The 56503-nt window shown below is 64.5% G+C and carries 56 protein-coding genes and 2 tRNA genes (2 of these 58 running past the window's edge); 19 read left to right on the top strand and 39 right to left on the bottom strand.

Annotation, left to right across the window (positions count from 1 at the left end; translation table 11 throughout):
* The 9 genes from ACODSP_RS10815 to ACODSP_RS10855 form a co-directional block, all read right to left on the bottom strand.
* Nucleotides 1–1518, bottom strand: the 5' portion of a protein-coding gene (locus tag ACODSP_RS10815) for a primosomal protein N' (protein ID WP_488965604.1). 705 nt of this gene lie to the left of the window's left edge; only the first 1518 of its 2223 coding nucleotides appear in the window; it begins with the start codon at nucleotides 1516–1518; its stop codon lies beyond the left edge, outside the window.
* Nucleotides 1515–1871: a type II toxin-antitoxin system RelE/ParE family toxin gene (locus ACODSP_RS10820; protein ID WP_488965605.1), complete on the bottom strand. Its 357-nt coding sequence runs from the start codon at nucleotides 1869–1871 to the stop codon at nucleotides 1515–1517. Before ACODSP_RS10820 ends, ACODSP_RS10815 begins: the two co-directional genes overlap by 4 nt.
* A 6-nt stretch (nucleotides 1872–1877) precedes the next feature.
* Complete coding sequence (locus ACODSP_RS10825) at nucleotides 1878–2171, bottom strand: type II toxin-antitoxin system ParD family antitoxin (RefSeq protein ID WP_488965606.1); 294 nt, start codon at nucleotides 2169–2171, stop codon at nucleotides 1878–1880.
* Between the two features lie 63 nt (nucleotides 2172–2234).
* Nucleotides 2235–3479: a Bcr/CflA family multidrug efflux MFS transporter gene (locus tag ACODSP_RS10830; protein ID WP_488965607.1), complete on the bottom strand. Its 1245-nt coding sequence runs from the start codon at nucleotides 3477–3479 to the stop codon at nucleotides 2235–2237.
* Between the two features lie 127 nt (nucleotides 3480–3606).
* Nucleotides 3607–4149: an SRPBCC family protein gene (locus tag ACODSP_RS10835; RefSeq protein WP_488965608.1), complete on the bottom strand. Its 543-nt coding sequence runs from the start codon at nucleotides 4147–4149 to the stop codon at nucleotides 3607–3609.
* Nucleotides 4142–4465, bottom strand: coding sequence for an ArsR/SmtB family transcription factor (locus ACODSP_RS10840; RefSeq protein WP_488965609.1), 324 nt, complete (start codon nucleotides 4463–4465; stop codon nucleotides 4142–4144). The genes ACODSP_RS10835 and ACODSP_RS10840 overlap by 8 nt, the downstream gene beginning before the upstream one ends.
* A 93-nt stretch (nucleotides 4466–4558) precedes the next feature.
* Entirely contained in the window at nucleotides 4559–5035 is a 477-nt protein-coding gene (locus ACODSP_RS10845; RefSeq protein WP_488965610.1) for a group I truncated hemoglobin, read from the bottom strand.
* 4 nt (nucleotides 5036–5039) lie between these two features.
* Nucleotides 5040–5975: a DUF3034 family protein gene (locus tag ACODSP_RS10850; protein WP_488965611.1), complete on the bottom strand. Its 936-nt coding sequence runs from the start codon at nucleotides 5973–5975 to the stop codon at nucleotides 5040–5042.
* 82 nt (nucleotides 5976–6057) lie between these two features.
* Nucleotides 6058–6408, bottom strand: a complete 351-nt coding sequence (locus ACODSP_RS10855) for a DUF1428 domain-containing protein (protein ID WP_488965612.1) — start codon at nucleotides 6406–6408, stop codon at nucleotides 6058–6060.
* A 139-nt stretch (nucleotides 6409–6547) separates the two neighbouring features.
* Here ACODSP_RS10855 and ACODSP_RS10860 point away from each other — a divergent pair, with 139 nt between their 5' ends.
* From ACODSP_RS10860 to thiE, 3 genes are all read left to right on the top strand, one after another.
* Nucleotides 6548–6994: a hypothetical protein gene (locus tag ACODSP_RS10860; protein WP_488965613.1), complete on the top strand. Its 447-nt coding sequence runs from the start codon at nucleotides 6548–6550 to the stop codon at nucleotides 6992–6994.
* Nucleotides 6995–7116: 122 nt separating this feature from the next.
* Entirely contained in the window at nucleotides 7117–8046 is a 930-nt protein-coding gene (locus ACODSP_RS10865) for a class I fructose-bisphosphate aldolase (protein WP_488965614.1), read from the top strand.
* 192 nt (nucleotides 8047–8238) lie between these two features.
* Nucleotides 8239–8865, top strand: coding sequence for a thiamine phosphate synthase (thiE, locus tag ACODSP_RS10870; RefSeq protein ID WP_488965615.1), 627 nt, complete (start codon nucleotides 8239–8241; stop codon nucleotides 8863–8865).
* Between the two features lie 169 nt (nucleotides 8866–9034).
* On the opposite strand, the gene ACODSP_RS10875 is transcribed toward thiE, so the two are convergent.
* Nucleotides 9035–10867: an ABC transporter transmembrane domain-containing protein gene (locus ACODSP_RS10875; RefSeq protein ID WP_488965616.1), complete on the bottom strand. Its 1833-nt coding sequence runs from the start codon at nucleotides 10865–10867 to the stop codon at nucleotides 9035–9037.
* A gap of 166 nt (nucleotides 10868–11033) precedes the next feature.
* Here ACODSP_RS10875 and rpmE point away from each other — a divergent pair, with 166 nt between their 5' ends.
* Entirely contained in the window at nucleotides 11034–11255 is a 222-nt protein-coding gene (gene rpmE, locus ACODSP_RS10880) for a 50S ribosomal protein L31 (protein WP_054166111.1), read from the top strand.
* 235 nt (nucleotides 11256–11490) lie between these two features.
* On the opposite strand, the gene gor is transcribed toward rpmE, so the two are convergent.
* The 4 genes from gor to ACODSP_RS10900 form a co-directional block, all read right to left on the bottom strand.
* Complete coding sequence (gene gor / locus ACODSP_RS10885; RefSeq protein WP_488965617.1) at nucleotides 11491–12858, bottom strand: glutathione-disulfide reductase; 1368 nt, start codon at nucleotides 12856–12858, stop codon at nucleotides 11491–11493.
* 83 nt (nucleotides 12859–12941) lie between these two features.
* On the bottom strand, nucleotides 12942–13724 hold the full coding sequence (gene cysQ / locus ACODSP_RS10890; RefSeq protein WP_488965618.1) for a 3'(2'),5'-bisphosphate nucleotidase CysQ: 783 nt from the start codon (nucleotides 13722–13724) through the stop codon (nucleotides 12942–12944).
* Between the two features lie 13 nt (nucleotides 13725–13737).
* Nucleotides 13738–16068 (bottom strand): xanthine dehydrogenase family protein molybdopterin-binding subunit, encoded by a 2331-nt coding sequence (locus ACODSP_RS10895; protein ID WP_488965619.1) that lies wholly within the window; start codon nucleotides 16066–16068, stop codon nucleotides 13738–13740.
* Between the two features lie 68 nt (nucleotides 16069–16136).
* Nucleotides 16137–16397 (bottom strand): BrnA antitoxin family protein, encoded by a 261-nt coding sequence (locus ACODSP_RS10900; RefSeq protein WP_488965620.1) that lies wholly within the window; start codon nucleotides 16395–16397, stop codon nucleotides 16137–16139.
* Between the two features lie 383 nt (nucleotides 16398–16780).
* Here ACODSP_RS10900 and ACODSP_RS10905 point away from each other — a divergent pair, with 383 nt between their 5' ends.
* Both ACODSP_RS10905 and ACODSP_RS10910 read left to right on the top strand, forming a co-directional pair.
* A complete protein-coding gene (locus ACODSP_RS10905; RefSeq protein WP_488965621.1) occupies nucleotides 16781–17500 on the top strand; it encodes an SOS response-associated peptidase in 720 nt (239 codons plus the stop codon).
* Nucleotides 17497–18033, top strand: coding sequence for a thermonuclease family protein (locus ACODSP_RS10910; RefSeq protein ID WP_488965622.1), 537 nt, complete (start codon nucleotides 17497–17499; stop codon nucleotides 18031–18033). The genes ACODSP_RS10905 and ACODSP_RS10910 overlap by 4 nt, the downstream gene beginning before the upstream one ends.
* Before the next feature lie 120 nt (nucleotides 18034–18153).
* Here ACODSP_RS10910 and ACODSP_RS10915 read toward each other — a convergent pair.
* Nucleotides 18154–18228 (bottom strand) — tRNA-Val (locus tag ACODSP_RS10915).
* 172 nt (nucleotides 18229–18400) lie between these two features.
* On the opposite strand from ACODSP_RS10915, the gene ACODSP_RS10920 reads away from it, so the two are divergent.
* Nucleotides 18401–19201 (top strand): DUF3108 domain-containing protein, encoded by an 801-nt coding sequence (locus ACODSP_RS10920; protein ID WP_488965623.1) that lies wholly within the window; start codon nucleotides 18401–18403, stop codon nucleotides 19199–19201.
* Nucleotides 19202–19204: 3 nt separating this feature from the next.
* On the opposite strand, the gene gph is transcribed toward ACODSP_RS10920, so the two are convergent.
* A complete protein-coding gene (gph, locus tag ACODSP_RS10925; RefSeq protein WP_488965624.1) occupies nucleotides 19205–19882 on the bottom strand; it encodes a phosphoglycolate phosphatase in 678 nt (225 codons plus the stop codon).
* Nucleotides 19883–19968: 86 nt separating this feature from the next.
* Between gph and glmU the strand changes: the two genes are divergently transcribed.
* Nucleotides 19969–21318, top strand: a complete 1350-nt coding sequence (gene glmU / locus ACODSP_RS10930) for a bifunctional UDP-N-acetylglucosamine diphosphorylase/glucosamine-1-phosphate N-acetyltransferase GlmU (RefSeq protein WP_488965625.1) — start codon at nucleotides 19969–19971, stop codon at nucleotides 21316–21318.
* A gap of 87 nt (nucleotides 21319–21405) precedes the next feature.
* On the opposite strand, the gene ACODSP_RS10935 is transcribed toward glmU, so the two are convergent.
* A complete protein-coding gene (locus ACODSP_RS10935) occupies nucleotides 21406–22290 on the bottom strand; it encodes a tetratricopeptide repeat protein (RefSeq protein ID WP_488965626.1) in 885 nt (294 codons plus the stop codon).
* Between the two features lie 423 nt (nucleotides 22291–22713).
* Here ACODSP_RS10935 and ACODSP_RS10940 point away from each other — a divergent pair, with 423 nt between their 5' ends.
* Nucleotides 22714–23001 (top strand): CopG family ribbon-helix-helix protein, encoded by a 288-nt coding sequence (locus tag ACODSP_RS10940; RefSeq protein WP_488965627.1) that lies wholly within the window; start codon nucleotides 22714–22716, stop codon nucleotides 22999–23001.
* Nucleotides 23002–23160: 159 nt separating this feature from the next.
* Here the strand turns inward: ACODSP_RS10940 and ACODSP_RS10945 are convergent, their stop codons facing one another.
* The 12 genes from ACODSP_RS10945 to ACODSP_RS11000 form a co-directional block, all read right to left on the bottom strand.
* A complete protein-coding gene (locus tag ACODSP_RS10945) occupies nucleotides 23161–23577 on the bottom strand; it encodes a hypothetical protein (protein ID WP_488965628.1) in 417 nt (138 codons plus the stop codon).
* Nucleotides 23578–23691: 114 nt separating this feature from the next.
* On the bottom strand, nucleotides 23692–26820 hold the full coding sequence (locus tag ACODSP_RS10950; RefSeq protein ID WP_488965629.1) for an efflux RND transporter permease subunit: 3129 nt from the start codon (nucleotides 26818–26820) through the stop codon (nucleotides 23692–23694).
* A 9-nt stretch (nucleotides 26821–26829) separates the two neighbouring features.
* Nucleotides 26830–28473 (bottom strand): efflux RND transporter periplasmic adaptor subunit, encoded by a 1644-nt coding sequence (locus ACODSP_RS10955; RefSeq protein WP_488965630.1) that lies wholly within the window; start codon nucleotides 28471–28473, stop codon nucleotides 26830–26832.
* 71 nt (nucleotides 28474–28544) lie between these two features.
* Nucleotides 28545–28967, bottom strand: coding sequence for a hypothetical protein (locus tag ACODSP_RS10960; protein ID WP_488965631.1), 423 nt, complete (start codon nucleotides 28965–28967; stop codon nucleotides 28545–28547).
* Nucleotides 28968–29120: 153 nt separating this feature from the next.
* On the bottom strand, nucleotides 29121–29348 hold the full coding sequence (locus tag ACODSP_RS10965) for a hypothetical protein (RefSeq protein WP_156344406.1): 228 nt from the start codon (nucleotides 29346–29348) through the stop codon (nucleotides 29121–29123).
* A 150-nt stretch (nucleotides 29349–29498) separates the two neighbouring features.
* Nucleotides 29499–29574: transfer RNA gene (locus ACODSP_RS10970), tRNA-Glu, on the bottom strand.
* A 95-nt stretch (nucleotides 29575–29669) separates the two neighbouring features.
* A complete protein-coding gene (locus ACODSP_RS10975) occupies nucleotides 29670–31196 on the bottom strand; it encodes a hypothetical protein (protein ID WP_488965632.1) in 1527 nt (508 codons plus the stop codon).
* A gap of 175 nt (nucleotides 31197–31371) precedes the next feature.
* Entirely contained in the window at nucleotides 31372–33171 is a 1800-nt protein-coding gene (recJ, locus tag ACODSP_RS10980; RefSeq protein ID WP_488965633.1) for a single-stranded-DNA-specific exonuclease RecJ, read from the bottom strand.
* A 204-nt stretch (nucleotides 33172–33375) separates the two neighbouring features.
* Nucleotides 33376–34350: a class II fructose-bisphosphatase gene (glpX, locus tag ACODSP_RS10985; protein WP_488965668.1), complete on the bottom strand. Its 975-nt coding sequence runs from the start codon at nucleotides 34348–34350 to the stop codon at nucleotides 33376–33378.
* 106 nt (nucleotides 34351–34456) lie between these two features.
* Nucleotides 34457–35755, bottom strand: a complete 1299-nt coding sequence (locus tag ACODSP_RS10990) for a homoserine dehydrogenase (RefSeq protein WP_488965634.1) — start codon at nucleotides 35753–35755, stop codon at nucleotides 34457–34459.
* 12 nt (nucleotides 35756–35767) lie between these two features.
* Nucleotides 35768–36997, bottom strand: coding sequence for an LL-diaminopimelate aminotransferase (locus ACODSP_RS10995; RefSeq protein ID WP_488965635.1), 1230 nt, complete (start codon nucleotides 36995–36997; stop codon nucleotides 35768–35770).
* Nucleotides 36998–37293: 296 nt separating this feature from the next.
* Nucleotides 37294–37698, bottom strand: coding sequence for a hypothetical protein (locus tag ACODSP_RS11000; RefSeq protein WP_488965636.1), 405 nt, complete (start codon nucleotides 37696–37698; stop codon nucleotides 37294–37296).
* Between the two features lie 214 nt (nucleotides 37699–37912).
* On the opposite strand from ACODSP_RS11000, the gene ACODSP_RS11005 reads away from it, so the two are divergent.
* Nucleotides 37913–39718: a PHA/PHB synthase family protein gene (locus ACODSP_RS11005; protein ID WP_488965637.1), complete on the top strand. Its 1806-nt coding sequence runs from the start codon at nucleotides 37913–37915 to the stop codon at nucleotides 39716–39718.
* 7 nt (nucleotides 39719–39725) lie between these two features.
* Here ACODSP_RS11005 and ACODSP_RS11010 read toward each other — a convergent pair whose 3' ends face one another.
* Nucleotides 39726–40703 (bottom strand): esterase-like activity of phytase family protein, encoded by a 978-nt coding sequence (locus tag ACODSP_RS11010; protein WP_488965638.1) that lies wholly within the window; start codon nucleotides 40701–40703, stop codon nucleotides 39726–39728.
* Between the two features lie 147 nt (nucleotides 40704–40850).
* Here ACODSP_RS11010 and ACODSP_RS11015 point away from each other — a divergent pair, with 147 nt between their 5' ends.
* Entirely contained in the window at nucleotides 40851–41147 is a 297-nt protein-coding gene (locus ACODSP_RS11015) for a hypothetical protein (RefSeq protein WP_488965639.1), read from the top strand.
* Nucleotides 41148–41161: 14 nt separating this feature from the next.
* Nucleotides 41162–41470, top strand: coding sequence for a hypothetical protein (locus ACODSP_RS11020; protein WP_488965640.1), 309 nt, complete (start codon nucleotides 41162–41164; stop codon nucleotides 41468–41470).
* A gap of 196 nt (nucleotides 41471–41666) precedes the next feature.
* Here the strand turns inward: ACODSP_RS11020 and ACODSP_RS11025 are convergent, their stop codons facing one another.
* From ACODSP_RS11025 to ACODSP_RS11050, 6 genes are all read right to left on the bottom strand, one after another.
* The gene (locus ACODSP_RS11025) at nucleotides 41667–42464 is read right to left on the bottom strand and encodes a head GIN domain-containing protein (RefSeq protein ID WP_488965641.1); all 798 of its coding nucleotides are present in this window, start codon (nucleotides 42462–42464) and stop codon (nucleotides 41667–41669) included.
* Between the two features lie 218 nt (nucleotides 42465–42682).
* The gene (locus ACODSP_RS11030) at nucleotides 42683–43453 is read right to left on the bottom strand and encodes a GIN domain-containing protein (RefSeq protein WP_488965642.1); all 771 of its coding nucleotides are present in this window, start codon (nucleotides 43451–43453) and stop codon (nucleotides 42683–42685) included.
* 345 nt (nucleotides 43454–43798) lie between these two features.
* Nucleotides 43799–45178 carry a histidine--tRNA ligase gene (gene hisS / locus ACODSP_RS11035; RefSeq protein WP_488965643.1) on the bottom strand — a complete coding sequence of 460 codons (1380 nt, stop codon included), beginning with the start codon at nucleotides 45176–45178 and terminating at the stop codon, nucleotides 43799–43801.
* A 75-nt stretch (nucleotides 45179–45253) separates the two neighbouring features.
* Complete coding sequence (locus ACODSP_RS11040; protein WP_488965644.1) at nucleotides 45254–45652, bottom strand: hypothetical protein; 399 nt, start codon at nucleotides 45650–45652, stop codon at nucleotides 45254–45256.
* Nucleotides 45653–45809: 157 nt separating this feature from the next.
* Nucleotides 45810–46214 carry a hypothetical protein gene (locus tag ACODSP_RS11045; RefSeq protein ID WP_488965645.1) on the bottom strand — a complete coding sequence of 135 codons (405 nt, stop codon included), beginning with the start codon at nucleotides 46212–46214 and terminating at the stop codon, nucleotides 45810–45812.
* A gap of 143 nt (nucleotides 46215–46357) precedes the next feature.
* Nucleotides 46358–46888, bottom strand: coding sequence for a pentapeptide repeat-containing protein (locus ACODSP_RS11050; protein ID WP_488965646.1), 531 nt, complete (start codon nucleotides 46886–46888; stop codon nucleotides 46358–46360).
* 171 nt (nucleotides 46889–47059) lie between these two features.
* Between ACODSP_RS11050 and ACODSP_RS11055 the strand changes: the two genes are divergently transcribed.
* Both ACODSP_RS11055 and ACODSP_RS11060 read left to right on the top strand, forming a co-directional pair.
* A complete protein-coding gene (locus ACODSP_RS11055; RefSeq protein WP_488965647.1) occupies nucleotides 47060–49237 on the top strand; it encodes an ATP-binding protein in 2178 nt (725 codons plus the stop codon).
* A gap of 97 nt (nucleotides 49238–49334) precedes the next feature.
* On the top strand, nucleotides 49335–50402 hold the full coding sequence (locus ACODSP_RS11060) for a homocysteine S-methyltransferase family protein (protein ID WP_488965648.1): 1068 nt from the start codon (nucleotides 49335–49337) through the stop codon (nucleotides 50400–50402).
* Between the two features lie 10 nt (nucleotides 50403–50412).
* Here ACODSP_RS11060 and ACODSP_RS11065 read toward each other — a convergent pair whose 3' ends face one another.
* Together ACODSP_RS11065 and ACODSP_RS11070 are read right to left on the bottom strand one after the other, a co-directional pair.
* On the bottom strand, nucleotides 50413–50844 hold the full coding sequence (locus ACODSP_RS11065) for a type II toxin-antitoxin system VapC family toxin (protein WP_488965649.1): 432 nt from the start codon (nucleotides 50842–50844) through the stop codon (nucleotides 50413–50415).
* Complete coding sequence (locus ACODSP_RS11070) at nucleotides 50841–51128, bottom strand: FitA-like ribbon-helix-helix domain-containing protein (protein ID WP_488965650.1); 288 nt, start codon at nucleotides 51126–51128, stop codon at nucleotides 50841–50843. The genes ACODSP_RS11065 and ACODSP_RS11070 overlap by 4 nt, the downstream gene beginning before the upstream one ends.
* A gap of 81 nt (nucleotides 51129–51209) precedes the next feature.
* Here ACODSP_RS11070 and metH point away from each other — a divergent pair, with 81 nt between their 5' ends.
* The 5 genes from metH to ACODSP_RS11095 all read left to right on the top strand — a co-directional run bounded on the left by metH (nucleotide 51210) and on the right by ACODSP_RS11095 (nucleotide 56466).
* Nucleotides 51210–53894: a methionine synthase gene (gene metH / locus ACODSP_RS11075; RefSeq protein WP_488965651.1), complete on the top strand. Its 2685-nt coding sequence runs from the start codon at nucleotides 51210–51212 to the stop codon at nucleotides 53892–53894.
* Nucleotides 53895–54164: 270 nt separating this feature from the next.
* Nucleotides 54165–54602, top strand: coding sequence for an Xre family toxin-antitoxin system antitoxin (locus ACODSP_RS11080; protein ID WP_488965652.1), 438 nt, complete (start codon nucleotides 54165–54167; stop codon nucleotides 54600–54602).
* Nucleotides 54599–55036: an RES family NAD+ phosphorylase gene (locus ACODSP_RS11085; RefSeq protein ID WP_488965653.1), complete on the top strand. Its 438-nt coding sequence runs from the start codon at nucleotides 54599–54601 to the stop codon at nucleotides 55034–55036. The genes ACODSP_RS11080 and ACODSP_RS11085 overlap by 4 nt, the downstream gene beginning before the upstream one ends.
* Before the next feature lie 127 nt (nucleotides 55037–55163).
* Nucleotides 55164–56009, top strand: a complete 846-nt coding sequence (locus ACODSP_RS11090; RefSeq protein ID WP_488965654.1) for a hypothetical protein — start codon at nucleotides 55164–55166, stop codon at nucleotides 56007–56009.
* A gap of 1 nt (nucleotide 56010) precedes the next feature.
* Nucleotides 56011–56466 (top strand): hypothetical protein, encoded by a 456-nt coding sequence (locus tag ACODSP_RS11095; RefSeq protein WP_488965655.1) that lies wholly within the window; start codon nucleotides 56011–56013, stop codon nucleotides 56464–56466.
* 2 nt (nucleotides 56467–56468) lie between these two features.
* On the opposite strand, the gene ACODSP_RS11100 is transcribed toward ACODSP_RS11095, so the two are convergent.
* On the bottom strand, nucleotides 56469–56503 hold the end of the coding sequence (locus tag ACODSP_RS11100; RefSeq protein WP_488965656.1) for a ribbon-helix-helix domain-containing protein. 241 nt of this gene lie beyond the right edge of the window; the window shows 35 of its 276 coding nt (coding positions 242–276); its start codon lies beyond the right edge, outside the window — the gene reads right to left on this strand; its stop codon occupies nucleotides 56469–56471.

Raw genomic sequence — 56503 nt, forward strand, 5'->3', positions numbered from 1 at the left:
CCGCTCCACGCCGGGGCCGCAGGCGACAAAGCTGCCCTCCGCCTCGCATTCCGGGCAGGCATCGGGGCTTTTCGCCTGATACCCGCAATGATGGCATTGCAGGCGCCTGGTCAGCCGGTGTTCGACCAGCCACGCGGTACAGTTCGGGCATTGCAGCCGGTGGCCGCATCCCCGGCACAGGGTCAGCGGCGCATAGCCACGGCGGTTCAGGAACAGCATCCCCTGTTCGCCGGCCAGCATGGTCTGGGCCAGCGCCTCGCGCAGCACGGGCGACAGCCATTGTCTTGCCGGCGGCGCCTGTTCCTTGCGCCGCATATCGATCAGGGTGACGTCCGGCATGCTGGCCCCGCCATGGCGCGACGGCAGGTCGATGCGGCTGTACCGCCCCGTCTCGGCATTCACCAGCGTTTCCAGCGACGGGGTGGCCGATGCCAGGACGATGGGGAACCGGCCCAGATGGGCACGCGCCACCGCCATGTCGCGGGCATGATAGATGACGCCGTCTTCCTGCTTGAAGGCGGCTTCATGTTCCTCATCCACCACGATCAGGCCCAGATCGGGAAAGGGCAGGAACAGGGCCGACCGGGCGCCCACCACCACCCGCGCCTCCCCCTTGGCGACCGCGCGCCAGGTATGGCGACGCAGCGGCGGGGCCATTTCCGAATGCCATTCGGCGGGACGCACCCCGAACCGCTGCGCGAACCGGTCCAGCCATTGGGCCGACAGGGCAATTTCCGGCAGCAGGACCAGCGCCTGCTTGCCGGTGCGCAGGGCAGCGGCCACCGCCTCGAAATACACCTCTGTCTTGCCCGATCCGGTCACCCCGTCCAGCAGCGTGGCCGAATAGCCGCCCGCCGTCACCTTGGCCGACAGATCATCGGCGGCCAGACGCTGCGCCCCTGACAGGGTCTTGGGGCTGGCGTCCGGGTCGGGTCGGGGAAAGCGCGGCAGGGCCAGCATGGGCACACTGGTCAGCACACCCGCCTCCGCCAGCCCCCTGACCACCCCCGTTCCGCATCCCGCCTCCGCCGCCAGATCGGCGGCCAGACGCGGCGGCCCGTCGGACAAGATTTCCAGGATGCGCTTGCGGGCCGGCGTCAGGCGCAGGTCGTCCGGCACCGGCGCATCGCTGCGCATATAGGCGGTCAGGGCGCGCGGGTCCTCAAGTGCGGCGGACACCGACACCGCCATGCGCAGGACGGCCCCCACGGGCGACATCGTATAGGCCGCCACCCATTCCACGAAACGGCGTGCGATGTCCGGCATGGGGGGCAGATCGATAGCGCGCATGACGGGGCGCAACTTGCGCTCCTCCACCCGCTCTCCCGGCCCATCTCCATCGGCCCAGACCACACCGAATAGCCGGCGCGGCCCCAGCGGCACCTCCACATAGGAACCGGGCACCAGCGCCATGTCGCCGGGCACGCGGTAATCATAGGGTTCGGGCAGCGGCAAGGGCAGCTGCACCCGCACGCGCGCCGATGGCGCCGTCACCCCGGAAAGCAGATCACCGGTCAATTGTCGTTATCCACGTGGCGGCGGGGGTCCATGCGATCGTGTAGGACGCGCAGAATGTCGATCAGGCCCGGCTCCGCAACACGGTAATAGACGGCATGACGGGGACGCTGAACCCGTCCGTCAAGAAGCGTCGGCTTGGGACAATGGCGCAGATGGAACTGCATAAGCCCTTCTCCAAGGTCAGCACGCACAACGGCACCCGGCCTCCGGGGCTGCTCCGCCACTAACGTGAACGCCGTTTCCATGAGGCCGCGATAACGGCGGCGGGCCAGAGGGCCAAACATCTGATGGCTGTGGACCAGGATTTCCGCCACGTCGGAACGGGCGGCGGGTGCAAGACGGTATCGCGCCATCAGCTTTCACCGCACCGGCACAGTCACAGGCCGGTCAATCTCTGCTTCGATGCTGTCAAAGAAATCGGACAGGCCCTCCTCGTCAAACTCCAGATACTCGCCATTGGCGATCTGGGCATCCGCCACTTGGATAGCCGCGCGCAGCGCCTCCAGCTTGGCCTTGTCCGCCGCCTCCCGCCGTTCGATCAGGCGGATGCCTTCGCGCAGGACCTCGCTGGCATTCTGGTAGCGGCCGGAACGCACCAGTTCCTCGATCACCTTTTCGTGATGGTCGGTCAGGACGACATTGCGCGTGGGCATGGGGCACCTCCGTATCAGGCCCCATTCTCCCACAATTGGCAGATCATGCCAATGGAACCGGTCTTAGCGTTTCAGCAGTCGGTCGGACGCCAGCCCGGCCAGGGCGCAGCCGCACAGCACGGCGCACATGGGCAGCGGTGATCCACCGGTGGACAGCGCCCCCACGATGCCGCCCGCGACGGCACCGATGGTCAGCTGCAAGGCACCCGACAGCGACGATGCCGTACCCGCCATATGCGGAAAGGCGGCCAGCGACCCCGCCATACCGTTCGCCCCCACCAGGCCCAGCGCGCCCAGATAGAAGAACAGCGGAATGGCCACGCCGAAAATGCCGCCGATGCCGAACCCGCCGGTGATGATCAACACGGCGCCGATGCCGGCGGTGGCCAGGATGCCCCAGCCCATCATGCGATCCACACCGAACCGCAGGACCAGCCGGCTGTTCACGACATTGGCGATCATCAGGGCGATGACATTGACACTGAAAAGAAAGCCGAAATGTTCCGGCGCCACCCCGAAATATTCGATGTAAACGAAGGGCGTGCCGGAGATATAGGCGAACATCCCGGCAAATACGAAGCCCGACGACAGAGCATAGCCCATGAAACGCCGGTCGAGCAGCAATAGGGCATAGTTTGACAGCAGACTACCCGAGCGCGCGCCCACAGGCCGCCCCGTCTCCGTAACCGTCAGCAAGCCCAGCCCTGCCAGCAGCCCGAAAACACACAGGCACCAGAAGATGCCGCGCCAGCCCATATGATCCAGCACCTGCCCGCCCGCCAGCGGTGCCAGCATGGGGGCCACCGCCATGACCAACATCATCAGCGACATGACGGACGCGCCCCGGTCACGGTCGAAACTGTCGCGCACCATGGCCCGCGCGATGACGGGCGCCGCACAGGCCCCGACACCATGCAGGAACCGCCACGCCGTCAGCGACCAGATATCGGGCGCCAGGGCACAGCCGGCACTGGCCAGGATGAACAAAGCCACGCCAATCGCCGCCGGCCCCTTGCGGCCATAACGGTCGCCCAGCGGCCCCCACAGCAACTGTCCGGCGCCATAACCGATCAGGAAAATCGACAGGGTCATCTGCACCGCCGCCTGATCGGCATGCAGATCGGCGCCGATGGATGGCAGGGCCGGCAGATACATGTCGATGGCCATCGGCCCGAACATGGTCAGGAAGCCCATGACCACCACAAACCATGTAAAGCTGGTGCCAGGCGGCAATCCGCCGCCAAGGGCAAGGGCTTGGCCACCCGCCGCCTGTTCGGTGGGAATATTCCCGATGTCACCGCTGCGCATGATGTGCTGTTCCTGAACCGATCACCCGGTTGGTACCGGGCGGTGCATTAATTAAAGCACCGCCCGCCGCACTGCACATCAAGCCTGTCCCGATGGCAGCCGCCCACCCACCGCATGGCGCGACCCCTCAACCCCGCCCACCAAGCATGCGGTCGTATTCAGCCTCCAGCGCCGTATGCCGGGTCCAGAAGCCAGGGGCCAGCCGCCCCTCCAACTGCGCGGACAGGATTTCCAAATGCGTGTGCCAGCCGCCGGCCACGCTGATCATCATGCCATGCCCGTCCAGGCGGCGATGGGTCAGGGTCAGGCGGACCTTGTCCCCCACGGGTGACAATTCGATTGTCACCTCCGACGGCTGGTTCTCCTCCGCCCAGGTGAAGGACAGCAGCCGCCCCGGTTCCCAGGCCAGGATGCGGCCATGGGTGGAGACGCCGTCCTGGCAATTATCCTGATATTTAGCCGGGATGTCGGTATCGCCCGGCCCCAGCTTGGTATTGTGAAATTCCAGGCGGAAGGGGGCGCCCACCCTGCCCTGCATCTCCCCGAAGGCCAGCCAGCGTCCCCGCTTCTCGCTGTCGGTCAGGAAGGACCAGACCTTCTCCACCGGCCCCGGCAGCAGCCGTTCAAACCGCACGGCACCCGCCTCTGTCACCACGCCAAAATCACTCATCTCCCTGATCCTCCAGCAGTGCCTGTTCCAGCGCATCCAGCCGCGACGCCCAGAAGCCGCGCACCCGCGCGATCCAGGCATCCATCGCGTCCAGCCCCGCCGGGTCCAGGCTGTAGATGCGGCGCTGCCCCTCCACCCGCACCCGCACCAGTTCCGCTTCGCGCAGCACCTTCAGATGCTGGGACACGGCAGGGGCGCTGATGCCACCCTGGGCCTGAAGCCGGCTGACGATATCCCCGGCGGCAAGGGCGCGCGGCCCCAGCATTTCCAGGATCGAACGGCGCGTCGGGTCGGCAAGGGCGGTGAAGCTGTCCATGGGATAATATTTCTGTATTTACTTAATTAAGTCAAAGCAAAAGTAATTGGCCCGAAAAATGGCGCCACCCCCACCGGGAACGGCGCCATCATCTCATTCCGGCTTGGGCGGCGGTGCCAGGGGGGCAACCGGCAGGCCCGTACGCTCGGCATTGTGCATGACGTCGCGGGCCATGGGCGCCAGCCTGGCCAGCAGCTTGTTCTGCGCCCAGAACGGCACGTTATTTTTGATCATCGCCTCCTGCAGAAGCTCCACCAGCCGGTTGAAATGCTCCCGCCGGATTTCGAACCGCATATGGGATTGCTGCATGGTCTGGCCGGTATAGGTGCAGGGGCCGGACAGTTCGGCGCAGAACTGCTCCGCCAGCATCTTTTGCAGCCGATCCGGGTTGCTGTCCTTGAAGAAGGTGCCGATCTTGGCATCAGCGACCAAACGCGCCACCAGGTCGGCGGACACACGGTCGATCCCCGCCTTGCCGCCAAAGGCGTCGAAGGCGGCGGTGTCGGCGGCCAGGGCCGGGGTGGAAACCGCCAGAAGCCCGGCCAGCAGCAGGTGTTTCAGGTTTGCCATGGCGTCAGAACCCCACTTGCAGCGAAAGATACAGCGCCTTCTGCTTGTCCCGGATGGCAACGGTGCCCAGGTCGGCATAGGCGACGGTCAGGGAGACGTTCTTTGTCGGCACCCAGGCCACGAACACATCAACCCAGTCGCTTTCCTTGACGATGGCCAGATTGTCCGGCTTTGACCGGTACTCTACCCCGACCAGCAAGTTGCGGTTGATCAGGTACCCCACGCTGCCTTCGACCATGGGTTCATAGCCATTGCTGGTGCCGCCGAAGCCCAGAATGCCGATCTCGTTGGCCTTGGTCATGCGGACGGTACCGTTCAGCAGCAGGCTATATTCCAGCAGCAGCTTGGTGGCCGAGACATAGAAGTCCGTGCCATTGCCGCTGCGGGCACCAATGGCCTTCAACAGGCTGTCGCGTTCATTGTCCTTGTACTGGATACCGGCGGATACCTGCGGGACCCAGCTATCCTGGTCGATGATGGCGTCGCCGAACAGCCGCACCTTGGCGCCCAGCACCGTCTGTCGGAACTCATACCCCTTGCCAAGACCCAGGGCGGCGCCCACCTGGCGCGTGTCGAAGACATGCTTGGCCGCCGACAGTTCGACCCGGTCGAACAGGCCGATGGCGCCGCCATAGGCGGTCAGGCGGTAATCATCGGCATAGACCTTGGTCAGGAAGGCATTAGCCCCCACCTGATCATCGGTTCCGTACCCGGTGATGACGGCCCAGGGCGTCAGGCCGCCACCGCCCGCCCCTTCCACCTGCGTCACGCCACCGGTCGCCAGCAGCTTGCCGCCCATATTCTCCCGCGGCGCCGGTTCCAGGGCGCGCGGACGCACCGTCGCCGTCTTGGTGGGCTTTCCAACCACGATCTGCGCCGCCGCCTGCCCGGCCAACGCCATGGCCATGACACCGGCCAGCAATCCCACACCCCGGACCATGCCGCCCCCCCTTGCTTGCCCTTCTCTCCACATCAGGAGGTAGAACGAACAGGGCGGCAGGTCCAGGGGCCGGGCAATATACTTAAGCGACCACCAGCGTCGTGAAACCGCCGAAGAACATGCGCTTGGTGTCAAACGGCGCAGAGCCGACATCGCATTGCATGCGCGGATCGGCCATGACCTTGGCATTGCAGGCATCCCGCACCTCGCGGGATGGATAGGTGATCCAGGCCAGGATCACGATCTCATCTTCCGTGGCCAGAACCGATCGGGGGAACGACGTCACCTCACCATAGGGAACATCATCGGCGACGCATTCGACATAGGAGAGGGCCCCATGCTCCATCCAGACCTGGGACGCCAGCGTCGCCAGTTCCTTATAGGCATCGATCTTATCCTTCGGCACGGGCAACACGAAGCCATCGACATACATAGGATTCCTCCCTCAGCATTGATTAACCATGCTCCAAGGACGATGGTGCCCTGCCCTTCCCGACAGGGGCAGCGATTTTTTTTGCATCCTCCGCGGCAATGTCCTTTCCTGAACGCATCGCCACCCGCGGAACGACCCTATGACACCGCCCGACATCGATTGGTCACAGACCCCCGCCATCCGTGTGGACGGGCTGGAGGCCGGTCGCATGGTGCTGGAGATCGCGGACGGGCGGCCCGTGCGGCTGGTTTCGCATCCCGGCATCACAGGTCTGGCCGGGGCCGGCTGGTGGGCGGGGCTGCAGAACGCATGGGGTAATATTGCAACCGGCCCCTTCCTGGCCGTGCTGGATTGTGCCGATCTGCCGGGTCTGGTGCTGGGGGCATTGCGCGCCGGCTGCACCGACATCGCCATTTCGCCCGGACCTGGAATCGGTGACAGCGTTGACACGCGCCTGACATCGTTGACAGAGGCGCATAGCGCCCGCCTTCACCGCCTGTCCCAGCCTGTGACAGAGGTGTGCTGGCGGCGCAACCGTGGTGCCACCCTACGGCAACACCTGACCCAAGTCCTTGATTTCAAATAAATGTAACGGAATTTCAGAGATTACCCCGTAACGCCGTCACGTTGCTTTACACCCGCCTGTGGGATATCAAACCCGCACCGACATAGGGGCCGCCGGCCCGCAGAAATGGCAGGAAAACGAAGATGAAGCTGACCCGCCGCGTTAAGGAAATCCTTTCCTGGTATGAGAGCGACAATCCCGGCACCAAGGCCAATCTCGCCCGCATCCTGATGGAAGGCCGCCTGGGCGGCACCGGCAAGCTGGTGATCCTGCCCGTCGACCAGGGTTTCGAACATGGGCCGGCCCGCAGCTTTGCCATGAACCCAGCCGCCTATGACCCGCATTACCATTTCCAGCTGGCCATTGATGCCGGCCTGTCGGCCTATGCCGCCCCGCTGGGCCCGCTGGAAGCCGGTGCTGCCACCTTCGCCGGCTCCATCCCGCTGATCCTCAAGATGAACAGCGCCAACAGCCTGTCGCGTCAGAAGGAAAATGCCGATCAGGCCGTGACCGCCAGCGTCGACGACGCGCTGCGCCTCGGCTGTTCTGCCATCGGCTTCACCATCTATCCCGGCTCTGACGCCATGTTCGGCCAGTATGAGGAAATCCGCGAGCTGTCGCGGGAGGCGAAGTCCAAGGGCATCGCCACCGTCATCTGGTCCTACCCGCGCGGCGGCGACATCTCCAAGAAGGGTGAGCTGGCGCTGGACGTCGACGCGTACGCCGCCCACATGGCCGCCTTGCTGGGCGCCCACATCATCAAGGTCAAGCTGCCGACCGCCGACCTGGAACAGGACGAGGCGCGCAAGATCTATGAAAAGCACGCTATCCCGCGCGAGACCCTGGCCGACCGCGTGAAGCACGTCACCCAGGCCTGCTTCAACGGTCGCCGCATCGTCGTCTTCTCCGGCGGTGCTGCCAAGGGCGAGGATGCGGTGTATGAGGATGCCCGCGCCATCCGCGACGGCGGCGGCAACGGCTCCATCATCGGCCGCAACGCCTTCCAGCGTAGCCGCGAAGACGCTCTGGCCCTGCTGGACAAGCTGGTGCGCATCTACCAGAACAAGGAATAAGGGTTTTAGCCTTGTTCCCTCAGGCGCCGGGCGCCGCCATCCGGCGGCTTGGCTCACGCCGCACGTGCGGCGCCGCGCCGGTCGGCGCGGATAGCAAGGGTCAACAGGCTTGACCCTTGCTATATAGGTCCAGTTCGGGGTCCGGCGTGGTTCTCCATGCCGGACCCTTTCTGTTTCGCCTCAGAGAAAACCATGTCCGACTGCCGCCTCTACCTGATCACCCCGCCCAAGATCGATCTTTCCACCTTCCCGACCCTGCTGGCCTCGGCGCTGGATGCGGGTGACGTGGCCTGCGTGCAGTTGCGGCTGAAGGATGTGGGCGATGATGTTGTGCGCCGCGCCATAGACGCGCTGCGCCCCGTGGTGCAGGGCCGCGAGGTGGCCCTGATCCTGAACGACCGGCCCGACCTGGCGGCATCCGGCGGCTGTGACGGTGTGCATGTCGGGCAGGAGGATACCCCCTATGCCCAGGCGCGCAAGATCATGGGCCGCGACGCTATTGTCGGCGTCACCTGCCATGACAGCCGGCATCTGGCCATGGTGGCCGGTGAGGATGGGGCCGACTACGTCGCCTTCGGGGCCTTCTTCGAGACGGCCACCAAGGACCCCAAGGCGCGGGCCGAGCCGGAGATCCTGTCCTGGTGGCAGGAGATGATGGAAGTGCCCTGCGTCGCCATCGGCGGCATCACGGTGGAAAACTGCGCCGTGCTGGTCGATGCCGGTGCCGACTTCCTGGCCGTCAGCGGCGGGGTCTGGAACCATCCTGATGGTGCAGCTGCCGCCGTGAAGGCGTTCAACAAGGTGATCGCAGGGGCGTGAGGGTCCGGGGCGTCGCTCCCTCACCCTCCCATCGGCTGACGCCGACGGGCCCCTCCCTCTCCCGCAAGCGGGCGAGGGGCGAAAACTTTACCCCTCGCCCACGAACGTGGGAGAGGGAGGGGCCCAAGCCCGCCAGGGCTTGGGAGGGTGAGGGAACCACGCCCCCCCCTCATGCGAACTGCAACGCCGCCAGCCGCGCATACAGCCCCTCCTGGCGCAGCAACTCCTCATGCGTCCCCTCCTCCACCACCTTGCCCCCGTCCAGCACGACGATGCGGTCGGCATTGACGACGGTGGCCAGCCGGTGGGCGATGATCAGGGTGGTGCGGTCCTTCATCAGGGTTTCCAGCGCCTCCTGCACCACCCGCTCGCTTTCGGCATCCAGCGCCGAGGTAGCTTCATCCAGCAGCAGCACGGGTGCATCGCGCAGGATGGCGCGGGCAATCGCGATGCGTTGGCGCTGCCCGCCCGACAGGCGCACACCCTTTTCGCCCAGGAACGTGTCGAACCCTTCCGGCATCGCCTCAATGAACTCCAGCGCATGGGCAGCCGTGGCGGCGGCCCGCACCTCGGCATCGCTGGCCTCTGGGCGGCCATAGCGGATATTCTCCATGGCGCTGGCGGAGAAGATCACCGAATCCTGCTGCACGATGCCGATGCGTGACCGCAGGTCGGCCGGCGCGGCCTGGGCGATATCCACCCCATCCAACCGCACGGAACCAAGCTGCGGATCATAGAATCGCAGCAGCAGCTGGAAGATCGTCGTCTTGCCGGCCCCCGACGGCCCGACCAGGGCCACGCGCTCCCCCGGACGCACGGTCAAGGTCAGCCCGTCCAGGGCGCTATCCTTGGGCCGCGAGGGGTAGTTGAAGCGCACCCCGTCAAACCGCACCTCCCCCTTCGTGGGTGTGGGCAGGGGCAGCGGATGGGCCGGTGCCCGGATATCCGGCACCTTGGACAGAAGGTCGAACAGCCGTTCCGTGGCCCCGGCGGCATTGGCCAGATCGCTGGCCACCTCTGACAGGGCACCCACGGCGCCCGCCACCATGACGGCATAGAAGATGAAGGCCGACAACTGCCCGCCGCTGATCCGTCCGGCAATCACGTCATGCCCACCGATCCACAGGACGGTACCGATGGCCCCGAATACCAGCATGATGACCAGCATGGTCAGCCAGGACCGCGCCTTGATCCGGCGTAGCGAGACCTTGACCGTATCCTCCACCGACACGGCAAACCGGTCGATCTCCAGCGGTTCACGCCCAAAGGCCTGCACCGTGCGGATACCGCCCAGCACCTCATCCACGCGCGTGCCGATAGTGGCGACGGCATCCTGGCTGGCGCGTGACAGGGTGCGGACCTTGCGCCCGAAGATCACGATGGGCGCCACCACCAGCGGCACCACCAGCAGCACCAGACCCGTCAGTTTCGGGCTGGTCAGCATCAGCAGGGCCAGACCGCCCACCAGCATCAGGGAATTGCGCAGCGCGATGGACACGCTGGTGCCGATCACCTGTTGCAGCAGGGTGGTGTCGGTGGTCAGGCGCGACAGGATCTCGCCCGTCTTCGTCGTCTCGAAAAAGGCGGGCGACATGGTGACCAGATGGTCGAACACCTTGCGCCTGATATCGGCCACCACCCGCTCCCCGATCCAGGAGACAAGGTAGAATCGGCTGAAGGTGGAGACGCCCAGAAGCACGATCACGACCAGCAGGACCAGCAGCGCCTGGTTCAGCAGGTCGGCATTGCCCGCCGCGAATCCATGATCGACCAGCGCCTTCAAGCCCTGGCCCAGGCCCAGAACGGTCCCCGCCGCCACCACAAGCGCCGCCGTGGCCCCCGCAATCCGGGCGCGATAGGGCTTCAAAAACGGCCAAAGCATGCGCAAAGGCTTCAAATCGCGGCGCTGGCGGCCTTCGGGGGCGGTACGGTCGGCGCTGCTGTCACGAAAGACCAAGGAAGTTGCTCCGCAAGTGAGAAAGCGGGTGGAAATCGACGCCATCCCGTGGTAACCGCATGGCCGCGTCAGGGCAATAACAACGCCCCGTTGACATAGCTGCCGCGCCGAATGTGATCAGCCCAGCCTTGCATCCTTGCAGGGTTGGATGGGGTTGCCTTAACCCCGGGCTTTGTATATAAGCGCGGCTTCGATTTAGGGACTGCCGACCATGAAGCCTGATATCCACCCCGCCTACCACGAGATCACCGTTGTCATGACCGACGGTACCTCTTTCAAGACCCGCACCACCATGGGCAAGGCCGGCGACACGCTGCGTCTGGACATCGATCCGAAGTCCCACCCGGCCTGGACGGGCGTGCAGAAGCTGCTGGACACCGGCGGCCAGATCGCCAAGTTCAACAAGCGCTTCCAGAGCTTCGGCCTGAAGTAAGCAGCTTGGCCGCAAGGCAAACGAAAAGCGCCGCCGGGGCATCCTGGCGGCGCTTTTTGTGTTTGCGGTTTTGTGGGACGTGGTTCCCTCACCCTCCCACGCCTTCCGGCGCGGGCCCCTCCCTCTCCCGCAAGCGGGCGAGGGGCAAAATCCTCATCCCTCGCCCACGAACGTGGGAGAGGGAGGGGCCCGAACGCGCCAGCGTTTGGGAGGGTGAGGGAACGACAGTGCCGGCTCAAACCGCGTCAGGCACCTTCGTCCGCATCGTCACAAACTCCTCCGCCGCGGTCGGGTGCAGGCCGATGGTGTTGTCGAAGACCTGCTTGGTGGCCCCGGCATTCATGGCCACCGCGATGCCCTGGATCATTTCCGGCGTGTCGGTGCCCACCATATGGCAGCCCACCACCTTCTGCGTGGCGCGGTCCACCACCAGCTTCATGAAGGTGCGCTGATCACGGCCCGAGAGCTGATGGCGCATCGGCTTGAAATTGGTGCGGTAGATATCCACGCCGCCGGGCAGGGTCGCGCGGGCCTGTTCTTCCGTAATGCCCACGGTGGCCACGGGCGGGATGGAGAAGACGGCGGTGGGGATATTGTCGTAATTCACATCGCGCGGGCGGTTGCCATACAGGCGGTCGGCCAGCACATGCCCCTCCGCCAGGGCCACCGGCGTCAGGTTCACGCGGTTGGTGACATCGCCCAGGGCATAGATGGACGGCACCGACGTCTGATACTGGTCATTGACCTTGATGGCGCCGGCCTTGTCGGTTTCCACACCCACATTCTCCAGCCCCAAACCATAGGACATGGGCTTGCGCCCGATGGCATAGACCACCGCGTCGCATTCCAGCACGGTCCCGTCCGACAGATGCGCGATCAGGCCGCCAGCAACCTTTTCAATGCGGGTGATGATGGTGTTCAGCTTCAGGTCGATGCCGGCCTTGCGCACCTCATCCGCCACGAAGTCGCGCACATCCGTGTCGAATCCGCGCAGGATCTGGCCGCCCCGGTAAAGCTGCGTCACCTGCGCGCCCAGGCCCTTGAACAGGCTGGCGAACTCCAGCGCGATATAGCCGCCACCGGCCACCACCACACGGCGCGGGAAGGTCTTCAGATAGAAGACCTCGTTCGACGTGATGCCATATTCCTTGGCACCCGGTTCGGACGGCAGTTCCGGCCAGCCGCCGGTGGCGATCAGGATACGTTCCGCCGTCACGCGGCTGCCATTCACCTCCACCGTATGGGCGTCCACGATGGTGGCGCGGCCCTCATAGATGGTGACGCCGGCCCCGTCCAGAAGGCGGCGATAGATGCCGTTCAGGCGGTTAATCTCCGTATCCTTGGCGGCGATCAGGGCGTTCCAGTCATGGCGGACATTCTCCACGGTCCAGCCGAAGCCGGCGGCATCGGCAAAGGCCTGGCCATATTCGGCACCATAGACCAGCAGCTTTTTCGGCACACAACCGACATTGACGCAGGTGCCGCCGAAATAGCGTTCCTCCGCCACCGCCACCCGCGCCCCATGCCCCGCCGCAATCCGCGACGCCCGCACCCCGCCAGAGCCGGCGCCGATGGTGAACAGGTCGAAATCATACTGGGACATGGGGAAGGTTCCTGTGGATGAAAGGGTCAGGTCATATGTAGGCGCGATGGGACATCAGCGATGTGACGGGGATCGCATCCCCGTCATGCCCCGCCCCAGGCCACGAAATGCGGGTTCAGGAAGGTCGGCGCCTTGCCATAGGGGAACGGCTCGCCATCCAGCAGGGTCAGCGATCCGCCCGCCCCGATCAGGACGGCATGGCCCGCCGCGATATCCCATTCACAGGTGGGGCCCAGGCGGGGATAGACATCGCCCACCCCTTCGGCCACACGGGCGAATTTAAGGGAGCTGCCCGCCGCCACCCGGTTTGCCACGCGCCGGCCCGTCAGGAATTCATCCACCGCCGCATTGTCGGCATGGCTGCGCGACGTGAGGACGGTCAGGCCCACCGCCGGCACTGCGCGCACCTGGATCGGTTCATCCTTCTGCCCCGCCCCCCCGCGCACGGCGGTGCCGGGACCGGCGGCGGCATAGATTGTGCCGCCAACGGGCAACATGACCACGCCCAGCGCCGGTTCGCCCCCCTGGATCAGGGCGATATTCACTGTGAACTCGCCATTGCGCTTGATGAATTCCTTGGTCCCGTCCAGCGGATCGACCAGCCAGAAGGTGCCGGCGCTGATATCGGGGATGCGGCCCGCCGACACCTCCTCCTCCGTTACCACGGGGATATCGGGGGTCAGTTGGCGCAATGCTGCCAGGATGATGGCATCGGCATCATTGTCGGCGGCGGTGACGGGGCTGCCATCGGCCTTCGCGGTTGCCTCCGCCCCCGCCTCATAATGGCGAAGGATGGCGGCGGAGGCCTGTTCGGCGGCGGTACGGACGGTGGGCAGCAGGGCCGCCAGTTCTTCGGAAGACAGCATTCTCAAACTCTCGTCACGCCGCCTGCGCGGCCTTGCTTGAATGGATCAGACGCCACAGCACGGGCGCCGTGGCGGGCATATCGACATGGGTGACGCCCTGGTCGGCCAGGGCATCAACCAGGGCATTGATGATGGCGGGACAGGCACCGATGGCGCCTGCCTCCCCCGCCCCTTTCAGGCCCAGGGGGTTGGTGGTGCAGGGCACAGGCCGCAGGGAGAAATCGATCATGGGCAGATGATCGGCGCGCGGCATGGCGTAATCCATGAAGGACCCGGTCAGCAACTGCCCCGACTCAGTATCAAAGCGGATCAGTTCCAGCAGCGCCTGCCCCATCCCCTGTGCGATACCGCCATGCACCTGCCCTTCCAGCAACAGCGGGTTCAGCACCGTGCCGAAATCATCCACCACGGTGTAACGCTCGATACGCGGCACGCCGGTATCGATCTCGACCGAGATTTCAACGACATGCGTGCCATTGGGGAAGGTGTTGGACGGCGGGCTGTACGTGCCCTTGCCCCGGAAGACATTGCCGTCTGAATCGGGCGTGGCCGCTGCCGCCACCTCCGTGAAGGGAACGAAGCGGTTGGAGCCGGCAACGGCAAAGCCCCCGCCCTCCCCCGTCACCTCAAACCGCAGCGCATCCGCATCGGCCTCCAGCAGCTTTGCCGCCACGGGCCGGGCTTGGCTGATCACGTCAGCCGCCCCGTCGCGCACGGCGGCACCGCCCGTGGGGATGGAGCGCGACCCGCCGGTGCCGCCGCCGGTCTTCACGCGCTGGCTGTCGCCCTGCACCATGGCAATGGCGTCGGGCGCAATGCCCAGAACCTCGGCGATGACCTGTTTGTACGCCGTTTCATGCCCCTGCCCGTTCGATTGCGTGCCGATCAGCAGCAGGACGGACCCGTCCGGCTTCACCAGCAGTTCCGCCGCCTCCGGCGCGCCGCCGGAACAGGCCTCGATATAGGTGGCGATGCCCAGGCCCAGCAGGCATCCCTGCTCCCGCGCCTTAGCCCGGCGCGCGGCGAACCCGGCCCGGTCGGCACGTTCCAGCGCGGCATCCAAGGTGGCCGCGAAATCACCGCTGTCATAGACATGACCCATCGGCGTGCGATAGGGCATGGCGGCGGGCGGGATGATGTTCAGCCGGCGGAAGGCGGCGGGGTCCTGCCCGATCTCCCGCGCCGCCTTGTCGATCAGCCGTTCCACCAGATATGCCGCCTCCGGCCGTCCCGCCCCGCGATAGGCGTCCACGGGTTGCGTATGCGTATAGACACCGCGAACGCGGGCATAGATGGCCGGGATCGTATAGACGCCCGACAGCATCTTGGTCTGGCCATCGGTCTGGATATAGGTGGCGTAGTTCGATAGATATGCCCCCATATTGGCGATGATGTCGGCGCGCAGACCCAGGATGCGGCCATCGGCGTCCAGCGCCAGTTCGGCCACGCTGACATTGTCGCGGCCATGATCATCGGACAGGAATGCCTCCGCCCGGCTGCTGGTCCACGCCACCGGCGCGCCTAGTTTCCGCGCCGCAAAGCAGGCCAGCACATATTCGGGATAGCAGAACAGCTTCATCCCGAATCCGCCCCCCACCTCATGCGTCAGCACATGGAACCGGGCCGGGTCCTCGCCAAACACACCGGCCAGCATGTCGCGCATGTCATGCACGCCCTGACTGCCCACGGTCAGGCGGGTGACATCGGCCCCGGCATCATGGTCGGCCAGACAGGCCCGGCCTTCCAGCGGGTTGGCCGACAGGCGATTATTGATCAGATCCAGACGGACCACGCGCGCCGCCCTGGCAAAGGCATCGTCCGTCGCCGTCCGGTTCCCCTTTTCCCAGTCATAGGCGAGGTTGGCGGGCACATCGCCATGCACCTGGGCCGGGTGGGTCAGGGCGGCGGCGGTATCGGCCACGGCATCCAGCATGTCGTAATCGACCATCACCGCATCGGCGGCGTCCATCGCCTCATACAGGCTGTCGGCCACGATGAAGGCCACAGGCTCGCCCACATGGCGCACAAAGCCATCGGCCAGGACGGGCCGGTGCTTCATATGCAGCGTGGTGCCCGCGCGCACGCGCAACGGCACAACGCAGGGGATATCCTTGATACCCGCCTGTTTCAGGTCGGCGGCGGTGAAGATCGCGTGGATGCCGGGCATGGATGCGGCATCGGCGGTATCGATGGACAGAATGGCGGCATGGGCATGCGGGCTGCGCAGGACATAGCCGACCTTCTGGCCGGGCACCCGCACATCATCCGTATAACGCCCGGTGCCGCGCAGCAGCCTTGTATCTTCACTGCGGGTGACGGGTTGTCCGATACCGAACTTGGTCATGGGCGAACGCTCCTGGCCGAAGGATCGCCCGATCATAGGGGATGGCGCGGCGGGAGCAACCTTCCCGCTCACTCCCCATCATCATGGTCGGCCATATAGGCGCGCAGGGCAGCGTTGATGCGGGCCTGCATGGCCCGGTCGCCCCCGCCATGACGGCGGAACCAGTCGACCAGATCACCATCCAGCCGCAAACTCACCTCCCGCCGGTCCACACCGCGCGGGCGGCGCACCTGCCACAGGCTGGCCGCATTGACCGTTTCGGGCCGGTCCAGACCCAGCAAGGCCGCCCGTTCGGCGGGTGTGATCAGCATTCCGCTTGGCCATGACATGTGCGTCCTCCTGCCGGCACCATTGCCGGCCTGTTCGTGCCCCTGTCGCCCCAACGGAAAAGATAAGGGAAGGTTCCGGGTCTGCCCTGTGACTTCACGGTGACCAATCCTTCACGGTTCATATTGGAAACACCTGTCGGGCGGACAAGGGGGCAAAGGTGTTATCCCAATGGGCATTGTCCATGCCCATTGGAGGCCGGCGACCGCCGGCCCGGGCACTCATGTGCGCGTAAGCCAAGCCGCCGGATGGCGGCGCCCGGCGCGTGAGGGAAAACGCAAATACCAAGAGTCATGATCCATGGCTCTTGGTGTTAACCCCGCTTCCGGGCGGGCGCCGGGGCCTGTAGACTGATGCGCGGGAACAAAAGGGGTGATGGAAGGGCATGTGCGGACGGTTTGTGCAGAAGGACCTGAAGGATCTGGCCGACGCGTTTGACGCGCGGCTGCGCCATGACCTGCCACCCCGGATGCTGGACCCGCGCTTCAACATCGCGCCCACGGCGGAAATCGGCGTCATCGGGCTGGACCGCGCCGGTACCCGCATGGTAACCGCCATGCGCTGGGGTCTGGTCCCATCCTGGGCCAATGATGCCACGGGTGCCGCGCGCATGATCAATGCCCGCAGCGAAAGCGCCGCCGACAAGCCCAGCTTTCGCGATGCGTGGCAGAAGCGGCGGGCCGTGATCCCCGCCGACGGCTTCTATGAATGGCCGCAGACCGGCGACCGCAAGCAGCCCTGGTACGTGTCCCGTGCCGATGGCCGCCCCATGGGGTTCGCCGCCTTGTGGGATATCTGGCGCGGGGGGGAGGATGGGCCGCTCTTCACCTGTTGCATCCTGACCGCGCCCGCCAATGACGAACTGGGCCGTATCCATGAACGCACGCCCGTGATGCTGATGGATGATGCCGCCATGGATGCTTGGCTGTCACCCGACACGCCGGAGATTGCGCGCCATGGAATGATGCGGGCACCGGCGGCGGGTGCGCTGGTCCTGCGGCCCGTCACGCCGCTGGTCAATGCCGTGCGCAACGACAATGCCGATCTTCTGGCCCCGTATCAGCAGGGTGCCACCCCCGCGCCCGCCATGGGAAGCCTGCTGTGAGGGGCGCTGCGGCCCTGCTGCTGGCCCTGGCTCTGGCCCCCGCCGCCCTGGCCCAGGCGGACAAGACGCCTGTGAAGGGGCCGGGGGCCGCCAAGGAGGGCGATCTGGTCACCGTGAAAGGACAGGAATTCCGCCTGTTCGGCATCGACGCGCCCGATAAGGGCCAGACCTGCGAGAATGTGCGCGGGCAGCAATATGATTGCCATGCGCTCGCCACCCGCATCCTCAGCCTGCTGATCAATAACCGCGAGATCGAATGCACCCCGCGCGGCCAGTCCCCCGCCGCAGGGCCGAAACTGGCCATCTGCCGGGCCGAAAATGGCGACGATCTGGCCTATGCCATGGTCGAACGCGGCATGGCGCTGGCCTACCGCCCTTTGAGCTTTGACTATGTCGGCATCGAAGCCCGCGCCATCTCCTTCCGCCGTGGCCTGTGGGGCGGCCGGGTGGAGCCACCCTGGCTGTGGCGGTCGCGGCAAACCGAACAGAAGCTGGACGAGATGCGCAAGCCGAAGAAGGCGGGGGGGCAATGAGTTATTTTTGCTGGGTAGCCAACATGAGGTCGTGAATCTCGGCTGGCCCGCCCAACCCCTTGGCCCCAAACACAAAAAGCCCCCGGCTTGTGGCCAGGGGCTTTTTGAGGAACCGGAGGATGGTGGGCGCGGCAGGGATTGAACCTGCGACCCCCGCCGTGTGAAGGCGATGCTCTCCCGCTGAGCTACGCGCCCATCCGTCGTCGGTGGAGCGGGGTTGTAGGGGGTCGGCGGCGACCTGTCAAAGGGAAAAAGCGATGAGCACCGGAAATTTTTCCGACCATCCCGCGAAAGCCTTGTGGCCTGCGGCTTTCCAACCCACATTGCGGCTATGCATGCCGCCATCATGATTGGGAGGCCGAACCCTATGCGTGCGCTCAGCTACCTGCCGCTGGCCCTTCTGGTCTCCGCCTCACCCGCGCTCGCGCAGAAGGCCGATGATCTGTCCCTGACCTATGCGGTGCATATCGGGGGCATGCATGTGCTGGACGCGAACGCCGACATGGCGCTGGGTCCCGATGGCTACCGCGCCGGGTTGAAGATGGAAACCGACGGTTTTCTGGGCCGGGTGGCGCAGTGGAAGACCGATGTGCGGGCCCAGGGTCACCTGTCCGGCCCCCTGCCCCGCCCGCGTCAGTTCACGGCCCATGGCAGTTGGCGTGATCAGCCGCGCCTGACCACGGTCGATTATACGCAAGACGGCACCCCCACCCTGACGCTGGCCAACCCGGAGCCGGAGAAGGACCGGGAGCCGGTGCCCGCCGACCTGCGCCTGGGCACCATCGATCCCGTCTCCGCCATCGTGGCCGTGCTGGATCAGGTGGCCAAGAAGGGCGATTGCGACATCACCGTTCCCGTCTATGACGGGCGGCAGCGTTACGATCTGATCTTCGCCACGCAAGGGCCGGCCACGCTGGAGGCATCGGACCTGTCGGTCTATGCCGGCCCCGCCACCGCCTGTTCGGTCAAATACAAGCCGCTGGCCGGCCGCTGGAAGGAAAACCGCCAGCGCGACCGCGACCGGGAGGGGGCAAAGCGCAAGGACGTGCCCGTCACGCTCTACATCGCCCCCGCCATCGCCGGCGGCCCGCCCGTGCCCGTGCGCCTGGAAATGGAAAGCCCGCTGGGCGCCGTGAAGGTGCATCTGGCCAGCGTCAAGGCCGGCTGACCATCACCCCAACCGCGCCAGCGCCCCCGGCAAATCCGCGAACCGGTCGATGATGATATCCGCACCCAAGTCCGCCAGCGCCATACGCGGATAGCCGTAGGCAACGGCCACCACGGGCATGCCGGCGCCGCGCGCCGCCGCCACGTCATTGGCATTGTCGCCAACCATCACGGCCCCACCGGCCCCCACGCCCAGCCGTTCCATGACGAACAGCAGCGGGTCTGGATGCGGCTTCTTGCGCGCCACACTGTCCCCGCCCGCCACCGCATCGAACAGCGCGCCCATGCCCAGTTCGCGCAACAGATCGACACTGATCCCTGCCGGCTTGTTGGTGCAAAGGCCCAGGCGGTGCCCGGCCTGCTTCAACGCGCTCAACGTCTCCACCACGCCCGGATAGATGCAGGCCCGGTCTACGGGCAGCGCGCCATAGATCGCCAAATACCGCTCGGTCATCGGCCCCAACTCGTCCAGCGTCAGGGCCGCACCCGTGGCGGCGAAGGCCTGTTCCACCAGCCGCCCCGCCCCATCCCCGATCATCAGATGCACGTCTGCCAGCGGCAATTCCCGCCGGCCTTCCGCCACCAGAAGCCGGTTCAGGCCCAGGGCGATATCGGGCGCGCTGTCGATCAGGGTTCCGTCGAAATCAAAGATCAGGGCGGGGAACCGTTCAAGGATGCTCATTGTCACTGCCGCTTCCGCTTGGCTTTCAGGTTTGTCTGTATGATACAGGGGGCCAGCTTAGACAAACTGCCATGCGGCCCGCCACCATGTCCCATCGCCCCCTCGCCTGCATCATCCTTGCCGCCGGCAAGGGGACCCGCATGAAGTCCGCCTTGCCCAAGGTGCTGCACCCGCTGGGCGGCCTGCCCATGGTCAGCCATGTGGTGGCGGCGGCACAATGCCTGTCGCCGGAAAAGATCGTGGTGGTGGTCGGCCCCGGCATGGACAATGTCGCCGCCACCGTCGCCCCGCACCCGACCGTGGTACAGGAAAACCAGCTGGGCACCGGCGATGCGGTGAAGGCCGCACTGGGTGAACTGGCGGGCTTTACGGGCGATGTGCTGGTGCTGTACGGCGACTCGCCCCTGATCACCGCATCCACCCTGTCGAAGATGGTGGCGGCCCGCAATAGCGCCGGCGACCCGGCGGTGGTCGTGCTGGGCATGCGGCCCACCGATCCCGGCGCCTATGGCCGCCTGATCCTGGGGGCCGATGGCGGCCTGGAAAAGATCGTGGAGTTCCTGGACGCCAGCCCCGCTGAACGCGCCGTCACCCTGTGCAATGCCGGGTTCATGGCGTTCGACGGCGCACGGATGGGGGCCTTGCTCTCCGGCATCGGCAATGCCAACGCCAAGGGCGAATATTACCTGACCGATGCCGTGGCCGTGTCCCGCTCGCGCGGCTGGACCTGCGCCGTGGTTGAAGGTCCCACCGACGACACTGCCGGCGTCAACAGCCGGGCGGAACTGGCCGGCATCGAGAAGATATTCCAGAACCGCCTGCGTCAGGCCGCCATGGCCAATGGCGCCACCCTGCTGGACCCCGACACCGTCTATTTCGCCGCCGACACGGTCCTGGGCCGCGACGTCACCGTGGGCCAGAATGTGGTGTTCGGCCCCGGCGTCACGGTGGAGGATGGGGTGGAAATCAAGCCCTTCAGCCATCTGGAGGGCGTGATCGTTCGCGCCCGCGCCATCATCGGCCCCTATGCCCGCCTGCGCCCCGGCACCGATGTCGGTGAGGGTGCGCATATCGGCAATTTCGTGGAGCTGAAGAACACGGCTTTCGGGGCCGGCGCCAAGGCCAACCACCTGACATATCTGGGCGACGCCGATGTCGGCGGTGGCAGCAACATTGGGGCCGGCACCATCACCTGCAATTATGATGGCGTGCTGAAGCATCGTACCCGCATCGGGTCCAACGTCTTCATCGGCACCCATTCCACGCTGGTCGCGCCCGTTTCCGTGGGCGACGGCGCCTATACGGCGGCGGGCACCGTCGTCACCCGCGACGTGGCCCCCGACGCCCTGTCGATCGCCCGCGCCCCGCAGGAGGAAAAGCCCGGCTGGGCATCCCGCTACCGCGCCGCCAAGCTGGCGCTGAAGGCCAAGAAGTAGCGCGGATTAGCGAAGCGTAATCCGCGGAGCGACGCCGGGAAGCGGGTTTCCGCGGATTACGGCTGACGCCTAATCCGCGCTACACAATCAACCCTCAGCCTTCGCCTCTTCCGCTGGAGCCTCCGCCGCCGCCTTGGCGATCTCTTCCAGGCGACCGAACAGTTGCGGCACGATGGGGCTGTCGGGGTGGGTCTGGCGGTAGGTGTCGGCCAGGCCCTGCGCCTTGGCCAGATCGCTGCCGGCGATATGCACGATCAGCCCGGCCAGCTGTGCATGGCCCTGGCCCACCTGCGGGGCGATGCGGGTGGCGGCCAGATAGGCCTCGGCGGCGGTATCGAAGCTGCCGGCTTCCTCATGCACGCGACCCAGTGCATAGACGGCTTCCGGCATGTTGGGCCGGCGGGCCAGACAGCCCTGGAAGGCACTGGCGGCCTCATTCAGCATGCCAAGGCGGAACAGGCAGTTGCCAAAATTGAACAGCGGCTCCACCGCGTTGGGATCGGCCTGAACGGCGCGCTGCCACGCCTCGGTGGCCAGCGGGATTTCGCCCGTCTGTTCACGCACCAGGGCCAGACCGGCCCAGGCATCGCGGAAATTCGGGTCCAGCTCGCAGGCGCGCTGCAGGCTCTCGATCGCCTCGTCCAGCTTGCCCTGCTGGGCCAGCGCCATGCCCAGATTATGGTGCGGCGGCGGATGATCCGGCTTCAGCGCGCGGGCCTTCTTCAGGGCCGTGACGGCGTCATCCAGCTTGCCCATACCCTGCAGCGTGGCGCCCAGATTGGACCAGGCGACGCGCACATCCGGGTGGTCGGCATAGACCTTGGTGATCTTGCGCAGCGTATCCGCCGCTTCCTTCATACGGCCCTGACGATGCAGCTCCGTCGCCGCCCGCATATCGGACGGGAAGCTGGAATACATCGCATCCGACTTGGACAAATCGGAAAGCTGACGGCGGCGATCTTGGCGATTCATCAAAAGGACCCGGATTTTTGGTGGAACTCTTATGCTTTGGCCTTGATAGCAAGCCCGCCGGCAAAACGGAACCAAGGAACGGGCCGCAGAACACGGTTTTCCACATAAAACAGGGCCGGTCCCCCGGGGAACCAGCCCTGCCTTCCATGATGACGCATGGACGATCCGCTTTGGCGGTGGACCCCGCCAGCGGACATCTCCCGATCAGCCGGCGAAAGACCGGATGCCGGAGAGATCCGCGCGGGTCCGCAAAGTGGAACGAGACATCGGATCACCTCCTTTCAGTATGTTGAAACAACAATATGAAGATGGGTCAGCCCCGACCTTTCGTCAAGAGGAAATCATCCGATGTCGGAAGTGTTTTTGATGAGCGGGCAAATGTGGTATTATCCGACCCTGAAACCGATATCGGGATGTCCGCCCATGCCGGAAGGCACGACATTGACGGTAAACCTGTCGCCAGAGGCGGAAGCCCAGCTTTCGCATCTTGCGGCACGCACCCACCGCAGCCCGGATGCCCTGGTCACCGAAGCCATCGAAAGCTTCCTGTCGCGCGAAAGCCACGATGTCGCCGCCATCGAAGCGGCCCTTGTCGAGCTGCACACGGCACAGCTGATCCCGCACAATCAGGCGATGGATGAGTTGGATGACTGGTTACAACCCCTATCGTCATCCCGGCGAAAGCCGGGACCCAGCGTTAGGCGCGGTTAGCGCCGATATAACTCTTGTCGCGGCAGACGCCGCTCTACGCTGGGTCCCGGCTTTCGCCGGGATGACGAATAAAACGCGCGTCCAGTTAAATGAAGTCCGCTGTAATTTATGGAACAAGTACAGCCATGCCGCCGGCATGACACCGGCGGCCCTCTCCCCTCAGTGCCCCGCATGCTCCCCACCAGCCGCCGCCGGCTTCCACTCGTACCGCGCCTGCACGGCCCCCTTGCCGGCGAGCGTCACCACGGTGGCGATGCGGGTGCCCACCGGTACCTCGCGGTCGATCTTGCCCGACAGGCTGTTGGGACCGGCGGGGGCCAGCGTCACCTGCACCGGGGTGCCGTCGATCAGCAAGGTGACGCTGCCCGTGGCACCGGCGGTATCGATGGGCTTTTCCTCCATGGTGTTGAGATAGACGGTCAGGACCTTATCCTTAATCACCAGTTCCTGGTGCAACGGCCCTGCATGCACCTGCATCCCGCCATGCACGCCCACGGGAGGGGCATGGCCGAAGGCGGCGGTGGGGGCCAGGGTCAGAAACGTGGCAAGCGCCAGGGTGGCAGCGTTGAACTTCATGATCGTCACTCCTCAGAGTGTGATCGGTTTAAATGGAATCATTTAAACCGTGAATCACACGACAAAATAAAAGCTTAGAGTTTGTCAGGTGTTTCCATGAACACCTGACAAACTCTAAAAGGCCTCGGCAACCTGGCCTTGCGTGGATGGGGTGGTGGCCAGCAGCCGTTGCACGGCGGGACCACCAAAGCGGGCAAACAGAAGCGGGGTCAGGACGGTATCCAGCAGCGTGGCGCTGATCAGCCCGCCGAAGATGGTGACGGCAACGGGGTGCAAGATCTCCTTGCCCGGCGCATCCGCCCCGACCAGCAGGGGGATCAGGGCCAGACCCGCCGACAGGGCCGTCATCAGCACGGGCACCAGCCGTTCCCGGCTGCCGCGCCGGATCATGGCTTGGCCGAACGCCTCCCCCTCGATCCGGCAGAGATTGATGTAATGGCTGATCTTCAGGATGCCGTTGCGGGTGGAGATGCCGGCCAGCGTGATGAAGCCCACCATGCTGGCCACCGACAGCGGCAACCCCGCCAGCCACAAGGCCGCGACCGACCCGACCAGGGCCATGGGCACCGTGCCCATGATGATCAGCACCGGCACGGCGGAGCGGTAGCGGCTGTACAGCACCAGGAAGATCAGGGCGAAGGACACCGCCGACAAGGCGGCGATGGTGCGCACCGCCTGTTCTTGGGCCTGGAAGGTGCCTTCCAGGCTGGCATGGGTGCCAGCCGGCATCGGTGTGGCGTCCAGCACGGCGCGGATATCGGCCACAATGGCCGCCATGTCGCGCTTGCCATCGCCATTGCCCAGAATGGCCAGACGCCGCTGCCCATTCTCGCGCATCACCTCGTTGGGGCCGTCGCCCTCACTCACCTCGGCCAGCTGTGACAGGGGCATAGGCCCGACAGGTGTGTCGATCAGCACCCGGCCCAGCGCCGCCGGGTCCCGCGCCTCGTCCTTCATGCGCAGGACAAGGTCGTGGCGGCGGTCACCCTCGATGATCTCCGTCACCACCTCGCCGCTGGACAGGCTTTGCACCGCGGCCAGAACGGCGGACGGGGTGATGCCATGGGCACGCGCCCGGTCGGGATCGACATCGACACGCAGTTGCGGGATCAGCACCTGCTTTTCGATCTGCAGGTCGACAAGGCCGGGGACGGCGGACAGCTTCTGCTGCAACCCGCCCGCCATGGCCCGCAGCGAGACCATGTCGTCGCCATAAAGTTTCACGGCCAACTGTGCCCGCACGCCCGACAGCATGTGATCCAGACGGTGGGAAATCGGCTGCCCGATATTCACTGTGACCGGCAGGCTGGACAGGCGTGCCCGCACATCGGCCAGGATATCGGCCTTGGCGCGGGCCGATGGCTTCAGATGCGCCTCAATCTCCGACACATGCACGCCCAGGGCATGCTCATCCAGCTCCGCCCGGCCCGTACGCCGGGCGACCGACGTCACCTCCGGCACCTGCGCGATCAGGTGTTCGGCCATGCGCCCCACGTCTGACGACTGGTCCAGCGAGATGCCGGGGTTCAGGTTCATGGTGATGGTCAGCGTGCCCTCGTTGAAATCCGGCAGGAAGGCACGCGGCAGGAAGGGAACCGCGATCAGCGCCACCAGCACCGCCCCCGCAACGCTGCCCATCACCAGCGACCGGTGAGCAAAGGCCCAGTCCAGCAGCCGGTCATTCCCCGCCTTCAGTTTACGGACCAGCCAGCCATCATGTTCCGCACTGTCCGCCAGTTTCGGCAGCAGGTAGTAGCAAAGCACCGGCGTGACGGTAATGGCCGTAACCAGGCTGGCCAGGATCGACACGATATAGGCAATGCCCAGCGGCGCGAACAACCGCCCCTCAATGCCCGACAATGCAAACAGCGGCACGAAGACCAGCACGATGATGGCCGTGGCATAGACGATGCCCGACCGCACCTCCGTGCTGGCCGACAGCACGATGGACAGGACCGGCAGCGGTTCGGGCCGCAGGGCGTTTTCGCGCAGGCGGCGGAAGATGTTCTCCACATCCACCACGGCATCATCGACCAGTTCACCGATGGCGATGGCAAGCCCGCCCAGGGTCATGGTGTTGATGGTCAGGCCCAGCGCCTTGAACACCAGCACCGCGACCAGGATGGAGATGGGGATGGCCGTCAGGCTGATGATGGTGGTGCGGAAATTGCCCAGAAACAGGAACAGGATGACGGCGACGACAATGCCGGCCTCCACCAGCACGCGTTCAACATTGTCGACGCTGTTCTGGATGAAATCGGCCTGACGGAACACGACCTCCGGTGCCGCCACCCCCTGCGGCAGCCCGGCTGACAGTTCGGTCAGTGCCCGTTCCACGGCGCGAGTGACCGTCAGCGTATCGGCATCCGGCTGCTTTTGCACCGACACCAAAACGGCGGTGGCGGCGTTCAGGCCGGCATCGCCCCGGCGCGGGCGGGCGGCATGGTCCACGGCGGCCACATCGCCCAGCGCGACCACGGCCCCGTCAATGACAGCGACCGGCAGTTTGCGCAGATCATCCAGCCGGCTGGTCCGGCCAACGCCGCGCACCAGCAGCTCCTCCCCCCGCCGCTCCACGATGCCACCGCCGACATTGGCGCCATAGCTGGCAAGCGCCGTGCGCACCTGTTCCAGGCTGACACCCAGCAGGGCCATGCGGCCCGTGTCGGGGGCCACCCGGAACTGCCGCACCTCACCCCCCATGGGGATGACCTGCGACACGCCGGGGATGGACAGAAGACGCGGACGCAATGTCCAGTCACCGACATCGCGCAGCCGCATCGGGTCGATGCTGGCACCCTGCGCCGGGGTCAGGGCCACCAGCATGATCTCCCCCATGATGGAGGAGATGGGGCCCATCTGCGGCACCACGCCGGGCGGCAACTGCCCCGTCAGCAGCGACAGGCGTTCCGTCACCTGCTGCCGGTTGCGATAGATCTCGGTGCCCCAGCCGAACTCCACCGTCACCACCGACAGGCCGGCGGACGAGGTGGAGCGGACGCGCTCCACGCCCGGCATGCCGTTCATGGCGGTTTCGATGGGGAAGCTGACCAGCCGCTCCACCTCCTCCGGGGCCATGCCGGGGCTTTCGGTCATCAAGGTGATGGTGGGGCGGTTCAGGTCGGGGAACACATCCACCGACAGATGGCCCAGCGTGAAGGCGCCATAAAGCGAGAGAAGCAAGGCCGCGACCAGCACCATCAGCCGGTTGCGCAGCGAGGTGGAGACGATTGCCGTAAACATCGCCGCCCCCTATCGGATCTGGTTCAGAAGATTGGCGCCGCGCACCACGACCCGCGCGCCCGCCTCAACCCCGGCGACCAGGCGGACGGCACCGGCCCCCGCCGGCTCCACCCGCACGGTACGGGGGACAAAACGCTGGGCCGTTTCATGCACCAGCACCGCCGGCAACCCGTCCGACCCGCGCACCAGCGCGTCACGCGGGACCAGCAGCCCGGCCACGGACGCCCCGGCGGGCCGCGACAGGGTCAGCATGGTCCCCACCGCCGGCACCGACGCCCCCCAGCCACCATCCCTGGCGCGCAGCAGCAGGCGCGTCGCCCCCGGCACCGGGGCCACACCCTGCCCCGCCAGCGCCAGGGACACAATCTTGCCCCCCACCTTTGCCGTCACCATTGCCCTGTCCGGCAGCGGCCCGTCAAAGGACAGGGCCTCCACCATCACGGCGCCGGGTTCCGTCACCTCGAACACCAGGGTGATGTCCCGATCCTCGATCATCAGGCCGGGCACGGCATTGCTGCTGCTGATCACCCCATCAATGGGGGATGTCAGGGGCACCCGCTTGGCCACCGCCCGCGCCATCACCTCGCGTTCGCGCATCAACCCATCCAGGGTGGCGCTGGCATCATCGATCTCCGCCTGGGCCACGGCCCCTTTCAGGTTGGAAAGGCGGTTCCATTGCTGCTGCGCCAGCCGGACATCCTTGTCCAGGGCCGCCAGCTGCTGTGAAATGCCGCTGCCATCCTCGGCCCGTAGCACCAGTTCGACATAGCCCAGAACCTGCCCCGCCTTCACCAGCGTGCCCGGCAGGGGGAAGCCGCCATCGGGCGGCATCAGGCGGCCCGACTGCGGCGCCTGCACCCGGCCCGACCGGTTGGGATCATTGATCACCCGGCCCGTCAGGGTGACGGTGGGCGACACTTCCCCGCTGATCAGTTCCTGGGTGCGGATGGACAGAAGGCGCTGCGTCGCCTTGGGCACGAACAGGCCGCCATCGGGCAGGCGGCGGGGATTGTTGCCCGCCACCGGTTCCGGGGCCGGCGCACCATGATCATGGCCTTCATGGGCCAGCACCCGCTCGGTCGGCAGGGCAAACGCCGCCAACAGCAGCAGGGCCGGCACCGCCCTTTGCCTGCGCAGCGACAGCAGCCCCGCCCCCAGCGCCATGCCAAGGATCAGCGCACCCACGGCCCAGAGGATCGCCCCCCAGCCGGTTGACGCCGCCGCGACCGGGGCCGCCGCCGGCACCGTCAGGGTCCCGACCAGAAGATCAGCCACCCCATCCGCAGTGACCGTGAAATTCAGGGCATGGTCGCCCGGTGTCGCCCAAGGGGCCGGCGCGCGGTAGGTGCCGTCAGGGGCCGCCGGCACGGTAACCGGCTTGCCGCCATCGGCGGACATGGTGACGGCGGCCCCCGTCACGGGGCTGTTATCGGCCAGAAGATCGATGAACAGGGTGACGGTCCCGCCCTGCAACAGGGCAACCATCTGCACATCGCCACCATCGGCCTCAATCGTGGGGACGGCGGTGGGGGACGGGGCCGGGGTGGCGGCAGCATCGGGCGTGCCATGGTCATGCCCTTCATGGGCGGATACGGCCAGGGCCGGGACCAGGAACAGGGCCGCCGCCAGCAACAGGCGCGACAGGATTTTCATAGGGCGGATTCCATCTGACAACGCAGAACAGGCACCGGCGGCGAAAAGGCGCGCAGGTGCGGCGGGGCGTGTCAGATGGTAAGCGGTGGGCGCGGGTCGGGCGGTGTGGTCAGGCCCGCCGGATCAAGGACACGGCCCGGCAGCAGCAATCCCGCCGGTACCGGCATGGGCACGGCATTCACAACCGGCACGCCCGTGGCGACATGGGTGGCACAGGTGGCCGCACAGCCACAGGCGCAGGCATCCTTGCAGCAATCATCCGCCATGCCCTGCCCATGCTTGTGCGCATGGTCGTGGCTGGTGGCGGCGGCCTTCTGCACGCCCTGCTGTTCGTGGCAATCGGTCTGCGCCGCTGTCTGGACAGACGCCGACACCGGCTGTTGGGCGTCGTGATTCTCATGCGCCGATGCCGTCGCAAAGCCGAACAGGGCCAGGACCAGTGCCACAGCACCCGCCTTCAGCAACCCTGTCCAGAATGATGCGATACGGCGCATGGCCCTGCCTTTGGAAGCAACCACCCGAAGATGGTACCAGGCGACAGCACGCGCAAGGCCAATCAGCGACCCATAACAGCGTTTCATGCCGCCATGAAAAAAGGGCGGGACCGCCGTCTGGCAGTGCCCGCCCTTTTTCTGGTGTGCTGTTGTTCAGCCCCGGTCGCGATCCCGTTCGCGGCGCGGCGGCTTGGCGGCGCCCTCGGCGATTTCGGCCTTCAGGGCGCGGATACGCTCCGCCATCGTTTCCTTCAGGCCCGGCGTCGGCTTCGGACCGAGCGCGGCATAGGCCGCTTCCAGCTGCAACAGGGCCCGGCGCTTTTCGTCATCGTTGCGCTTCAGGGGCCGGTTGTCGCTGCGCTGTCCTTCCAAAGAACGCATGATCAATCCCTTGTTGAAAAAGCTAATGCTGGTTTGGCAACGAAAAAGCCCCGGCCTTTCGGCGCGGGGCTTTTTCCGTATCCGCCAAATGGTGCTCAAGTCATCCATCCGGCACCGCCACCGGAAACCAAGAACTCGTGTCTTGGAAGGTGGCGTCCCCAACGGGATTCGAACCCGTGTTACCAACGTGAAAGGCTGGTGTCCTAGGCCTCTAGACGATGGGGACGTCGTCGGTGGGCGGTTAATTAGCCGGACCCGCCGGGCTGTTCAAGCACTTTTTTTCACTTTCTTGCATAACGCCCATGCCCGACCCAACTTCGATCAATTCTTATAGCGATCGAGGGTCCGTTCGACACGATATTCCAGGTCGCGGATAATGTTGAACGAGGGCAAGCCCTTGAGCACCTTCTGCACGCCGCGCAGATGGGCCAGCGCCACCATATGCTTGGGCCGGGCGCGCAGATATTCGACGCGGAAATTGATCCCGATCTCCAGCCGCTGCTCCAGATCGGCCTCCTTAGACCGCATCAGCCGGTCCTGGCCTTCCTGTTCCATCAGCTTCTTGACCGCCGTAAACAGGACGGTGGCGGCCTGGGCGATGCCCACCTCCTCATCCGTCGGGATATGGGCCATGTCAGGCTCCAGCCGGACCTCCACGCCCTTCTTTTCCTGCAAAGGCTTCACCGGCAGGACGACGGCGCAATCCTGGATGGCGGCGGCCAGGAACGTGTCCACGGCCTGCATCACCCGGCCCCGCGCCTCGGTCAGCAGCTTCTGCCATTCCGGATTCGGCTCAACCTGAACCTCCTCCGCCAGCCCCTTGATCATCAGCTGCGCATCCGACACCAGCCGCGCGCAGGTCAGAAGCCAGACGCGACGCGCCATCACCGGCCCCGCCGATGATTTGCCGATCTCCGACAATGTCCGCGTCAGGTCGGAGAACAGGCGGGCGGGGATCAGACGGGCGGGATGGTTGCCCGACACATGGCTCAAATCCTGCGACAGCATGCGGACCAGACGCAGCGCCTGGAACGGCTGCATCAGTAGGGTCATCAGCCCGAAGAAGAAATACTCGACCAGATCGGCGCCCCGGTCATGGATGTTCATATAGGCGGTGCGCGCCGCCACCACCGACGCGGGCGTGAAATCGGCGATGCGGCCCGCCCCCTCCACCCCGGCCATGCGGCGCACGCGTTCCAGCGCCGGGGTCAGCTGGCTGTGCAGGCCCAGCAGCACCCCGATCTCCCGCATATCCTCCAGCGCGCGGTCGCCGCCCAGCATGGAGGACAGCTCCCCCCGCCGCCCATAGGATTTCTGCGCCTCGGCCAGCAGGGCCTCCGTCGCGTCAGCCGCCGCCAGAACCCCCTTATCGGCAATGGCAGGCAGGTCGGACCAGCGCTGCTCGCGCACCGCCTTGCCATACTCCCCCTCCAGCCCGGCCAGGGTGGCGCGGTAGGGAGAGGCCAGAAGCACCCGCCACCAGGGGTTCAGCACCTGACGGGCCAGCGCACCCTTGCGCTTTTCCTCATGCAGGTCGCCGTCATAAAGGAAAATTTCCAGCGCCACGCAGATGGAGCGCTGGAACGTCGGCACGCGGGCCGGGCGCAGATTGCGCAGGCGCGGGCGCAGCGTCTCAAGTATCTGTTCATCGGTGGGGTCGCGGCGTTCAGCGGCACGGGCCAATTCCACCGCACGGGCCACGCGCAGCAGCGAATTCTCGTCCAGCTGTTCGAAATGGGCCTGAAGCTTCGACACGGCGGAGGTGGGTTCAGGCGGCGTGACCGCCGTTTCCTTCATCTTGCCCGCTTCCGGCCTTTCGACCGGCGCACCCGCCGCGCGTACATTCATGACACCGATCGCCCCGCACAAAACCAACGCGACCGCCCTGCCCCGGCAGTGATGATGCAAGCGGCAACTGGGCGATGGGTGACTATATGCTATGCGGGGATAGCTGTCTTTAACGAATTGGTAATAATTTATTAAAGACCCGTGGCGAATGAATGAATAGTCGCTCAGGTTTCCTTTAGCCGGCGTTGCCGGAAACCGCCGCATCATCAATCAATAACTGTACGCCATCATTACCGTTCCAGCGGTCGGGCCGCAAAGTCCCGGCCAGATGCATGGGCCGCCCGCCGCTTTGCAACAAGGCGGGGCCAAGATCGCTGTCCATGGCGCGGAAGGCGATTGATTTCAAACGGCTGCCATCATTGCCCGTCAGGATGCAGCGCACATGCTTGCCCTCCCCGCCCACGACATCGGCCTTGACGATGCGGGCATCGGTGACGGCGAAACGCGGTTCGGAATTGCCGGTGCCATAGGGGGCCAGCCGTTCCAGATGCCGCATCAGATCGGTATTGGCCCCGCGCACCGACAGGGCACCGTCCAGCGACAAGGACGGCACCAGCGGCCCCATATCCTCCAGCTGTCTGGCGATCCGCTCACGCAGGAAGGCGCGCAGATCGTCGATCTTCTCGCGCTCAACGGTAAAGCCTGCCGCCATGGCATGGCCGCCACCGGCCACCAGCAGCCCCGCCTGACGCGCCGCGATGATGGCCGATCCCAGATCGACACCGCGCACCGACCGGCCCGACGCCTTGCCCAGCGTGCCATCCAGCGCCACGACACAGGCCGGGCGGTTGAAACGGTCCTTCAGGCGTGAGGCGACAATGCCGATGACGCCGGGATGCCACCCCTCCCCCACGGCCAGCACCAGTTCGGGACTGTCATCCACGCTGGTTTCCATCAAGGCCATGGCATCGTCCAGCACCGCAGCCTCGATGGCGCGACGCTCGGCATTGAACGCGTGCAGTTCCTTGGCCAGATCGGCCGCCTCCGCCGGCGACTCCGTGGCCAGCAACCGCGTGCCCAGATCGGCCCGCCCCACGCGGCCCCCGGCATTCACGCGCGGCCCGATAATATATCCGGCATGGTAGGCATCCATGGCCTCGTTCACGCCGGCCACATCGGCCAGGGCCGAAATGCCGATATTGGCGCGCTTGCCCATGACGCGCAGTCCCTGCGCCACGAAGGCTCGGTTCAGCCCGACCAGCGGCACCACGTCACAGACGGTGCCCAGCGCCACGATATCCAGCCAGGACATCAGGTCCGGTTCCGCCCTACCATTGCTGTAAAAACCAGTACCGCGCAGCAACCGGTTGACCGCCACGATCAGCAGGAAGGTCACGCCGACCGCGGCCAGCGTCGATAGCGGCCCGCCCGCCGGTTCATCCATGCGGTTGGGGTTCACCACCGCCGTCACCTCGGGCAGGCGCGGTTCGGCCTTGTGATGGTCCACCACCACCACCTCAAGCCCCGCCGCCACGGCCCCATGCAGCGGATCGAAACTGGTCACCCCGCAATCGACGGTGACGACCAGATCGATGCCTTCTTCCTTCAACTTCAAAAGGGCTGGCAGATTGGGGCCATACCCTTCCTCGATCCGGTCGGGGATATAGACGCGCAATTGCCGGCCCACGGCCCGGAAGAACCGGTTCAGCAGGGCCGTGGAGGTGGCACCATCCACGTCGTAATCGCCGAAGACCGCCACCCTCTCCCCATCGCGGATGGCGCGGGCCACGCGGTCGGCGGCCTTGTCCATATCGCGCAGCACCGACGGGTCGGGCATGAAGGCGCGCAAGGTGGGCGACAGGAACCGCTCCACCTCCTCCACCGCCACCCCACGCCCGGCCAGCAGCCGCCCCACCAACTCCGGCAACCCATGCGCCTGCGCCAAGGTCAGGGCCAGCCGGTCATCACTGTTGCGGGCCTTCCAGCGGCGGCCGGTCAGGGAGCTTTCAACGCCAAGGAAGGCGGGGATGGTCATGGGGGTACCCGTCGGGTGATGAGCGTGAAACGATCCCTCACCCTCCCACGCCTTGGCAGGCGCGGGCCCCTCCCTCTCCCGCAAGCGGTAGAGGGGCGAAATCTAACTTGCGCCCCTCGCCCACGCCAGTGGGAGAGGGAGGGGCCCACCGGCGTCAGCCGGTGGGAGGGTGAGGGAAACCCCATACCGGGTAAGGGAAACGCCTTACCGCTTCGCGTCCGGGATCATGCTGGTCTTGGTGCGCAGATTGTGGTGCGCCTCGACATAACGCACCGTGCCCGACTTGGACCGCATCACCACCGAATGGGTGATGGCGCCGCCGGGGAAGCGGCGCACGCCGCCCAGCATGGGGCCGGTGGTCACGCCGGTGGCGCAGAACATCACGTCGCCACGGGCCAGATCGTACAGGCTGTACTTCTTGTCCAGGTCGGTGACGCCCCAACGCTTGGCGCGCTCACGCTCAGCATCGTTGCGGAAAATCAGGCGGCCCTGGAACTGCCCGCCGATGCAGCGCAGCGCGGCAGCAGCCAGCACACCTTCGGGCGCACCACCGGAACCCATATACAGGTCGATGCCGGCATTGGGCTGGGCGGTCGCGATCACGCCCGACACGTCGCCATCGCCGATCAGCATGATGCGGGCACCGGCCTCACGCACGCGGGCGATCAGCTCGGCATGGCGCGGACGGTCCAGGATACAGACCACCATTTCCGACACGTCCGCACCCTTGGCCAGGGCCAGGTTGCGCAGGTTGGTCTCGACCTTCTCATCCAGGTCGACCACGCCACCCGGCAGGCCGCCGCCCACCGCGATCTTTTCCATGTACACGTCGGGCGCGTTCAGGAAGCCGCCGGCCTCCGCCATGGCGATAACGGCCAGCGCGTTCGGGCCGCCCTTGGCGCAGATGGTGGTGCCTTCCAGCGGGTCCAGCGCGATGTCGATCTTGGGACCATTGCCGGTGCCGACCTTTTCCCCGATATACAGCATCGGGGCTTCGTCGCGCTCACCCTCACCAATCACGACCGTGCCGTCGATGGACAGGCTGTTCAGGGCCTTGCGCATCGCGTCCACGGCGGCCTGATCGGCGGCCTTCTCGTCGCCACGGCCCATCAGCAGCGAGGCGGACAGGGCCGCCGCCTCGGTGACGCGGACCACTTCCAGCGCCAGATTGCGATCCATCACCAGGGAGAAATCGCCCTTCGGATTGCTCTTCTCACTCATTATCGTTCCCCTATGGCTGAGATCGGCGTCTTGTCGGTTGCGCCGTTCCTGGGTTGAGTGTGTATCAGAAATCCTCGATGCGGATCATGCGCGGCGGTTCCAGAACACTGTCCAACGACGCGATGGAGGCGAGCGCCTGCTGCATGGCGGCCTCGTCCGTGTCGTGGGTGGTCCAGACCACCGGCACCGCCTCACCGGGTGCCCGACCACGCTGCAGGAACGCCTCCATGGAGACATTCTGGTCGCGCAGCGTGGCCGCGATCTCGGCAATCACGCCGGGACGGTCGACCACCATCAGGCGGACATAGTAACGGCCACGGCGGCGGCTCAGCGGGGCGGCCTTGGCCGGCTCCAGTGCTGCTGCCGGCACGCCGAAGGTCGGCGTGGAACGGCCACGGGCGATATCCACCAGATCGGCGACGACGGCGGATGCCGTCGGGCCGGCACCGGCACCGCGCCCCACCAGCACCACCTTGTCCACGAAATCGCCATCGGCGACCACGGCGTTGAACACGCCGTCGGTGGCACCGCAGGGGCTGGTGATCGGCACCATGCAGGGATGCACCCGCTGCTCGATCCCATCCGGGGTCCGCCGGGCAATGCCCAGCAGACGGATGCGGTAGCCCAGTTCCTGGGCATAGTTGATGTCGAGGGCGGAGACGTGGCGGATGCCCTCGATATGCACCGACTTGAAATCGACATGCGCGCCAAAGGCGACGGCGGTCAGGACCGCCAGCTTATGCGCCGCATCGACGCCATCCACGTCAAAGGACGGGTCGGCCTCGGCATAGCCCAGGCGCTGAGCATCGGCCAGAACATCGGCGAAATCGCGGCCCGTGGTCCGCATCTCGGTCAGGATGTAATTGCAGGTGCCGTTCAGGATGCCGTGGACTTCACGGATATTGTTGGCGGCCAGCCCTTCGCGCAGGCCCTTGATGGCGGGGATGCCGCCTGCCACCGCCGCCTCGAACGCCAGGGTCAGGCCGGCAGACTCGGCTTTCTGCGCCAGTGCCGCGCCATGATGGGCCAGCAGCGCCTTGTTGGCCGTCACCACATGCTTGCCGGCGGCCAATGCCGCTTCGACCGCCTGTTTGGCGATGCCGTCGGACCCGCCGATCAGTTCGACGAACACATCGACATCGGGATCAACGGCCAGATCGGCCGCATTCTCATACCAGCGGACATTGGACAGATCGACGCCACGGTCGCGGCTGCGGTCGCGGGCACAAACGGCCACCACCTGAATGGCGCGGCCCGTCCGCCGGGACAGCAGTTCGGCATTGGCCGATACCAGCTTCAGAACCCCGCCGCCGACCGTACCAAGGCCGGCGACGCCAATGCGCAACGGTTTACCATCAACCATCAGAATTGATCCTCACTCGACAGCGGCGGGTTCGGACGTGATGGGCGCGTTGATCTTGCGCGCCTTGTCCAGGAACAGCTTGATATTGTTGGTGGCCTGCCGGATGCGCTGGGTGTTTTCCACCAGCCCGAACCGCACATGCGTGTCGCCATATTCGCCAAACCCGATGCCGGGACTGACGGCGACCTTGGCTTCCTGCATCAGGACCTTGGCGAATTCCAGGCTGCTCAGATGCTTGAAAGGCTCCGGGATTTCGGCCCAGACGAACATGGAGGCGTTGGGCGACGGCACCATCCAGCCGGCCGCATGCAGACCCTTGATCAGCACGTCGCGGCGCTGCTTGTACATCTCACGGATTTCCAGCACGCAATCCTGCGGCCCGTTCAAGGCGGCGGTGGCCGCCACCTGGATGGGCGTGAAGGCGCCGTAATCCACATAGGATTTGAACTTGGCCAGCGCGCCCACCAGCTTCTTCGACCCGACACCAAAGCCCACGCGCCAGCCGGGCATGCTGTAGGTCTTGGACAGGCTGTTGAATTCAACGGTGATGTCGCGCGCTTCCGGGATCTGCAACACCGACGGCGGCGGATTGCCGTCGAAATAGATCTCGGCATAGGCGATGTCGGACAGGATGTAGATGCCGTGCTTCAGGCACAGATCGACGATCGGACGATAGAAATCCAGCGTCACCGTCTGCCCCGTCGGGTTGGCGGGGAAGCTGACGATCAGGGCCGTGGGCTTGGGCACCGAATGCTTGATGGCGCGTTCCAGGGCCGGCACGAAATCATCCAGGCCGTTATTCACCGGAATATGGCGCAGCGCGGCACCGGCCAGCATGAAGCCGAACGGATGGATCGGATAGGATGGATTCGGCACCAGGATCACGTCGCCGGGGCTGGTGATCGCCTGGGCCAGATTGGCCAGGCCTTCCTTGGAACCGATGGTGACGATGGCTTCGGTTTCCGGGTCGATATCGACATCGAAGCGGCGCTTGTAATAGGCGCTGATCGCCTTGCGCAGGCCGGGAATGCCGCGGCTCTGGCTATAGCGATGGGTCTTGGGGTTCTGGACCGCCTCGATCATCTTCGCCACGATATGCGGCGGTGTCGGCTGGTCCGGGTTGCCCATGCCGAGATCGATGATGTCCTCCGCGGCGGCCCTAGCTCGCGCCTTCATCGCATTCACTTCAGCGAAGACATAGGGCGGAAGCCGCTTGATGCGGTGGAATTCAGTGTCGCTCATGGACCTGGGCACCGGGTTGAAAATGAAAGGGGCGAAATATGTAGCGCACCGCAACAGCCCCCCGCGACATGATTTTGCGCGGGATGCGCGCCAATCTGCCATGACGGGGCGGGATGGCGGGGGACAAACTGCTTATGTTGCACCCTCACCCTCCCAAGCCCTGGCGGGCTTGGGCCCCTCCCTCTCCCACTTTCGTGGGCGAGGGGAGAAATTTAGCCCCTCGCCCGCTTGCGGGAGAGGGAGGGGCCCGAACGCATCAGCGTTTGGGAGGGTGAGGGAACAACATCCCCAAACCCTCACCCGCCCTCCGGCACCCGCGGCAGCGCCGGCGGCACCGGCGGCGGTGCGTCCGGCACGTCGGGCACATCGTCTGGCCGACCACGCGGATCGGTGGAGCGGGCGCGCAGCGCGTCGCCGGCGGCCTCCCCCTCGGCCCGGTCGGCCTGCAACCGGTCGATCAGGGCCTGGCGTTCGATGGGGTTGGAAAACTCTTCCGGTCGGGCCGGGACGGAGCCAAGATTGGCCCGGCCCTTGATCGACGGGTCGGCGCGGCGGATGGGCCGGGCGCCCGTCAGGGCCTTCACGGGGTCGGCATCGGTGATTTCCGACGGTTTCGCAGGCGCCGGTCCATCATCGAACACGATGTCGGGCACGGGCACCTGGGCGCAGGCCGACAGGCCCAGCATGGCGGCAAGGGCCATCAGGCGAAGATGTCGGAACGATACGTATGCAGCGGTGAAAATCATGAAGGGATCGTGTATGAAAAAAAGCGGGACGGCAACCCGCCCGCCATACCGCCATCGGACAGGCTGGCATGCGGGACCGATCCTGGACAAAGCCGACGGCCCCACACCGGGGTGATGCAGAATCGGCATTGTCCTTGTACCTGGGAAACGTGACGTCAAGGAAGTCAGCATGGCCGAGCCGCAAAGCCCCGAGATCAAGATCCCCGATCCGGTCGAAATGTCGCGCAACATGGCGCGCATCGCCGAACAGAGCCAGCGGCTGGTGTCGGATTTCCTGCAACGGCAGAATGGCGGCGACGCGTCCGCTTCCGCCTCCCAGGGCATGATGCATATCGGTGCGGCCTTCATGGAGATGACGGCCCGCATGATGGCCGACCCGGCCAAGCTGATGCAGGCGCAGATGTCGTTGTGGCAGGACTATATGTCCCTGTGGCAGCGTACCACCCAACGCCTGCTGGGCCAGGAAGCCGCTCCCGTGGTGGCGCCGGCCAAGGAGGATAAGCGCTTCAAGGACAGCGCCTGGGATGAAAACGCCCTGTTCGACTATATCAAGCAGTCCTACCTGCTGACGGCCCGCTGGCTGCAATCCACCGTGCATGAGGTGGAGGGGATGGACGACAAGACGGCCAAGAAGGTGGACTTCTATACCCGTCAGTTCGTGGACGCGATGGCGCCCAGCAATTTCGTGATGACCAATCCGGAGGTGCTGCGCGCCACCATGGAATCGGGCGGCGAGAATCTGGTCAAGGGTCTGGAAAACCTGCTGGGCGATCTGGAGCGCGGCAAGGGCCAGCTCGCCATCTCCATGACCGACTACAAGAAGTTCGAGGTGGGCCGGAACATCGCCGCCACGCCCGGTCAGGTGATTTACCAGAACGAGTTGATGCAGCTGATCCAGTACAATCCGACCACAGAGCAGCAGCATAAGCGTCCGCTGCTGATCGTGCCGCCCTGGATCAACAAATTCTATATCCTGGACCTGCGCCCCGCCAATTCGCTGGTAAAATGGCTGTGCGATCAGGGGCATACGGTGTTCATCGTCTCCTGGGTCAACCCGGATGAGGCGCTGGCCGCCCGGACCTGGGAAGATTACATGACCGCCGGCCCGCTCGCCGCCATCGACGCCATCGAACAGGCGACGGGGGAGCGGGAGATCAACATGGTCGGCTACTGCATCGGCGGTACGCTGACGGCCTCCACGCTGGCCTATATGGCGGAAAAGGGCGATGACCGGGTCAAGAGCGTGCTCTACCTCGTGACCCTGACCGATTTCACCGAACCGGGTGAACTGTCCGTCTTTATCGACGAGGAGCAGTTAGCGGCGCTGGAAGAGAAGATGAACAGCCAGGGCTACCTGAATGGGCAGTCCATGGCGACCACCTTCAACATGCTGCGCGCCAACGACCTGATCTGGTCGTTCGTGGTGAATAACTACCTGCTGGGCAAGGACCCGTTCCCGTTCGACCTTCTGTACTGGAACTCCGACGCCACCCGCATGCCCGCTGCTATGCACAGCTTCTATCTGCGCAACATGTATCAGCGCAACCTGCTGGTGAAGCCCTGCGCCCTGACGCTGAAGGGCGTGGAGATCGATCTGGGTAAGATCAAGACCCCGACCTTCATGCTGTCCACGCGCGAAGATCACATCACGCCCTGGAAGTCGACCTATGCCGCAACGCAGCTTTATGGCGGCCCGGTGAAGTTCGTGCTGGCGGCATCCGGCCATATTGCCGGCGTGGTCAACCCGCCAGCGGCGAACAAATACAGCCACTTCCTGAACACCAAGCTGCCCAAGGACCCCGAACAGTGGCTGGCCGGTGCCAAACAGGTGGAGGGAAGCTGGTGGGGCGAATATGCCAAGTGGGTGCAGAAATATGCCGGCCCCAAGGTTCTCGCCCGTACCCCCGGCGACGGCAAGCTGACGCCCATCGAGCCGGCCCCCGGCTCCTATGTGAAGGTGCGGGTGGTGGAGTGATCCACCATCATGGCCGCCACTCAAACATGGTCAGCAGCGTGCGCTGAATGATCGGTTTGAAATTATTGTCGGACACCAGATAGACCGCGACCCCGCCACCCGGCAGGGGTCGCGTGTCGATCCCTTCATAATTCTCCGTCGCCATGGGCGGCTGCAACCGGGCGATCTCCCGCCCTTCCACCACCCCGCCGTTGGTCAGCGCCGCCGCCTCCACCTTCACGATGCGGCTGCCCCAACCGCCCAGCAGGCCGACGCGGCGTTCCAGCACCAGGATGCCGCCATCGGGCAGGCGTGCCGCATCCACCGGCAGGAAGGGCGACAGCGCCTGATAGGTGAACTCACCCCACGCTCCCGGCCCACCGATCCAGGCGCGGTGCCGCCCCTGCCCGTCCCCATCCTCCGCAATGGCCAGCAGGCGCCCGTCGGGCAGCGACAGCAGCGTTTCGATCCCCGCATTGAAGGGCAGTGCCGCAAACCCGTCCGGCACCGGCAGTTCCACCGCCGCCGATCCGGCCAATGCCGGCGGATAGCGCAGGATCGAATGCCGCCGCTCCATGGACACGGCCCAGCCATCACCCGGCCACTTCCCGATCAGGGCCAGACCTTCGGTATCGTTGAAGAAGCCGGGCAATCCCTGCCCATCCGCGCCCAGCAGCGGATCGATGCTGTACCCGCCCGCCGCGATCAGGTCGCCCGCCGGGCCATAGGTCAGCCGCCCCGCGATGCGCTTTCCCCGGTCGCTGATCGCCACGAACTGCGACCCGTCCGGGCTGACGCGCAGGGCGGAAAGGCCGCCGAAATCCGGATTCGCATCACGCAGATGCAGGGTCCCGCGCCAGACCAGTTCCCCCGCCCGCACCGGTGCCGCCGTTTCCTCCAGCAACGCCACCGGCGTGCTGGGCGGCCCGTCCTGACCGATGGCACAGCCGGAAAGCGTCAGCGCCAGGAACAGGGCGGCGGGCAGACGCAGAAGGCGACGCGGCATTCAACTACTCCGTTCAGGGGAAGCGGGGGCAACGGGCTTATCTCCATCGGATGGGGGTATGCCATGCCCCCTTCCTATCGCGGATGCGAAACGTTTATCTTGGTTCCTGCCATGGCAACAGTATGACAATCACAGGCGGTTGGCGCGATGAGTGACAGTGAACTGACCCCGCAACCCGATCCCTCGGCGGAAACCTCCCGCCTGGACCGGATAGAGGCCCGACTGGCCGCACTGGAAGACCGGATCGCCGGGGCAGGCGCCGCCTCGGCTCCGCCGCGTGATGCCGACCCGGCCCCCGCCGCCGCCAGTACGGCCACCGCTTCGACCCCGCCCGGCAGCCCGGCCTTCCTGGAGCCGCTGACCGATTTCGTGCGCAACAACCCCGTGCTGTCGCTGATCGGCGCCATCGTCGTGCTTGTCGTGCTGTCCCACCTGTTCGGCTGAAAGGGGCTGACGACATGAGCAGCTATAGCTTTGAAACCACGATGAAGTTCAAGAATCGTGGCGACATGGAAAAGGCCGAGGACTGGATCAACGCCAATATCAAGGGCCTCTGGGCCCTGGAATTCCTGGGCATGCAGGAAGAGATGAGCGTGGATACCGGCCTGCGCAGCAATGTGCTGAAGGTCATGTTCAAGTTCGGCCGCAAGGAGGATTTCGAACGGTTCCGCAACGAATATGTGCTGGGCAAACCCTCTAGCGCGGCCAAACAGGCCGGCAAAGCCCCCGAAAAGCCCAAGGGCTTCTTCGCGCGGCTGTTCAGCTGATCCTCTATTCGTCATCCCGGTGACAAGCCCATGGGCGCTAAGTTAGCGGTTTGATGTGTCGAATTGGTTCGCTTTCTTCGTCATCCCGGCGAAAGCCGGGATGACGAAAATTGCTATTTGAATGATCACCTTAAAAGCCAGCAGCCGGGCGTCCCCCGACACCCGGCTGCTGGCTTCCCGGACAGGCTGACTATCCTTAACCGGAAATCTTCTTGCCATTGACCCGTACGCTGGCCAGCCCGGAAGAGCTGATGCGGCGGTCCTTGGCCTCGCCATCGAAATTGACGGAGCCGAGGCCGGACACCGACACGTCCAGCAGATCGACCTTGCCGTCGTTGAGATCGACATCGCCGACGCCACTGACCCTCACGGAGACGGGGCCATTGACGCCGGCGACATCGACATTGCCGAAACCGGCGATCTTGATATCCGCGCCCTGTCGCACGGTGCCGATATCAATATCGCCCGCTCCGGCGATGTTCAGGTCCAGCTTGCCGGCAATATCGCCGGTATGAATGCCGGCGGCTCCCGCCACATCAATGCGCGCCGCGCTCAACCGCCCGGTTTTCAGGTCGGCGGCGGCACGGATGTCGGCGGTCAGCGGGCCGTCAAGGTCCCCCACTTCCAGCTTGCCGATCATGTCATCGATACGGATGGAGCCACCTTTGGGGATGGTGATGGTGATGACCACATCGCCATCATCCATTTTCCAGTCGCGGCGCCCCTGCTTTTCGATGGGCTTGGCCCGGGCGACAACCACGCCGCCATCGCCGGCCCGCGCCGACAGCAGGGGAAATTCCTCGGGCTTGGCATCGATGGTGACCACCATGCCCTTGGCCGACGGATCGACATTCACCTTCACCTCGCCCACCACATCGCGGATGGTCAGGGCCGATCCGTCGAACTGCATCGGGCCCGAATTCTCGGCCTGGGCAAGCCCGGTCATGGCGACGAACGCGATACCGGCGAAAAGCATGGAAGCGGATTTACGCATGGTCAAAGGCCCCCCACGGCCCAGGTTGCAGGCAAACTTTCCCGTCTCCCGCCACCGTCGGCGGCGGGATGGAACGACTTATCGGATGAAGGTCGATCTATACTGGGCTGTGGTGAGTGGAACTCATCACGGCCCGGTTGGCGCATTGAGCGCCCGCGTGCCCATGCACGCGCAAGCCCGAGCCGCCGGATGGCGGCGCCCGGCGCTTGAGGGCGAACTTAACTGCTCCGGCCCGTCACGCGGACATTGCCGGAGCCGGACTGGTCAATGCTCTGGTTGCGGGCAACGCCGTCCAGCAGCAGCGAGCCGGAACCGTTGATCTCCACCGCCAGCGGGTCAGCCACGCCGGACTGGATGCGGATATCGCCGGACCCGTTGATCTCGGCATTGATGGGGCCATTGGCATGGGCCAGCGTGATCTCGCCCGACCCGTTGATCTCCAGCGCCGTCTTGCCGCTGGTGCGGCCCGTGATGACGGAGCCGCTGCCATTGATCTCCACCTCAATATCGCGGTCGACATCGCCCAGCTTCACATCGCCCGACCCGTCGATGCCGATGCTGGCCGTGGACACCCGGCCCACGCTCAGCGTGCCGGAATTCATGCCGTCAACGGACAGGGCACCGCGCAGGTCGCCGACCGTCCCCTCCCCCGTGAAGCCGTCAATCTCCAGTTTGGTGCCGGCGGGAACGGTCAGGGTGACGGTGATCCAGTCATCCTTGTCGCGCCAGCGGCGGTCACGCGGGCTGTCTTTCTGATGGATGACCAGATCGTCACCCTGCATCTTAACCTCGACCAGCTGCACCCAGCGGTCGGGGCCGGTGACGCTGGCCGTCACCTTGGAGGCGCTGCTATCGACCTTCACCTGCACATGACCGACAACATCCTCCAGCGTGACCTCACGGGCGGCATAATCCTGCGGCCCAAACGCCAGTGCCGGCAGCGCGGTCAGGGTCAGGGCAGAGGCGAACAGGGCGGCTTTCAGCGACATGATGGTCAGGCTCCGATGGTATCGGTTGGTTCTGACCTGAATAGAGCAACGCCCGTGCCAACCCGGAAAAAGGCGGAAATGCGTGGGCGATGGGGTTGGCCGATACAGAATACGGCGACGAAGTGGCGGGATCAGCGACGCGAGGTGGCGACAATGGCAACTGCGCCGATCCCGCTGCACTCCCCCTTTTCGTCATCCCGGCGAAAGCCGGGACCCAGGGGCCACAGGATCAGACCTTTCCACCGCACCAACCAACGTTGCCGAACGGTTGGGCGCTTGGCTCCTGGGTCCCGGCTTGCGCCGGGATGACGAGGAGGGGCGGGCGACGAAAGGAGATCACCCTGCTCACCCAATCGTCCCTTGGAACCAACCCACCAGTTCCTCGACCTTCACGGCCACTTGCGTGCCGGCCACCATGTCCTTCACCAGGACCTCGCCCTTGGCCTTTTCATCGCTGCCCATGATGACCGCGTAACGGATGCCGGCCTTGTCGGCATATTTGAACTGCTTGGCCGGCTTGTCGGGCGACAGGTAGATCTCGGTATTCACCCCGCCCTGGCGCAGGGCGGCACCGATGGCGAGATAGTCGTTCAGCAGGCTAGGGTCGAACTGCGTCACCAGCGCCTGCACGGAACTGTCGCCATCCTTGACGATCCCGGCCTGTTCCAGCGCATAGAACAGGCGCGTCAGGCCGATGGAGATGCCCACACCCGGCAGCTTGGACTTGGTGTAAAGCCCGGCCAGATTCTCATACCGCCCGCCGGAGCAGACGGAACCCAGCGACCGGTGATCGGTCAGGAACGTCTCATAGACGGTGCCGGTGTAGTAATCCAGGCCACGGGCAATGGCCAGATTGATGCGCCAATGCGTCTCCGGCACGCCGAACGCGGTTAGGGCCGCCACCACTTGGCGCAGCTCCTCCACCCCTTCCTTGAACAATTCATTGTCCAGACCCAGACGGTCCAGATGCGCCAGCGTGTCCGCCGACGACCCGCTGAACCCGATCATGTCCAGCACGCTGGCCGCCTGTTCACCTGACAGGGCAATCCCGTCTGCCGTCAGCAGGTTCAGAACATCCTCACGCGACAGCTTGTCCAGTTTGTCCACCTGCCGCAGCACCAGGATGCGGATGCCGGGGTCGGTGACGCCCAGCGCCTCGAACATGCCCAGCAGGATCTTGCGGTTGTTGAAGTTGATCTGGAACGGCCCGACATTCAGTTCCGTGAAAACGGAATAGATCACGGCGGGCATTTCCGCGTCATAGGCGACGGGCAGGCTGTCCTTGCCGATCACGTCGATATCGCACTGATAAAACTCACGATACCGGCCCTTCTGCGCCCGCTCGCCGCGATAGACGCGCTGCATCTGATACCGGCGGAAGGGGAAGGCCAGCTCGCGCTCATACTGCGCGACATAGCGGGCCGTGGGCACCGTCAGGTCGAAGCGCAAGGCCAGATCGGGCTTGTGCCCCTGCTCGATGGCGCCCGTCGACTGCACGAAATAGACCTGCTTCTCCGTCTCCCCGCCCGACTTGGACAGAAGCACGTCCGCCACCTCGAACACCGGCGTCTCCAGCGGGATAAAGCCGAACCGTTCGTAATTGCGACGGATCGTGTCCAGCATGCGCTGGAAGGTGACCTGACGGCGCGGCAGCAATTCCATGGTGCCGGCGGGGGTGCGGGGGGTGATCAGGGCCATGTCGGTCGGTTCCGGACGCGATTTCAACAATCTGTCCAGCCTTTTACCGGTCTACAGCACCGCCCGCCAGCCTCATCGGCGGCAGGGGCGCCATGCCCGCCTTCATACCGGTCTGGCGGACGGTTCGGCCAGCCAGCGCAGGGCCGATACATCATCCCGGAAGGCCCGGTGCTTGGCGCCGGGATAGAAACTGGCCAGGATGACCAGCACGCGCGGGTAATTGTCCGGAAGAAGATAGGCACAGCGCACGGTCTGCTGACCGGAAATCGCCCAGGGCGCATGCCGGCGCAGGTCGCGGATCATGCCCCAGTCGATGGAGCCGGTGAAACGCCTTATATCCACCAGCACCCGGTTGTCCGGCCGCAGCAGCCCTTGTTCAACAGCCAGCTCCATAGCCATCTCGATATCCGCCGACGCCACATCCCCCGACAGCAGAATGCAAAGGAATCCTTCACTCAACGCGATGGAAATATGGTCTGACCGGTGACCTACGGAAAACATGCAGGGGCAATCCGTCTAACCAGAAAAGCGGCGCGCAATATGGCTTCCACCACCCGATACGTCAATGACGGCGTGGATAATTTATACGATTATTCCTGAAATTCGCTTCGGATTTTCAGCGCACTTGATGATAAACATGCCCGGATCATGGCGAAGGTCATGCAGCCAGACAGTGTGGCGCGGGCGTTTCTTCCTGCAACCAGGTACGGGCCGACGCCTCGTCCCGGAATGCACGGTGACGGGCAAGGGGATAGTGGCAGGCCGCCACCGCCATCAGGGCCAAACCCTCTTCCCGCAACAGATAGGCCACTTTCGCTTCCGGCACGTGGACCCAGGGTGCATGCCGTCCCATGCGGCGCACCACGCCCCAATCAACGACGCCGACAAACAGGCTCATGTCGATCAGAACGGAACGGCAATCTTGGTAAAGCCCCGCCTCATGTCCGATATCAATGGCAAGATCCACATCACCCGGCACCGCTTCGCCGGTCACATATAAGGTGACCACATCATTATGTGCGAAAATCGTGATGAAACCGGCGCGAAAGCCAACGGAAAACATGACGCCGATCCTGCAATAACCTGAAGCGGCGGGACGATTATTCCGGTCAGATCACGCCGTCAATGAAAACGTTTTCAAAATACTTCAAGCAAAGGGCAAGCCTGCCCTGCCATATCTGCGGCTGAAGATTAATAAAAAACTCATCAATGGCACTGCCCGACCGACCCTTCGCCGCACAGCCGGCCATCGGCCCAGCGGGCACCCGCCAGATCGGCATTGCGCAGGTCGGCCCCGTCCAGTTTGGCCCCCGTCAGGTCGGCCCCCTTCATGATGGCCCCCACCAGCTTGGCATTGCGCAGATCGGCATTCTTCAGGCTGGCCCCGGACAGTTCGGCACGGGTCAGGTCCGCCTCGATCAGGCGGGCGCCATCCATGACCACCCGGTCCAGGCGGGCCGACAGGAACTTGGCGCGATAGGCATCGGCACCGGTCAGGGTCGCCCCCGAAAGGTCGCTGCGCTGGAACGTCGCCTCGCGCAGCATGGCCTGGACCAGCGACACCGATTTCAGGTCGCGCCCATCCATATAGCAGCGGCGCCAGTTGACGCCATCGGCGGCGGCATCGGTGCAGGCGGCCATGGCCCCTCCGGCGCCAACCACCAGGGCGATCAGCAGGCCGGTCAGATGTTTCAGGGCGGCGGCGGCGGGTACAGGCGGCGGGTTGGTCTTGTTCATGCCATGAAAATAAGCAGCGCCCCCGGCCTGCGCAACCGGCGGCCCGGAAAATGGTGTATTTTCTGTAAATGGATGGCGGTACCGGCATTCGCGCCGATTGCAACGCCGCCGCGACTGTCGCAAAGTCACAGGCAGGAAACGTCTTTTGCGGGATAGTGCGGAAATATGGCCGTGCAGCGTTATTTGGGCCATTCCGGTATGATGCGCTGGTTCTGGGCGCCTCTTGTCGCGACATTGATCCTTTCATCCCTGTGGGTCGGCCTGTCCGCCGCCTTCACGCAACGGCCCTTGGCCGTGGATGGCGTGCTCGATCTGCGCGGCTGGGATTTCCGCCATGACGGGCAGATTTTCCTGGAAGGCGACTGGCAGTTCTGGCGCGACCGTCTGGTCAATCCGGCACAGATCACCGACGGCTCCGCCCCGCCGCCCGCCCTGCTGGACGTGCCCGGCCGCTGGACCAGCCAGAAGGTGAATGGCGTGCCGCTGAATGCCGAAGGTATCGGCACCTATCACCTGCGCGTGCTGCTGCCCAAGGATGCGCCGCCGCTGGCCATGCGCCATAATCAGCGGTTTGTGGCCTGGAACGTCCTGGTCAATGGCGAACGCTCCGTCTATGCCGGCAATGTCGGCACCGATGCCGACAGCACCGACAGCGCCGGGCAGAAGGCCATCTCCGCCGTCGGCCCCATCGATGGGGTCCTGGACATCACGGTGCAGGTGGCGGCCTTTGGCGGCTATGGCGGCATTCCGCGCGCCCTGCTGCTGGGTGATGCCGACAGCATGTATGGCGACTGGCAGCAGGAACTGGCCTTCCGCACGGCCTTCCTGTCGGTCTGCCTGTCCATCGGCGTTTTGTACCTGATCCTCTATGTCCTGCGCCCGCGCGACCGGGAATGTTTGGTCTTTGCCGTCATGTCGGTGGCCATCGCCCTGGTGCAACTGACCTCCAACACACCGCTGGGCAGCGAGGTTCTGTACTCCCTGCCGGGGCAGTTGCTGGGTTTCCTCAACAATGTGATGTTCCCCTTCGTCTGGCTGTCCTGTCTGGCCAGTGCCGCCCTGCTGTTCCCCGGCTCCCTGCGCAAGGGTCTGGCCTGGCCCTCCTTCCTGTTCATCCTGGCTGTGCCGGTGGCCAGCCTCTGGACCCTGCAATTCCCCTGGCTGCTGACCTGGACCGCCACCATCGGCCTGATCCTGGCCCTGATGACCCTGATCGCGGCCACAGGCACGGCGGCCAAGCAGCGTCAGCCGCTGGCCCTGCCCATGGCCATCGCCTGGACTGTGCTGGGCGTTTCCAATCTGGCCCTGGTCCACCGCGTCGGCTTCACCGGCATCATGGAGGCCGGGTACTGCTTCATGCTGTTCCTGCAGGCAGCATTGCTGATTGACCGGCTGCGCCACATGCTGGATCAGGCCAAGCAGTCCAACGCCCGTCTGGCCGCGCTGAATGGCGCGCTGGAGGATCAGGTCGCCGACCGGACCAAACATCTGTCGGAAACTGTCGACCGGCTGCAACTGGCGCAGGACCGGCTGGTGCAGTCGGAAAAGCTGGCCAGCCTGGGCCGGCTTGTCGCCGGTGTCGCACATGAGGTGAACACCCCCGTCGGCACCGCACTGACCACCGCCACCCATCTGGCGCAGCAGGTTGAAGCGGCGGAGGAGGCGATGGCTGCCGGCACCATGACGCGCCGACAGCTTGCCGATTTCCTGACAGAGGTGAAGGAGGCGGCCAACCTGCTGACCACCACCGTCGAACGCACCGCCGCCGTGGTGCAGAGCTTCAAGCAGATTGCCACCGAACGCTCCGACGAAACCCGCCGCCTGGATCTGCATGACCTGTTGGGTGAGTTGCGCCCCGCGATGGAGGTGCGAACCGATGCGCCGCATGTGCGGTTCGTGATGGAAAGCAAGCCGGGTCTGGTGCTGGAAACCAATGGCGGCGCCCTGACCCAGGTGCTGGGCCAGCTTCTGTCCAACTGCATGGACCATGCCTTTCCCGACGCCCGCTCCGGCATGATCCGCGTGGCCGCCGGCCTGACGCCGGATGGCGCCGTCGATCTGCTGGTGGAGGATGATGGCGTCGGCATTGATCCCGATATCCGCCCCCGCCTGTTCGAGCCCTTCACCACCACGGGCCGCGCCGATGGGCGCACGGGCCTGGGCCTGCACATGGTCTATACGCTGGTGGCAGGCCCCCTGGGCGGCACCATATCGGTGACCGACCGCCCGGATGGCGGCACCCTGGTGCAGGTGCGCCTGCCCGCCAGCCCCCGGACGGAGGCGGAGACCGCTTCCCCTCCCCCCATCCCCAGCGTGGGCGCTGCCGGCATGTCAGCCATCATCACATAAAGATATCTTTATGTTTGCATGGGTGATGCCCCGGCGGTAGAACCAATGCCAGGGGTGGTGCGCCTGCGCCCGCCGGTTGGATGATGGAGGGCTTAAGATGACCAGGGCTGAACGGCTGTCCCGGCTGCGCGACATTGCGCGCCAGCGTATCCTGGTGATCGACGGCGCCATGGGCACCATGATTCAGCGGCACGATCTGCAAGAAGAAGACTACCGGGGCACGCGCTTTGCCGACTGGGGCCATGATGTGAAGGGTAATAACGACCTGCTGTCGGTGACCCAGCCCAAGATCATCTATGATATCCATGCCCAGTATCTGGATGCCGGCGCCGACATCATCGAAACCAACACCTTCAATTCCACCAGCATTTCGCTCGCCGATTACGGCATGGAAAAGCTGGCCTACGAGCTGAATTTCGAAGGGGCGAAGCTGGCGCGCCAGGCCGCCGACGCGGCAGAGGCCGCCGATCCGACCCAGCCGCGCTATGTCGCAGGCGCCCTTGGCCCCACCAACCGCACCGCCAGCATCAGCCCCGTGGTCACCGACCCCGGCTTCCGCAACGTCGATTTTGATGAACTGCGTCTGGCCTATAAGGAACAGACGGCGGGCCTGATCGATGGCGGGTCCGACCTGCTGATGGTGGAGACCATCTTCGACACGCTGAACGCCAAGGCCGCCTTGTTCGCGATTGAAGAGGTGCTGGAAGAAAAGGGCCTGGAACTGCCCGTCCTGATCTCCGGTACCATCACCGACCGGTCGGGCCGCACCCTGTCCGGTCAGACGACGGAGGCGTTCTGGAACAGCCTGCGCCATGTGAAGCCCTTCTCCGTGGGTCTGAACTGCGCCCTGGGGGCCGATCTGATGCGCCCCTATATCCAGGAACTGTCGCGCATCGCCGATGTCTTCGTCTCCGCCTACCCCAATGCCGGCCTGCCCAACGCGTTCGGGCAGTATGACGAAAAGCCCGAACATATGGCGTCCGACCTTCAGGGCTGGGCCAAGGATGGCCTGGTCAACATCGTCGGCGGCTGCTGCGGCTCCACGCCCGACCACATCCGCGCCATCGCCCAATCGATAAAGGGCCTGCCGCCCCGCGAACCGGCCCAACCGGAGCGCTCCATGCGCCTGTCGGGGCTGGAGCCGTTCACCATGCCCGCATTCTAAGGGGGACCGCTCAGGTGCCCGCAGCTTCTGCCCATGGATCGACCAATGTCACGCCCGCATCGGCGAAATGCCGGATGTTGCGCGTGGCTAGCGTCGCGCCATGGGCAAGGCAGATGCCGGCGATCATGGTGTCACGGTGGTCCACGACCATACCCACCCGCTTGCGTCGCCCGTGCAAGGTTGCCGCCAGTTGTGCCGCCTGTTCCGACAGAACCAGAGGCCGCTGGATCAGCAACTCCGATAGCAAAATCTTGGTGCGTTCGGCCAATGCATCACGGCGGCGACCAGCATCCAGCCGCTCCACCCCGGCCCAAAGTTCGAATACCGTCACCGTCGTTGTAATCAGTTCAGCTGCGAACTGCGCATCCAACCAGCGAACGATAGTCGGATCAGGCGTTTCCGCCGTTATGGCGGAGATTATGTTCGTATCCAGTACGATCATTTTGAATAGTCAGGCACCTGCCAGTTACCGCCCCGCAATTCCGGTATTTCCTGTTCCCGAAACCCATATCCGGAACCAGCGAACAGGGCAGATATCTGTGTCCCCAGTCCGGGTTGTCGGGTGGGTTTCTGCGGGATGGCCTCATCCGGGACCGTGCTGGCGACATCGGCCAGAATGGCCAGCACTTCATCGTCCAGCGACCGTCCATGCTGCTGGGCGCGGGCGCTCAGCCGCTCGAACGTATCGGCATCCAGTTTTGTCGACAGTACAGCTACATATCCCATCGCCACCTCCCGGTCGGCCATTTTCCTAACATAACACGCCTCCTACCTGCCCCCAAGCACCCCTAGCCCCCGAGACCGATCATGACCACCGCCCCCCGCACCGCCAGCTTCATCAATATCGGCGAGCGCACGAACGTCACCGGCTCGGCCAAGTTCAAGAAGCTGGTCCTGGACGGCAATTACGAGGCCGCGCTGGACGTCGCGCGCGAGCAGGTGACCAACGGCGCGCAGGTGATCGACGTCAACATGGACGAGGCGATGCTGGACAGCGAGGCGGCCATGGTCCGTTTCCTGCGCCTGATCGGGTCGGAGCCGGACATCGCCCGCGTGCCGGTGATGATCGACAGCTCCAAATGGAGCGTGATCGAGGCAGGCCTGAAAAATGTCCAGGGCAAGCCCATCGTCAATTCCATCTCCCTGAAGGAGGGCGAGGAGCTTTTCGTCGCCCAGGCGAAGAAGATCCGCCGCTACGGTGCCGCTGTCGTCGTCATGGCCTTTGACGAGAAGGGTCAGGCCGACACGCGCGCTCGCAAGTTGGAAATCTGCAAACGCTCCTACGATGTGCTGGTGAACAAGGTCGGCTTCCCGCCCGAAGACATCATCTTCGACCCCAACATCTTCGCCGTCGCGACCGGTATCGAGGAGCACAATAACTACGCCGTCGACTTTATCGAGGCGACGCGCGACATCCGCCGCGAATGCCCCGGCGCCCACATCTCCGGCGGCCTGTCCAACGTCTCGTTCAGCTTCCGCGGCAACAATACTGTGCGTGCCGCGATGCACTCCGTGTTCCTCTACCACGCCATCCCGGCGGGCATGGATATGGGCATCGTCAATGCCGGCGAACTGCCCGTCTATGACGATATCCCGGAAGAGCTGCGGGAGCGGGTAGAGGATGTGATCCTCAACCGCCGCGATGATGCCACCGACCGCCTGCTGGAAGTGGCCGACAAGTATAAGGGCGGTGAGAAGAAAAAGGCCGCCGACCTTTCCTGGCGCAGCCTGCCCGTCAGGGAACGTCTGGCCCACGCCCTGGTCCACGGCATCGACGAATATATCAATGACGACACCGAAGAGGCGCGTCTGGCCGCCGAACGCCCCCTGCACGTCATCGAAGGCCCCCTGATGGACGGCATGAACGTGGTCGGCGACCTGTTCGGCGCCGGCAAGATGTTCCTGCCCCAGGTGGTGAAATCCGCCCGCGTCATGAAAAAGGCCGTGGCCTGGCTGCTGCCCTATATCGAGGCGGAGAAGGACGGGGCCAAGTCCGAACCGGCGGGCCGCGTCCTGATGGCCACCGTGAAGGGCGACGTCCACGATATCGGCAAGAACATCGTCGGCGTGGTGCTTCAGTGCAATAATTTTGAGGTCGTGGACCTGGGCGTCATGGTCCCCTGCGCCCGCATCCTGGACGAGGCCAAGGCCCATAATTGCAACATCATCGGCCTGTCCGGCCTGATCACCCCGTCGCTGGACGAGATGGTGTTCGTGGCCCGCGAGATGCAGCGTACGGGCATGAAAATGCCCCTGCTGATCGGCGGGGCCACCACGTCCAAGGTCCACACCGCCGTCAAGATCGACCCCAACTATGACGGCCCCGTGGTGCATGTGCTGGATGCCAGCCGCGCCGTCGGCGTGGCGCAAAGCCTGCTGAGCCCCACCAACGGCCCCGTCTATACCGCCAAGACCAAGGCCGATTACGCCGCCATGCGCGAGGCACATGCCGCCAGCCAGCTTTCCCGCGCCCGCCTGCCCTTCACCCAGGCCCGCGCCAACGCCCTGAAACTGGACTGGGCCAGCTACAGCGCGCCGCAGCCGCTGAAGCCCGGCGTGACGGTGTTTGACGATTACGATCTGGCCGAACTGGTCGCCCGCATCGACTGGAAACCCTTCTTCCAGGCCTGGGAACTGCACGGCAATTTCCCCGCCATCCTGGACGATGCGAAGGTCGGCGAGAGTGCGCGCGCACTCTGGGCCGATGCCCAGGCCATGCTGCAAAGGATCGTGGGCGAAAAATGGCTGCGCGCCAACGCCGTCGTGTCGCTGTGGCCCGCCAACAGCGTCGGCGACGATATCGAGCTGTACACCGACGCCACGCGCACGAATGTCCTGGACCGCCTGCACATGCTGCGGCAGCAGATGGCCCGCGACCCCGGCCGCGACCGCGCCCACCTGTCACTGGCCGACTATATCGCGCCCAAATCCAGCGGTGTGGCCGACTGGATCGGCGGCTTCGCCTGCACGGCGGGCATCGGCCTGGATGAACGCGCCAAGGCGTTCGAGGCCGCGCACGATGATTACAGCGCCATCCTGCTGAAGGCCCTGGGCGACCGCCTGGCGGAGGCCTTCGCCGAACGCCTGCATGAACGTGTGCGTACCGAGCTGTGGGGTTACGCGGCGGGTGAGGAACTGACCAACGAGCAGTTGATCGCCGAACAATATCGCGGCATCCGCCCCGCCCCCGGCTACCCCGCCTGCCCCGACCACACGGAAAAATCCACCCTGTTCCGCCTGCTGGACGCCACCAATATCGCCGGCATCACCCTGACCGAAAGCTTCGCCATGCTTCCCACGGCAGCGGTCAGCGGCTGGTACTTCGCCCACCCCGACGCCAAGTATTTCGGCGTCGCCAAGATCGAACGCGACCAGGTCACCGACTACGCCGCCCGCAAGGGCATGAGCCTACCCGACATGGAACGCTGGCTAGCCCCCAACCTGAACTACGACCCCGACGCAGCGGAGCGGGCAGCGGTGACGGCGGCGTAAAGCCCCCCACGCCCCCCTCCTTTCCGCCCCTCGCCCACGAACGTGGGAGAGGGAGGGGCCCAAGCCTGCCAAGGCTTGGGAGGGTGAGGGAGCCCCGCCCCAAACACTTCACGTCCCCCCTTCGTCATCCCGGCGAAAGCCGGGACCCAGCGTCAGGCGCGATCAGCGCCGATATGACTCCCGCCCCGTCCGTACGCCCCCCGCCCCAAACCTTGCCCCTCCCTCCGCAAGATGCCATATTGAACGGCGCAACCTGCGGAAGGGCAGACCATGACCGACCTGACGCTTCAGGACCGCCAATGGGAAATCGTCGGCAGCCTCTTGGGGCTAGCCGAACGCCCGGCGTCCGACCTGGACGCCATGCGTCTGGTCCGCAACCGCTTTCCGCCGGAAGTCATCGCCCGCCTGGGCCGGGCCGGGATCGATTTCGGCACCCTGCACCGCGTCATCCCCCGCCGCACCCTGGAACATCGCCGCCAGCGGCAGGAACCGTTAACCCAGGAAGAAAGCGAACGCGCCTACCGCGTCGCCAGCATCCTGGCCCTGGCCGAAACCGTGATGGGCGACCGGCAGAAGGCCCTGTCCTGGCTGACCTCCCCCAAACGCAGCTTGGGTAACGAGGCCCCGATTGACCTTCTCGACACCGAACCCGGCGCGCGCGCGGTTGAAGAACTGCTCTACAGCATCGACGAGGGTTATTTCGCGTGATCCTCTGGCGGATCAGCAACCATGCCGACCTGCGCGGCATCGGCGGTCTGAAAGCCGCCGGCCGCTGGCACAGCCGGGGCCGCCCCATCGTCTATCTGGCCGAAAGCCAGCCCGGCGCCTTGCTGGAGGTGCTGGTCCATATCGAGGTCACGCAGGTCGAGGACCTGCCCACCCATTACACCCTGCTGAAAGTCGTCGGTGACGCCCCCATCACCGACTGCCCCGCCGTGCCCGACAATTGGATGGACAACCCCGCCATCACACGCCGGGTTGGGGATGAATGGCTGGCCGGGAGCGAAACCTGCCTGCTCCGCGTCCCCAGCGCCATCATCCCCGGCGTCTGGAACCTGCTCCTGAACCCGCTTCATGCAGAGGCGGGCGGGTTCAGGATTGAGGAGGCGATGCGGGTGCCGTTTGATCGACGGTTGTTTTGAACGCGTTGACAGTAATGTTTCAAAAACGTTAGCGCCGCATACAATAGAATGCACCCATAAATTGCTATTGTAGACAAGCAAAGAGGGTATTGATATAAAATGCGAATTCATTTTCGTGGAGGGAAAATTGAAGTTTGAAATGATCAGATGGATGCTATTTTACCGTGAGCAAATGGATGCCTTCGAATTCGGAAGATCACAAGGTACGTCTTTAAATAGGGAAGAGTGGCTTCGGGCTGCACTTGGTGTAAAAATACAGTTCTTTCATATGGGAAATCTTTACTATTATGTACCTGCGAGGAGCCCAGACTCCACTTTTATTGTAGGTCGTATCGGACGAAAAATAATTGTCAGAGAGAACGAGCCACCAGATCAGGAATTTATCGACACCGCGCGTGATCAATGGCAGGCTGTTGACATAATCATTGATCCACGACATCACTCTGATGGCCAGAAATTGGCAGTAGAGTGTAATAATAAAGTTGGAAATCCGGTTTCGCTGTTGGATTCACTTTCACATCATATAAATTTCTCTAGTGATCCACCATCCCCATATCGAATTGATTCCAATCCAATTCTGGACCCAAGTGACTTTATGGATTTCGTCAGATCCAACAAAGGAGAAATTACTTCTGTCACATTTGAGTTAGTAGCGCCGAACATGTTTGGCATAAGGGATAATATTGATAAAGAAATGCGGGAGTTAAAACAAAACGAAAATGTTCAAAAGGCAAAATTTACAATTGAAAACCAAGATGGACTAAAACTAGATACAGAAAGAGTAGAAACAACCGCAAACCACGCAGCAGAGGGTGGCGGCATAATTAAAGCAAAAACCAAGAAGGGCTTAACATTTAACTCAAAGAAGAGAGGTAAAAAAATATCTGTACCTAACGATATGACAAATGGTGTCGATGAAAATAGCATGTGGAGTAATCTAATAGAGTGGATGTTCAGAAGAAAAGGGGATTAATATGAGCAGAAGGCTTGGATATGGAATTCTTGTCACAACTTTTTTATTGATAATGGCAATTTCATTGCTCAAACCGGGCCTGATATCAAATAAAAATACATTTCTTCTTGGATTTGTTAACCACGAATTTCTCAACCTACTTGGCGTAATCATTGCAATTACCCTCGCATCCGCAGGGCAAATACACTTATCCTTAAACCAAATCGAAGAAAAGAGCAAAAAAGAGGGGTTCCATGAAACCAGAAAAGGTCTTCGAGTTGCCATCAAATGGCTAATCGGCCTCTTTATGCTTGGATTAATATTAGTGATAATCAAGCCCCTGATTCCAAATTGCGATAAAAACGAAATATTACATGCAATCATAAATGGAACAGCCGTATTTATAGTGATCTGGTACATTTTGATTATGTACTCCATGACGGAAGCCGTATTTGCAATTAAGCCTCAAATAGAATAACATCAAATTTGCTGTAGATAAAAATCAAGCATTCTCG

The sequence above is a fragment of the Niveispirillum sp. FG156 genome (assembly GCF_057809555.1).

Coding starts and splice junctions, on each gene's coding strand:
- cysQ (WP_488965618.1), bottom strand. CDS start 13,724: ATGCTGTCTTCCGAAGAACTGGCGGCCCTGCTGCCCACCGTCCGTACC.
- ACODSP_RS10975 (WP_488965632.1), bottom strand. CDS start 31,196: ATGAATGTACGCGCGGCGGGTGCGCCGGTCGAAAGGCCGGAAGCGGGC.
- ACODSP_RS11020 (WP_488965640.1), top strand. CDS start 41,162: ATGAGCAGCTATAGCTTTGAAACCACGATGAAGTTCAAGAATCGTGGC.
- ACODSP_RS10820 (WP_488965605.1), bottom strand. CDS start 1,871: ATGGCGCGATACCGTCTTGCACCCGCCGCCCGTTCCGACGTGGCGGAA.
- gph (WP_488965624.1), bottom strand. CDS start 19,882: ATGAGCATCCTTGAACGGTTCCCCGCCCTGATCTTTGATTTCGACGGA.
- gor (WP_488965617.1), bottom strand. CDS start 12,858: ATGTCCCAGTATGATTTCGACCTGTTCACCATCGGCGCCGGCTCTGGC.
- ACODSP_RS11080 (WP_488965652.1), top strand. CDS start 54,165: ATGACCGACCTGACGCTTCAGGACCGCCAATGGGAAATCGTCGGCAGC.
- ACODSP_RS11000 (WP_488965636.1), bottom strand. CDS start 37,698: ATGGCCCTTGCCGCCATGCTGGGCCTGTCGGCCTGCGCCCAGGTGCCC.
- ACODSP_RS11060 (WP_488965648.1), top strand. CDS start 49,335: ATGACCAGGGCTGAACGGCTGTCCCGGCTGCGCGACATTGCGCGCCAG.
- ACODSP_RS10835 (WP_488965608.1), bottom strand. CDS start 4,149: ATGAGTGATTTTGGCGTGGTGACAGAGGCGGGTGCCGTGCGGTTTGAA.
- ACODSP_RS10895 (WP_488965619.1), bottom strand. CDS start 16,068: ATGACCAAGTTCGGTATCGGACAACCCGTCACCCGCAGTGAAGATACA.
- metH (WP_488965651.1), top strand. CDS start 51,210: ATGACCACCGCCCCCCGCACCGCCAGCTTCATCAATATCGGCGAGCGC.
- ACODSP_RS10960 (WP_488965631.1), bottom strand. CDS start 28,967: ATGCGCCGTATCGCATCATTCTGGACAGGGTTGCTGAAGGCGGGTGCT.
- ACODSP_RS11005 (WP_488965637.1), top strand. CDS start 37,913: ATGGCCGAGCCGCAAAGCCCCGAGATCAAGATCCCCGATCCGGTCGAA.
- ACODSP_RS11010 (WP_488965638.1), bottom strand. CDS start 40,703: ATGCCGCGTCGCCTTCTGCGTCTGCCCGCCGCCCTGTTCCTGGCGCTG.
- ACODSP_RS10900 (WP_488965620.1), bottom strand. CDS start 16,397: ATGTCATGGCCAAGCGGAATGCTGATCACACCCGCCGAACGGGCGGCC.
- ACODSP_RS11065 (WP_488965649.1), bottom strand. CDS start 50,844: ATGATCGTACTGGATACGAACATAATCTCCGCCATAACGGCGGAAACG.
- thiE (WP_488965615.1), top strand. CDS start 8,239: ATGTCCGACTGCCGCCTCTACCTGATCACCCCGCCCAAGATCGATCTT.
- glpX (WP_488965668.1), bottom strand. CDS start 34,350: ATGGATCGCAATCTGGCGCTGGAAGTGGTCCGCGTCACCGAGGCGGCG.
- ACODSP_RS10920 (WP_488965623.1), top strand. CDS start 18,401: ATGCGTGCGCTCAGCTACCTGCCGCTGGCCCTTCTGGTCTCCGCCTCA.
- ACODSP_RS10945 (WP_488965628.1), bottom strand. CDS start 23,577: ATGAAGTTCAACGCTGCCACCCTGGCGCTTGCCACGTTTCTGACCCTG.
- ACODSP_RS10990 (WP_488965634.1), bottom strand. CDS start 35,755: ATGGTTGATGGTAAACCGTTGCGCATTGGCGTCGCCGGCCTTGGTACG.
- ACODSP_RS10955 (WP_488965630.1), bottom strand. CDS start 28,473: ATGAAAATCCTGTCGCGCCTGTTGCTGGCGGCGGCCCTGTTCCTGGTC.
- ACODSP_RS11015 (WP_488965639.1), top strand. CDS start 40,851: ATGAGTGACAGTGAACTGACCCCGCAACCCGATCCCTCGGCGGAAACC.
- rpmE (WP_054166111.1), top strand. CDS start 11,034: ATGAAGCCTGATATCCACCCCGCCTACCACGAGATCACCGTTGTCATG.
- recJ (WP_488965633.1), bottom strand. CDS start 33,171: ATGACCATCCCCGCCTTCCTTGGCGTTGAAAGCTCCCTGACCGGCCGC.
- ACODSP_RS10850 (WP_488965611.1), bottom strand. CDS start 5,975: ATGGTCCGGGGTGTGGGATTGCTGGCCGGTGTCATGGCCATGGCGTTG.
- ACODSP_RS10845 (WP_488965610.1), bottom strand. CDS start 5,035: ATGGCAAACCTGAAACACCTGCTGCTGGCCGGGCTTCTGGCGGTTTCC.
- ACODSP_RS10905 (WP_488965621.1), top strand. CDS start 16,781: ATGTGCGGACGGTTTGTGCAGAAGGACCTGAAGGATCTGGCCGACGCG.
- ACODSP_RS10840 (WP_488965609.1), bottom strand. CDS start 4,465: ATGGACAGCTTCACCGCCCTTGCCGACCCGACGCGCCGTTCGATCCTG.
- glmU (WP_488965625.1), top strand. CDS start 19,969: ATGTCCCATCGCCCCCTCGCCTGCATCATCCTTGCCGCCGGCAAGGGG.
- ACODSP_RS10830 (WP_488965607.1), bottom strand. CDS start 3,479: ATGCGCAGCGGTGACATCGGGAATATTCCCACCGAACAGGCGGCGGGT.
- ACODSP_RS11040 (WP_488965644.1), bottom strand. CDS start 45,652: ATGTTTTCCGTAGGTCACCGGTCAGACCATATTTCCATCGCGTTGAGT.
- ACODSP_RS10935 (WP_488965626.1), bottom strand. CDS start 22,290: ATGAATCGCCAAGATCGCCGCCGTCAGCTTTCCGATTTGTCCAAGTCG.
- ACODSP_RS10995 (WP_488965635.1), bottom strand. CDS start 36,997: ATGAGCGACACTGAATTCCACCGCATCAAGCGGCTTCCGCCCTATGTC.
- ACODSP_RS11045 (WP_488965645.1), bottom strand. CDS start 46,214: ATGTTTTCCGTTGGCTTTCGCGCCGGTTTCATCACGATTTTCGCACAT.
- ACODSP_RS10965 (WP_156344406.1), bottom strand. CDS start 29,348: ATGCGTTCTTTGGAAGGACAGCGCAGCGACAACCGGCCCCTGAAGCGC.
- ACODSP_RS10865 (WP_488965614.1), top strand. CDS start 7,117: ATGAAGCTGACCCGCCGCGTTAAGGAAATCCTTTCCTGGTATGAGAGC.
- ACODSP_RS10855 (WP_488965612.1), bottom strand. CDS start 6,408: ATGTATGTCGATGGCTTCGTGTTGCCCGTGCCGAAGGATAAGATCGAT.
- ACODSP_RS10875 (WP_488965616.1), bottom strand. CDS start 10,867: ATGGCGTCGATTTCCACCCGCTTTCTCACTTGCGGAGCAACTTCCTTG.
- ACODSP_RS11050 (WP_488965646.1), bottom strand. CDS start 46,888: ATGAACAAGACCAACCCGCCGCCTGTACCCGCCGCCGCCGCCCTGAAA.
- ACODSP_RS10950 (WP_488965629.1), bottom strand. CDS start 26,820: ATGTTTACGGCAATCGTCTCCACCTCGCTGCGCAACCGGCTGATGGTG.
- ACODSP_RS11025 (WP_488965641.1), bottom strand. CDS start 42,464: ATGCGTAAATCCGCTTCCATGCTTTTCGCCGGTATCGCGTTCGTCGCC.
- ACODSP_RS11030 (WP_488965642.1), bottom strand. CDS start 43,453: ATGTCGCTGAAAGCCGCCCTGTTCGCCTCTGCCCTGACCCTGACCGCG.
- ACODSP_RS11070 (WP_488965650.1), bottom strand. CDS start 51,128: ATGGGATATGTAGCTGTACTGTCGACAAAACTGGATGCCGATACGTTC.
- ACODSP_RS10825 (WP_488965606.1), bottom strand. CDS start 2,171: ATGCCCACGCGCAATGTCGTCCTGACCGACCATCACGAAAAGGTGATC.
- ACODSP_RS11095 (WP_488965655.1), top strand. CDS start 56,011: ATGAGCAGAAGGCTTGGATATGGAATTCTTGTCACAACTTTTTTATTG.
- ACODSP_RS10860 (WP_488965613.1), top strand. CDS start 6,548: ATGACACCGCCCGACATCGATTGGTCACAGACCCCCGCCATCCGTGTG.
- ACODSP_RS10940 (WP_488965627.1), top strand. CDS start 22,714: ATGCCGGAAGGCACGACATTGACGGTAAACCTGTCGCCAGAGGCGGAA.